Annotated in this window: 61 protein-coding genes and 1 tRNA gene (2 of these 62 running past the window's edge); 29 read left to right on the top strand and 33 right to left on the bottom strand. The window is 64.6% G+C overall.

The annotated features are described in order from the left end of the window. On the bottom strand, window positions 1-1,033 hold the 5' portion of the coding sequence (locus CO675_RS17635) for a C-terminal binding protein (RefSeq protein ID WP_097673171.1). The gene continues 11 nt to the left of window position 1, outside the view; the window shows 1,033 of its 1,044 coding nt (coding positions 1-1,033); it begins with the start codon at window positions 1,031-1,033; the stop codon falls past the left edge of the window. 270 nt (window positions 1,034-1,303) lie between these two features. On the opposite strand from CO675_RS17635, the gene CO675_RS17640 reads away from it, so the two are divergent. Beyond that, a complete protein-coding gene (locus CO675_RS17640) occupies window positions 1,304-2,989 on the top strand; it encodes a methyl-accepting chemotaxis protein (RefSeq protein WP_097673172.1) in 1,686 nt (561 codons plus the stop codon). Between the two features lie 232 nt (window positions 2,990-3,221). On the opposite strand, the gene CO675_RS17645 is transcribed toward CO675_RS17640, so the two are convergent. Further along, the gene (locus CO675_RS17645; RefSeq protein ID WP_097673173.1) at window positions 3,222-3,605 is read right to left on the bottom strand and encodes a nuclear transport factor 2 family protein; all 384 of its coding nucleotides are present in this window, start codon (window positions 3,603-3,605) and stop codon (window positions 3,222-3,224) included. Between the two features lie 135 nt (window positions 3,606-3,740). Here CO675_RS17645 and CO675_RS17650 point away from each other — a divergent pair, with 135 nt between their 5' ends. Next, on the top strand, window positions 3,741-4,697 hold the full coding sequence (locus tag CO675_RS17650; protein ID WP_097673174.1) for a LysR family transcriptional regulator: 957 nt from the start codon (window positions 3,741-3,743) through the stop codon (window positions 4,695-4,697). A 16-nt stretch (window positions 4,698-4,713) separates the two neighbouring features. Here the strand turns inward: CO675_RS17650 and CO675_RS17655 are convergent, their stop codons facing one another. Together CO675_RS17655 and CO675_RS17660 are read right to left on the bottom strand one after the other, a co-directional pair. Beyond that, the gene (locus CO675_RS17655; protein WP_097673175.1) at window positions 4,714-5,655 is read right to left on the bottom strand and encodes a DMT family transporter; all 942 of its coding nucleotides are present in this window, start codon (window positions 5,653-5,655) and stop codon (window positions 4,714-4,716) included. Window positions 5,656-5,936: 281 nt separating this feature from the next. Next, window positions 5,937-6,782, bottom strand: coding sequence for an HD domain-containing protein (locus tag CO675_RS17660; RefSeq protein WP_092117342.1), 846 nt, complete (start codon window positions 6,780-6,782; stop codon window positions 5,937-5,939). Window positions 6,783-6,900: 118 nt separating this feature from the next. Between CO675_RS17660 and CO675_RS17665 the strand changes: the two genes are divergently transcribed. Beyond that, on the top strand, window positions 6,901-7,302 hold the full coding sequence (locus tag CO675_RS17665) for a DUF1330 domain-containing protein (RefSeq protein ID WP_097673176.1): 402 nt from the start codon (window positions 6,901-6,903) through the stop codon (window positions 7,300-7,302). Window positions 7,303-7,530: 228 nt separating this feature from the next. Here the strand turns inward: CO675_RS17665 and CO675_RS17670 are convergent, their stop codons facing one another. Further along, complete coding sequence (locus CO675_RS17670; RefSeq protein WP_097673177.1) at window positions 7,531-8,160, bottom strand: TetR/AcrR family transcriptional regulator; 630 nt, start codon at window positions 8,158-8,160, stop codon at window positions 7,531-7,533. 74 nt (window positions 8,161-8,234) lie between these two features. Here CO675_RS17670 and CO675_RS17675 point away from each other — a divergent pair, with 74 nt between their 5' ends. Next, on the top strand, window positions 8,235-8,639 hold the full coding sequence (locus tag CO675_RS17675; RefSeq protein WP_097673178.1) for a hypothetical protein: 405 nt from the start codon (window positions 8,235-8,237) through the stop codon (window positions 8,637-8,639). 168 nt (window positions 8,640-8,807) lie between these two features. Here the strand turns inward: CO675_RS17675 and CO675_RS17680 are convergent, their stop codons facing one another. The 5 genes from CO675_RS17680 to CO675_RS17700 form a co-directional block, all read right to left on the bottom strand. After that, complete coding sequence (locus CO675_RS17680) at window positions 8,808-9,962, bottom strand: alpha-hydroxy acid oxidase (protein ID WP_097673179.1); 1,155 nt, start codon at window positions 9,960-9,962, stop codon at window positions 8,808-8,810. A gap of 107 nt (window positions 9,963-10,069) precedes the next feature. Beyond that, window positions 10,070-10,879, bottom strand: a complete 810-nt coding sequence (locus tag CO675_RS17685; RefSeq protein ID WP_097673180.1) for an MlaD family protein — start codon at window positions 10,877-10,879, stop codon at window positions 10,070-10,072. Between the two features lie 82 nt (window positions 10,880-10,961). After that, entirely contained in the window at window positions 10,962-11,888 is a 927-nt protein-coding gene (locus CO675_RS17690) for a DMT family transporter (RefSeq protein WP_097673181.1), read from the bottom strand. A 297-nt stretch (window positions 11,889-12,185) separates the two neighbouring features. Beyond that, the gene (locus CO675_RS17695) at window positions 12,186-12,572 is read right to left on the bottom strand and encodes a hypothetical protein (RefSeq protein WP_097673182.1); all 387 of its coding nucleotides are present in this window, start codon (window positions 12,570-12,572) and stop codon (window positions 12,186-12,188) included. 339 nt (window positions 12,573-12,911) lie between these two features. After that, the gene (locus CO675_RS17700) at window positions 12,912-13,685 is read right to left on the bottom strand and encodes a helix-turn-helix transcriptional regulator (RefSeq protein WP_097673183.1); all 774 of its coding nucleotides are present in this window, start codon (window positions 13,683-13,685) and stop codon (window positions 12,912-12,914) included. A 79-nt stretch (window positions 13,686-13,764) separates the two neighbouring features. On the opposite strand from CO675_RS17700, the gene CO675_RS17705 reads away from it, so the two are divergent. The 3 genes from CO675_RS17705 to CO675_RS17715 are packed head-to-tail and all read left to right on the top strand — an operon-like array spanning window position 13,765 to window position 16,002. Beyond that, window positions 13,765-14,421 (top strand): acyl-homoserine-lactone synthase, encoded by a 657-nt coding sequence (locus CO675_RS17705; protein ID WP_097673184.1) that lies wholly within the window; start codon window positions 13,765-13,767, stop codon window positions 14,419-14,421. Beyond that, a complete protein-coding gene (locus CO675_RS17710) occupies window positions 14,381-15,745 on the top strand; it encodes a cytochrome P450 (RefSeq protein WP_245452801.1) in 1,365 nt (454 codons plus the stop codon). Before CO675_RS17705 ends, CO675_RS17710 begins: the two co-directional genes overlap by 41 nt. A 38-nt stretch (window positions 15,746-15,783) precedes the next feature. Next, entirely contained in the window at window positions 15,784-16,002 is a 219-nt protein-coding gene (locus CO675_RS17715; RefSeq protein WP_097673186.1) for a hypothetical protein, read from the top strand. Between the two features lie 30 nt (window positions 16,003-16,032). On the opposite strand, the gene ybaK is transcribed toward CO675_RS17715, so the two are convergent. Continuing rightward, complete coding sequence (gene ybaK, locus CO675_RS17720) at window positions 16,033-16,515, bottom strand: Cys-tRNA(Pro) deacylase (RefSeq protein WP_097673339.1); 483 nt, start codon at window positions 16,513-16,515, stop codon at window positions 16,033-16,035. A 348-nt stretch (window positions 16,516-16,863) separates the two neighbouring features. On the opposite strand from ybaK, the gene CO675_RS17725 reads away from it, so the two are divergent. The 6 genes from CO675_RS17725 (at window position 16,864) to CO675_RS17750 (ending at window position 23,482) form a co-directional block, all read left to right on the top strand. After that, the gene (locus CO675_RS17725) at window positions 16,864-18,156 is read left to right on the top strand and encodes an adenylosuccinate synthase (RefSeq protein WP_097673340.1); all 1,293 of its coding nucleotides are present in this window, start codon (window positions 16,864-16,866) and stop codon (window positions 18,154-18,156) included. Window positions 18,157-18,191: 35 nt separating this feature from the next. After that, the gene (locus tag CO675_RS17730; protein WP_097673187.1) at window positions 18,192-19,754 is read left to right on the top strand and encodes a hypothetical protein; all 1,563 of its coding nucleotides are present in this window, start codon (window positions 18,192-18,194) and stop codon (window positions 19,752-19,754) included. 194 nt (window positions 19,755-19,948) lie between these two features. Further along, window positions 19,949-20,383, top strand: coding sequence for a DUF5413 family protein (locus CO675_RS17735; RefSeq protein WP_097673188.1), 435 nt, complete (start codon window positions 19,949-19,951; stop codon window positions 20,381-20,383). Window positions 20,384-20,667: 284 nt separating this feature from the next. Beyond that, window positions 20,668-22,290, top strand: coding sequence for an inorganic phosphate transporter (locus tag CO675_RS17740; protein ID WP_097673189.1), 1,623 nt, complete (start codon window positions 20,668-20,670; stop codon window positions 22,288-22,290). 21 nt (window positions 22,291-22,311) lie between these two features. Next, entirely contained in the window at window positions 22,312-22,722 is a 411-nt protein-coding gene (locus CO675_RS17745; RefSeq protein ID WP_097673190.1) for a Crp/Fnr family transcriptional regulator, read from the top strand. A gap of 199 nt (window positions 22,723-22,921) precedes the next feature. Next, a complete protein-coding gene (locus tag CO675_RS17750; protein ID WP_097673191.1) occupies window positions 22,922-23,482 on the top strand; it encodes a DUF4112 domain-containing protein in 561 nt (186 codons plus the stop codon). Between the two features lie 163 nt (window positions 23,483-23,645). Here the strand turns inward: CO675_RS17750 and CO675_RS17755 are convergent, their stop codons facing one another. The 6 genes from CO675_RS17755 to CO675_RS17780 form a co-directional block, all read right to left on the bottom strand. After that, window positions 23,646-23,936 (bottom strand): hypothetical protein, encoded by a 291-nt coding sequence (locus tag CO675_RS17755; protein ID WP_097673192.1) that lies wholly within the window; start codon window positions 23,934-23,936, stop codon window positions 23,646-23,648. Between the two features lie 222 nt (window positions 23,937-24,158). Then, window positions 24,159-24,323 carry a DUF3309 family protein gene (locus CO675_RS17760; RefSeq protein WP_021076985.1) on the bottom strand — a complete coding sequence of 55 codons (165 nt, stop codon included), beginning with the start codon at window positions 24,321-24,323 and terminating at the stop codon, window positions 24,159-24,161. 191 nt (window positions 24,324-24,514) lie between these two features. Then, the gene (locus CO675_RS17765) at window positions 24,515-24,892 is read right to left on the bottom strand and encodes a hypothetical protein (protein ID WP_143279035.1); all 378 of its coding nucleotides are present in this window, start codon (window positions 24,890-24,892) and stop codon (window positions 24,515-24,517) included. A gap of 178 nt (window positions 24,893-25,070) precedes the next feature. Next, window positions 25,071-25,484 carry a peptide-methionine (R)-S-oxide reductase MsrB gene (gene msrB / locus CO675_RS17770; protein ID WP_097673194.1) on the bottom strand — a complete coding sequence of 138 codons (414 nt, stop codon included), beginning with the start codon at window positions 25,482-25,484 and terminating at the stop codon, window positions 25,071-25,073. Between the two features lie 21 nt (window positions 25,485-25,505). Continuing rightward, a complete protein-coding gene (msrA, locus tag CO675_RS17775; RefSeq protein ID WP_097673195.1) occupies window positions 25,506-26,222 on the bottom strand; it encodes a peptide-methionine (S)-S-oxide reductase MsrA in 717 nt (238 codons plus the stop codon). A 405-nt stretch (window positions 26,223-26,627) separates the two neighbouring features. Continuing rightward, window positions 26,628-27,737 carry an ATP-dependent DNA helicase gene (locus CO675_RS17780; protein ID WP_097673196.1) on the bottom strand — a complete coding sequence of 370 codons (1,110 nt, stop codon included), beginning with the start codon at window positions 27,735-27,737 and terminating at the stop codon, window positions 26,628-26,630. 199 nt (window positions 27,738-27,936) lie between these two features. On the opposite strand from CO675_RS17780, the gene CO675_RS17785 reads away from it, so the two are divergent. From CO675_RS17785 to CO675_RS17815, 7 genes are all read left to right on the top strand, one after another. Continuing rightward, complete coding sequence (locus tag CO675_RS17785; protein WP_097673197.1) at window positions 27,937-29,142, top strand: LLM class flavin-dependent oxidoreductase; 1,206 nt, start codon at window positions 27,937-27,939, stop codon at window positions 29,140-29,142. A gap of 213 nt (window positions 29,143-29,355) precedes the next feature. Next, complete coding sequence (locus CO675_RS17790; RefSeq protein WP_097673198.1) at window positions 29,356-30,306, top strand: sulfonate ABC transporter substrate-binding protein; 951 nt, start codon at window positions 29,356-29,358, stop codon at window positions 30,304-30,306. Window positions 30,307-30,346: 40 nt separating this feature from the next. Then, window positions 30,347-31,300, top strand: coding sequence for a sulfonate ABC transporter substrate-binding protein (locus CO675_RS17795; protein WP_097673199.1), 954 nt, complete (start codon window positions 30,347-30,349; stop codon window positions 31,298-31,300). Further along, the gene (gene ssuD, locus CO675_RS17800) at window positions 31,282-32,463 is read left to right on the top strand and encodes an FMNH2-dependent alkanesulfonate monooxygenase (protein WP_097673200.1); all 1,182 of its coding nucleotides are present in this window, start codon (window positions 31,282-31,284) and stop codon (window positions 32,461-32,463) included. The genes CO675_RS17795 and ssuD overlap by 19 nt, the downstream gene beginning before the upstream one ends. Then, window positions 32,460-33,266 (top strand): ABC transporter permease subunit, encoded by an 807-nt coding sequence (locus CO675_RS17805; RefSeq protein WP_092117282.1) that lies wholly within the window; start codon window positions 32,460-32,462, stop codon window positions 33,264-33,266. The genes ssuD and CO675_RS17805 overlap by 4 nt, the downstream gene beginning before the upstream one ends. 8 nt (window positions 33,267-33,274) lie before the next feature. Further along, window positions 33,275-34,120: an ATP-binding cassette domain-containing protein gene (locus CO675_RS17810; RefSeq protein WP_097673201.1), complete on the top strand. Its 846-nt coding sequence runs from the start codon at window positions 33,275-33,277 to the stop codon at window positions 34,118-34,120. A gap of 7 nt (window positions 34,121-34,127) precedes the next feature. Continuing rightward, window positions 34,128-34,712 (top strand): flavin reductase family protein, encoded by a 585-nt coding sequence (locus CO675_RS17815; RefSeq protein WP_097673202.1) that lies wholly within the window; start codon window positions 34,128-34,130, stop codon window positions 34,710-34,712. A gap of 24 nt (window positions 34,713-34,736) precedes the next feature. Here CO675_RS17815 and CO675_RS17820 read toward each other — a convergent pair whose 3' ends face one another. Then, window positions 34,737-35,114: a hypothetical protein gene (locus CO675_RS17820; protein ID WP_097673203.1), complete on the bottom strand. Its 378-nt coding sequence runs from the start codon at window positions 35,112-35,114 to the stop codon at window positions 34,737-34,739. Between the two features lie 181 nt (window positions 35,115-35,295). Here CO675_RS17820 and CO675_RS41025 point away from each other — a divergent pair, with 181 nt between their 5' ends. Further along, window positions 35,296-35,451 (top strand): hypothetical protein, encoded by a 156-nt coding sequence (locus CO675_RS41025; RefSeq protein ID WP_171947754.1) that lies wholly within the window; start codon window positions 35,296-35,298, stop codon window positions 35,449-35,451. 42 nt (window positions 35,452-35,493) lie between these two features. Here the strand turns inward: CO675_RS41025 and flbD are convergent, their stop codons facing one another. The 6 genes from flbD to sciP all read right to left on the bottom strand — a co-directional run bounded on the left by flbD (window position 35,494) and on the right by sciP (window position 41,089). Next, complete coding sequence (gene flbD / locus CO675_RS17825; protein ID WP_097673204.1) at window positions 35,494-36,879, bottom strand: sigma-54-dependent transcriptional regulator FlbD; 1,386 nt, start codon at window positions 36,877-36,879, stop codon at window positions 35,494-35,496. A 53-nt stretch (window positions 36,880-36,932) separates the two neighbouring features. Then, on the bottom strand, window positions 36,933-37,283 hold the full coding sequence (gene fliN, locus CO675_RS17830) for a flagellar motor switch protein FliN (protein WP_050631817.1): 351 nt from the start codon (window positions 37,281-37,283) through the stop codon (window positions 36,933-36,935). A gap of 18 nt (window positions 37,284-37,301) precedes the next feature. Further along, entirely contained in the window at window positions 37,302-37,925 is a 624-nt protein-coding gene (locus CO675_RS17835) for a FliH/SctL family protein (protein ID WP_097673205.1), read from the bottom strand. Then, complete coding sequence (fliG, locus tag CO675_RS17840) at window positions 37,925-39,010, bottom strand: flagellar motor switch protein FliG (protein WP_097673206.1); 1,086 nt, start codon at window positions 39,008-39,010, stop codon at window positions 37,925-37,927. Before fliG ends, CO675_RS17835 begins: the two co-directional genes overlap by 1 nt. A gap of 1 nt (window position 39,011) precedes the next feature. After that, window positions 39,012-40,586, bottom strand: coding sequence for a flagellar basal-body MS-ring/collar protein FliF (gene fliF, locus CO675_RS17845; RefSeq protein ID WP_502693393.1), 1,575 nt, complete (start codon window positions 40,584-40,586; stop codon window positions 39,012-39,014). 227 nt (window positions 40,587-40,813) lie between these two features. Continuing rightward, window positions 40,814-41,089, bottom strand: coding sequence for a CtrA inhibitor SciP (gene sciP, locus CO675_RS17850; protein ID WP_002714638.1), 276 nt, complete (start codon window positions 41,087-41,089; stop codon window positions 40,814-40,816). Between the two features lie 429 nt (window positions 41,090-41,518). Between sciP and CO675_RS17855 the strand changes: the two genes are divergently transcribed. After that, entirely contained in the window at window positions 41,519-42,298 is a 780-nt protein-coding gene (locus tag CO675_RS17855) for an alpha/beta fold hydrolase (RefSeq protein WP_097673207.1), read from the top strand. 139 nt (window positions 42,299-42,437) lie between these two features. Here CO675_RS17855 and CO675_RS17860 read toward each other — a convergent pair whose 3' ends face one another. Both CO675_RS17860 and CO675_RS17865 read right to left on the bottom strand, forming a co-directional pair. Next, window positions 42,438-43,688: an OpgC domain-containing protein gene (locus CO675_RS17860; protein WP_097673208.1), complete on the bottom strand. Its 1,251-nt coding sequence runs from the start codon at window positions 43,686-43,688 to the stop codon at window positions 42,438-42,440. 125 nt (window positions 43,689-43,813) lie between these two features. Then, entirely contained in the window at window positions 43,814-43,993 is a 180-nt protein-coding gene (locus CO675_RS17865; RefSeq protein WP_097673209.1) for a hypothetical protein, read from the bottom strand. A 549-nt stretch (window positions 43,994-44,542) separates the two neighbouring features. Here CO675_RS17865 and CO675_RS17870 point away from each other — a divergent pair. Both CO675_RS17870 and CO675_RS17875 read left to right on the top strand, forming a co-directional pair. Further along, on the top strand, window positions 44,543-45,520 hold the full coding sequence (locus tag CO675_RS17870) for an AraC family transcriptional regulator (RefSeq protein WP_097673210.1): 978 nt from the start codon (window positions 44,543-44,545) through the stop codon (window positions 45,518-45,520). Between the two features lie 124 nt (window positions 45,521-45,644). Next, window positions 45,645-45,932 carry a hypothetical protein gene (locus CO675_RS17875; RefSeq protein WP_097673211.1) on the top strand — a complete coding sequence of 96 codons (288 nt, stop codon included), beginning with the start codon at window positions 45,645-45,647 and terminating at the stop codon, window positions 45,930-45,932. 74 nt (window positions 45,933-46,006) lie between these two features. On the opposite strand, the gene CO675_RS17880 is transcribed toward CO675_RS17875, so the two are convergent. From CO675_RS17880 to CO675_RS17890, 4 genes are all read right to left on the bottom strand, one after another. Next, window positions 46,007-46,318: a hypothetical protein gene (locus CO675_RS17880; RefSeq protein ID WP_143279036.1), complete on the bottom strand. Its 312-nt coding sequence runs from the start codon at window positions 46,316-46,318 to the stop codon at window positions 46,007-46,009. 216 nt (window positions 46,319-46,534) lie between these two features. Beyond that, on the bottom strand, window positions 46,535-46,717 hold the full coding sequence (locus CO675_RS39995) for a hypothetical protein (protein WP_143279037.1): 183 nt from the start codon (window positions 46,715-46,717) through the stop codon (window positions 46,535-46,537). Between the two features lie 440 nt (window positions 46,718-47,157). Then, entirely contained in the window at window positions 47,158-47,874 is a 717-nt protein-coding gene (locus CO675_RS17885; protein WP_097673213.1) for a flagellar hook assembly protein FlgD, read from the bottom strand. Window positions 47,875-47,884: 10 nt separating this feature from the next. Continuing rightward, window positions 47,885-49,045, bottom strand: a complete 1,161-nt coding sequence (locus CO675_RS17890) for a flagellar hook-length control protein FliK (protein WP_245452802.1) — start codon at window positions 49,043-49,045, stop codon at window positions 47,885-47,887. Window positions 49,046-49,121: 76 nt separating this feature from the next. On the opposite strand from CO675_RS17890, the gene CO675_RS41465 reads away from it, so the two are divergent. From CO675_RS41465 to CO675_RS17910, 5 genes are all read left to right on the top strand, one after another. After that, a complete protein-coding gene (locus tag CO675_RS41465) occupies window positions 49,122-49,442 on the top strand; it encodes a hypothetical protein (RefSeq protein WP_245452803.1) in 321 nt (106 codons plus the stop codon). A gap of 399 nt (window positions 49,443-49,841) precedes the next feature. After that, window positions 49,842-51,038, top strand: coding sequence for a tRNA 2-thiouridine(34) synthase MnmA (gene mnmA, locus CO675_RS17895; protein ID WP_097673215.1), 1,197 nt, complete (start codon window positions 49,842-49,844; stop codon window positions 51,036-51,038). A 25-nt stretch (window positions 51,039-51,063) separates the two neighbouring features. After that, the gene (locus tag CO675_RS17900; RefSeq protein ID WP_097673216.1) at window positions 51,064-51,702 is read left to right on the top strand and encodes a class I SAM-dependent methyltransferase; all 639 of its coding nucleotides are present in this window, start codon (window positions 51,064-51,066) and stop codon (window positions 51,700-51,702) included. Window positions 51,703-51,755: 53 nt separating this feature from the next. Beyond that, window positions 51,756-52,121, top strand: a complete 366-nt coding sequence (locus CO675_RS17905) for a hypothetical protein (RefSeq protein ID WP_198964642.1) — start codon at window positions 51,756-51,758, stop codon at window positions 52,119-52,121. A gap of 116 nt (window positions 52,122-52,237) precedes the next feature. Beyond that, window positions 52,238-52,314, top strand: a tRNA-Met gene (locus CO675_RS17910). 80 nt (window positions 52,315-52,394) lie between these two features. Here the strand turns inward: CO675_RS17910 and CO675_RS41470 are convergent. From CO675_RS41470 to CO675_RS17925, 3 genes are all read right to left on the bottom strand, one after another. Continuing rightward, window positions 52,395-52,634 (bottom strand): hypothetical protein, encoded by a 240-nt coding sequence (locus tag CO675_RS41470; protein ID WP_245452804.1) that lies wholly within the window; start codon window positions 52,632-52,634, stop codon window positions 52,395-52,397. Window positions 52,635-52,712: 78 nt separating this feature from the next. Further along, the gene (locus CO675_RS17920; protein WP_158231264.1) at window positions 52,713-53,702 is read right to left on the bottom strand and encodes an acyltransferase family protein; all 990 of its coding nucleotides are present in this window, start codon (window positions 53,700-53,702) and stop codon (window positions 52,713-52,715) included. A 291-nt stretch (window positions 53,703-53,993) separates the two neighbouring features. Then, a protein-coding gene (locus CO675_RS17925; protein ID WP_097673218.1) for an Lrp/AsnC family transcriptional regulator crosses the window boundary here: on the bottom strand, window positions 53,994-54,421 show its 3' portion. Its footprint extends 82 nt past the window's final position; 428 of the gene's 510 nt are visible here — the last part of the coding sequence; the start codon falls outside the window, past its right edge; its stop codon occupies window positions 53,994-53,996.

Raw genomic sequence — 54,421 nt, forward strand, 5'->3', positions numbered from 1 at the left:
GACCGCGATCCATGCTGACGGGCTGCCAGCGGCGCAGCGCGGTGTCTTGCAGCACCGACGGGTTGACGCAGCTTACCGGCCACATGCCTTGCAGCACTAGTGACAATTCGTAGCCCACCCGGCGCTTGCGCGCCTCGTCAAAACGTGCCGATGCCGAGGCGACATGGGCGGTCAAGGTAACATTGTCCATCCCGAGCATCGGATTGTTGTGCGACGGCGGCTCCTTTTCGAGCACGTCGAGCGCGGCGTGGGCGATCCAGCCCTCCTGTAGCGCCTTGATCAGCGATTCCTCGTCGACGGTGGCGCCGCGGCCGGTGTTGATGAAGATGGCCGATTTTTTCATCTGGCGAAAATGCTTCTCCGTCAGCATGTGGTGCACTTCGGGCCGCGCCGGGGCGTGCATCGAGACGAAATCAGACTGCGACAGCACCTCCGACAAGGTCGAGGGAATCACGCCGTGGTCGTACATCAGCGTTTCCTGGATGAAGGGATCGTAGGCCACCATCCGGAGGCCGAACGGCGCGGCGCGCTTGGCCACCGCGCGGGCGACGCGGCCGAACGAGATGAAGCCGAGCGTCTGGCCCATCAGCCGCGGAATCTTCAACAGCGCCGGGCGGCCCTCGGCCCAGCGACCGCTCCGCACCATCTTGTCCTGCTCGATCAGGCGGCGGAAACCCGCGAGCAGCAGCATCATGGCGTGGTCGGCAACCTCCTCGATGAAGGTGTCGGGGATGTTGGTGACGGGGATGCCGCGGGCGGTGGCGGCCTTGACGTCGACCGAGTCGACGCCGACGCTGCCGAGCGTGATCACCTTGCAGTTCTCGAGCGCATCGATCACCGCTTTGGTGATCGGCATGCCCTTGGCGTAGATCGCGTCCGCAGTGCGGGCGGCGGCGATGAATTCGGCTTCGTTGGCCGGCGCCTCGATGATCTCGGCGCCGATCGGATCGAGCGCCTCGCGCTCATAATCATAGCCGCCGCCGGCGACCGTGAAGCTCGCGCCCTTCGGCGTCACCACTCTGAATTTCGACATTGTCTGCTCCCGATGTGAGGTCTTCTGTTCTTGCTTCTTGCTGGCTTGCTTCTTGATGTTGTTGCTTGCCGGAGCGCGGCTTGCATCACCGCTGTCCCTACTTCTACGCGAGCGGCGCTGCTCTCTCCACAATTGCCGGTTGGTCTGTGGCCCAATTCTCCGGGCTTCTACGGGGAACCTCCGTAACCATCAGGTAAAGGGTCTCACATTACGGTGAGCGGAATCAATCCGCCAATCGCGTCGCGTTCCCCGCCTCTTCTGGAGATCCCCGTGAAGCTGTCAAATCTGAAGATCACCCCCAAGCTCGGCATTCTGGTGGGGGTGACCCTCCTTGGTCTGTGCACGGCCGGCATTCTCGCCGGTCACTTGATGCAGCGTGAGATGACAAATGCTCGCATCGATCAGGCCAAGGCCATCGTCGAGATGGCGAAGAACATGGCGGCGGGTCTGAAGAAGGAAGTCGACGCCGGCAAGATGACCAAGGAGGCCGCGCTGGCCGAGTTCGGCAAGCGCGCCAACGCCATGACCTACGACAACGGCGCCGGCTATCTGTTCGGCACCGACTACAACGGCATCACGGTGCTGGCGCCCGATCCGAAGCAGGTCGGAACCAATCGCATGGAGGTCGTGACCAATGGCCGCAAGCTGTCGTGGGAGCTGATGAACGGCGTGAAGGCCAATGGCGAGATCCTGCTGTTCTATGATTATGTGAAGCCCGGCCAGGAGACGCCGATCCACAAGCTTGGCTATGCCGTCGCGGTTCCCGGCTTCGACATGTACCTCGGCACCGGCGCCTATCTCGAGGACATCGATGCCAAGATGCGCCCGATCGCATGGCTGCTCGGCCTTGCGATCCTCGGCATCGGCATCATCTCCGGATCGGTCGCCTGGCTGATCGGCCGCAGCATCTCCCGGCCGCTCAACCTGCTGGGCTCCCGCATGCGCGACATCGCCGACGGCAAGCTCGACGGCGACATCCCGGGCGTCGGCCGCGGCGACGAGGTCGGCGGCATGGCGGCGACCGTGCAGATCTTCAAGGACAATGCGATCCGCATCCGCGGCCTCGAGCAGGCCGAGGCCGAGACGCAGGCGCGCGCCACTGCCGAACGGCGCAACGCGATGCAGGGCCTTGCCAGCGACTTCGAGCGCAGCGTGAACGGCATCGTCCGTACGGTGGCCTCCGCCGCCGCCGGCATGCAGACCACCGCGCAGTCGATGACCGCAACCGCCAGCGACGCCAGCGCGCGGGCTGCGACCGTGGGTGCCGCCTCCGACTCTGCCTCCAACAATGTCGGCACCGTCGCCGCTGCGGCCGAGGAGCTCTCGAGCTCGGTTGCGGAAATCTCGCGCCAGGTGGCGCGCTCCAGCGAAGTCGCAAGCCAGGCGGTGGCCGATGCCGAGCGCACCAATGCGACCGTGCAGGCGCTCTCCACCGGCGCCGAGAAGATCGGCGAGGTGGTCAAGCTGATTCACTCGATCGCCGCCCAAACCAATCTGCTCGCGCTCAACGCCACCATCGAGGCGGCGCGCGCCGGCGAATCCGGCCGCGGCTTCGCGGTGGTCGCCTCCGAGGTGAAGGCGCTGGCCAACCAGACCGCGAAGGCGACCGAGGAGATCTCGGCGCAGGTCGCCGCGATGCAGGCATCGACCGGCGAAGCGGTGACCTCGATCGGCGGCATCACCGCGACCATCGCGCAGATGAGCGAGATCACGGCCTCGATCTCGACCGCGATCGACCAGCAGGGCGATGCGACGCGCGAGATCGCGCGCAACATCCAGCAGGTCGCAGCCGGCTCGAGCGAGATCTCCGCTCATATCGGCGGCGTCACCACCGCGGCCGCCGCCACCGGCACCGCGGCGGGCGACGTGTTGTCGAACGCCCGCGAGCTCGACACCCAATCGGGCATGCTGCGCAATGCGGTCGACGAGTTCCTGCAGAAGGTGCGCGCGGCGTAACGGATCGCGCAGGGTGGGCTAGCTAGCGAAGCGCAACCCACCCAGCGCATTCCACGACTGCGCGCCCCGTCATCGCCGCGCAAAAGCTTCGCAGGGACACGCTGCCAAAATGTCGAAAACAACCCCATGCACAGTAGCCGGTGACGGCGGGCGTGCGGCCAGCCGACTTGACACGTCGGGCAAATCAGTGTCACATTTCTAATATTCCGAAACCTCGGTCGTGGGGACGACGCTACGATCCCGCCGGGAAGACCTGCGCGACGTGGAAAGCCTTGGTGGTGACGAGCCACCTGCCGTCGATCCGGTGAAACACGAGATGGTCGATGAAGCCGGTCTGGCCGGCCCGGACGCGCACCTTGGCGAGGGCGAGATCGGATGCGGTCTGCTCGATGCTGATGATGGCTTCCTCGCGCGGCGACTTCATCGATGCCGGCGAGGGACGGCTGCGGATGAAGTCGCGGAATTCAGTGGCCGACCGCACCGTGTGCTTGCCGTCCCGGATGCCGTGCACGATGCAGGCATCAGAGAAGACATCGCGGAACCGGCTGTCGTCGACGTCATACATCAGATTGAAATATCCATCGATCGCGGATGCGATGGCCTGGATGTCGCTCATTGCAGAATCTCCTCAAGCGATGATGTGGCGGTGGGCTCACCGGATCGAACCGGTGATCTGTACGGACAGTGGCTGATATGGTGGCGGAGTGCTACGACTGGGCGGTCATCTCTTGGATGACTGAGAGGCATCGGCATGGACGAAGTTGACGGTCGGCTGGTTGGCGGCCTGGTGGTGCTCGCGGCGCTGGCGGATGCGCGCAGTTTCGGTCGGGCCGCCGAGCGGCTCGGCATGACGCAGTCCGGGGTCAGCAAGGCGATCGCCAAGCTCGAGGCGCGCCTCGATGCCAGGCTGGTTCACCGCACCAGCCGCGCCGTCGAGCTCACCGAGGAAGGGCGCGCGCTGATCGAGCGGGTTGCCGCACATCTGGCCGGGATCGGCGAGGCGGCGGCGGAGACCTCGAAATCGCGCGATGCGGTCCGTGGCAGGCTGCGGGTCAATGTCGACCCGCTGTTCTCCCGCATGGTGCTGTCGCCGAAGCTGAGCGAGTTCCTGCTGCAGAATCCCGGCATGGAGCTGCGTATCGAGACCCGCGACCGGATCGCGGATCTGGTCAGCGACGGTTTTGATCTGGCGGTGCGTTTCGGCGAACCGGCGCCGTCGGCGCTGATTGCGCGCCGCGTGCTCGATGCGCGCGTGCTCACCGTGGCCTCGCCGATCTATCTCGAACGACACGGCCGGCCGCTTGATCCGCGGGAGCTGGCGAGCCGCGATCATCAATGTATCCACGCAATCGACGCGGCGACCGGGCGTCCGTTCGATTGGGAGTTTTGGCGCGGCGGCGAGGTCGTGCCGGTCGCGGTCAACGGGCGGCTCACCGTGACCGATTCAGGAACCAAGCTCGGCGCGTGCCTGGCCGGCTTCGGCATCGCGCAGGTGATCGATCTCGGCCTCGACGAACACCTGAGCAGCGGCGCGTTGATCGAGCTGTTTCCGGACTGGCCCGACGAGCGTTTCCCGCTCTACGTCTATTACGCCTCGCGTAACCACGTGCCGGCCAAGGTGAGGCGGTTTATCGACTTCATCACGGACACGCTGGCGGCAAAGCCACATTCGCCACGCAAATCCGCCGGCTTGCGCAAGGCAGGCTAGCCATATACGGCGTCAGCTAACCCTTCGCCGATCCCTGCCGCGAAGCGATGATGACGCCGGCGAGCACCAGCGCATAGCCGATCAGGTGGAATGGCGCGAGCGTCTCGCCAAGCAGCAGGATCGCCATCGCCGAGCCGAACACCGGCACCAGATGGAAGAACGGCGCCGCGCGGTTCGGGCCGATCAATGCGACGCCGCGGTTGAAGAACAGATAGGCGAGCGTGGACGGGAAGATCAGCGTGTAGCCCAGCGTGGCAAAGGTCAGCACGTCGAGCTTCAGCGTCACGCCGTTGGCGAATTCCCAGATCGCCACCGGCAACAGCATCAGCGCGCCGCAGCAGGTGGTGAACGAGATCAGCGAGAGCTGATGGATTTTCGGCCGCCGCGGGATCAGCGCCGAATACAGCCCGAACGACACCAGCGAGGCGCCGAACATGATGTCACCGCGGTTGAAGCTGATGCTGGCGAGCGCCGAGAAGTCGCCGCGCAGGATGATGGTCAGCACCCCCGCCAGCGAGATCGCGATGCCGGCAAGCTGCGCCGGCGTCAACCGCACGCCGAACAGGATCAGCGACCACAGCGCCACGAACAGCGGTCCCGCCGACTGGATCAACAGCGCGTTCAACGCCTCGGTATATTGCATCGCCCAGTAGGAGATCGCGTTGTTGAACGCGAAACCGACCGCGGACAACAGCAGCATCAGCGGCAGCGCCCTGCGCAGCTTCGGCCAGTCCTCCTTCAGATGCGGCCAGGCGAACGGCAGCAGGATGAAGAACACGCCGAACCAGCGGATCGTGGTCAGCGTGACCGGCGGCACGTGGCTGCCGACATGGCGCGCCAGCACGATATTGGCGGCCCAGAACAGCGACGTCAGGCTGAGCAGCAGATAGGGCTGGTTGTTGAGCCAGTGCAGCGGCGAGCGACGAGGGGTTGTGGCAGGGGCGGGCAAAGCGGTCATTATCTGGCGGATGTTGTGCCCGAATCCGCCGCCGCCACAAGACGAAAGAGCGGATTGGAGCCATGCGTGGCCAAGCTCGGCGTCACGCACAGCGCGACGAAAGCTCAATTCCGTCATCCTGAGGAGGCCGCAACGCGGCCGTCTCGAAGGATCGACGGCCCGGCTGGTGGCCGCCGACCCCTCGAGACGCGCGTTCCGCGCTCCTCCAGCGACAACGGCAAAGCCGTTGCGCGGGGGTGACGGGGATAGTTTCTTGCCTGCGGGCCTGCGCGGCCTCCAACCTACTTCTGCGGCCCGGACAGCGAGATGTCGCGCTCGGCGCGAAACACGTTGCTGTAGAGATTGGCGATCCATTGCCGTCCGCTGGAGGTGATGTTGAGGTGGCGGATCGCCTTCTGCACGTGCGGCGCGACGCTGTCCCAGTAGAAGCGCGGATAGAGGTCGACGAGATCGGCCGGCGAATCGTAGCCGAGCTGGCGATTCAGTCCGGCCTCCTCGAATTCGAGGTACAGCGCGTTGGCCTTGCGGATGTAATGGGGATCGCCGAGCTGGCCGATCAGGTCCGCGGCCCGCAGCAGGATGGCCTCCTCGCCGAACTCCTCATTGCCGTCAGGCGCGCTCTGCGGAAAGCGGGTGCCCTCGATGGCGCGCGCGATACGCTCCTTGTCGAGCAGCGCGACGCCCTTGAGCCGCTCCATCACGAAGATCTTCGAGCGGTCGACGTGATAGGACATTAGCGCCGCATCCGACGAGCCGCGCGGCAGGATCACCTTGCGGCCGTCGGCAGCGACCAGATAGCCGTTGTGGTCGTCGGCATCGAACAGGCCGCGCACATAGCCGATGTCATGGGTGAGGCAGGCGACGATGACATGCGCGTAGTCCTCGGCGCTCATGTGCGAGTGCAACGCGCGGCCGCGCAGGATGGCGTGGCCGGCCAGGGTCACCAGCATGGTGTGCTCGACATTGTGATAGAGCGCGTCGCTGTTGCCGATGCATTCGATCGCGATCCGCGCGATCGAGGGCACCATCTCGACCAGTTGGGTCTGCGAAGAGCCGAAGCGGCGCTGCATGTATTCGCCGAGGAATTTGCCGAGCGCATCGGCCGCAAGTTCGGGAAGGGTCATCACGGCATTGACCTCCGAGATCGGGCGGTGAGCTTACGGCCTGCCGGCATTTCAGGGTAGTCCCACGATGTGACATAATCGTTGCGGCCGGACCGACCCGGCGCGGGACGGGAGCTGGTGGATGGGCGTCGATCTCTTGAACGTCAAAGGCTTGAGCGAGCTGGACCAAAAGGCTCCGGTCGTGATGGTCAACCTGATGCGGTTTCGCCAGCGGTCACTCGATGGTGACGGCTCGGGCTGGGATGCCTATCTGCGCTACAGCGCGCTCACCGTCCCCATGATCAAGGCGCGTGGCGGCACGCTGCTCTGGACCGGCAGCGCCGAGACGGTCGCGCTGGGCGAGCCGGCCGGCCAGCGCTGGGATTACCTCGCGCTGGTCTATTACCCGAGCGTCGCTGCCTTCCTCGACATGATGACCTCGGCCGATTACGAGACCCGCTGCGACCCGCATCGCCGCAACGGCTGCGAGGAGCACGTCATCATCGCGACGCGCGAGGCCTACAGCAAGTTCAAGGTCGGGTGAGGATACTCTCTTGCACCGCCACCCTGAGAGACTGTGAATGTGTGACTCTCGATGACGCAACAAACTTGATGTCGTCCCGGCGAAAGCCGGGACGACGAGGGGAGAGATTGCGCTGTATCCCCGTCACCCTGAGGAGCGCGAAGCGCGTCTCGAAGGGTCGACGGCCCCCGACTGGGGCCGATTCATGCTTCGAGGCGCGCAAGAGCGCGCACCTCCAGCGACAATGGCTTAGCCATTGCGCGGGGATGACGGGTTGATTAGCGGTGCCAGCGCCGCGTGGCAGGCTCCCTGCACAACGCGGCAAACCTCATCCCTTGACCGTCCCGCGCTCAGTGAGGCGAAGGTCGGATAACTTGTCAGCGCGAAGATCAGGTCGACGGCGTCCTTGCGGGCCTGCGGCGAGGCGGTCTTGCCGGCGATGCGGTCGATCAACGCGGTGACGGCGCGGCGGCGGCGTTCGTTGCGCTCGCTCACGGCTTCGGCGAATTCCGGATCGGTCGCCATCGCGTCGTGCAGGCGTCCGACCGCGGAATCGCGGCTCCAGAAACTGCAGAAGATCTCGACCATGCGGTCGAGCGCGGCGCATGGATCGGCCATCGCCATGGCGTCGGCGAGCTGATGCAGCCCGCCATGGCGCGCGATCTCGTCGAACACGGCTTCCAGCAGCCCGCGCCGCGAGCCGAACTGGTTGTAGACGGTCAGCCGCGTCACGCCGGCGGCCTTCGCCACCGTATCGAGCGAGAAGCGCGCAATGCTCTCGCCTTCGCGCAGCGTACGCGATGCCGCCTCGATCACGCGCTCGCGGGTCTCGGCGGCGGCGGCGCTGCGCGCCGGGCTCACATAGCTGCGCGGCGGCATCGGTTGGCCTTGCTTTCGTCAGATTGACTATACATTATGTATATCTAATTTCCAATGCCCTTTGGAGCAACCTCATGCAGACCGTTCTCATCATAGCCCTGTCCCTTCACGTCCTGTCATCGGTGTTTTGGGCCGGCTCCAGCTTCACTTTGGCGCGCACCGGCGGCCTCGGTGGCGAGAAGCTGCTGGTTCCGCAAATCGGCGCGGCGACGGTTGCGATCGTCACCGGCGCCACGCTGTGGCGCCTGGTCCATGAAGGTTCGTTCGCGCTGTCGGAGCAGATCCTGGCGGGCGGCGCGATCGCCGCACTGGCCGCCATCGTTGTGCAGATCATCGTCGGCGGCGGCGCGATCAGGCAGTTGCGCAATGGCGCCGCCGAACCGTCAGCCGCCCGTTCGCGGCTCGCGATCGCCCAGCGCATCGCGGCCGGGCTGCTGGCGATCACCGCGCTCTGCATGGGCGCGGCGCGCTATGCCTGACTCTTTCTTACCTCTCCCGCTTGCGGGGGAGGTCGCAGTGCATCGTAGATGCAATGCGGGTGGGGGCTCTCTCCACACACTGACCTTCTCGCAAGCGGAGACATCCCCACCTCAACCCTCCCCCGCAAGCGGGAGAGGGGGCGTAGTCCCGTTGAGGATGCAACATCTCTAGAACTTCCGCACCAGGTCCGCCGTGATCTCTTTCAGGCTGCGGATGCCCAGCAGCGCAAGATCGCGATCGATCTCGGCGTGCAGCAGCGAAATCGCGCGCGCTACGCCGGCTTCGCCCGCGACCACCGCGCCGTAGAGGAACGGGCGGCCGATCCAGACGAAATCGGCACCGAGCGCCAGTGCCTTGATCACGTCGGTGCCGCGGCGGATGCCGCCGTCCATCATGACGGTCATGCTGCCCTTCTGCGCTGCGATCTCCGGCAGCGTGCGCAGTGCGGAGACGGTGTAGTCGAGCTGGCGGCCGCCATGGTTGGAGACCATCACGCCGTCGCAGCCGTGCTCGCGCGCCAGCCGCGCGTCCTCCGGCGAGATCAGCCCCTTGACCACGAGCTTGCCGGGCCAGCGCTTGCGGATCAGCTCGACATGCTTCCAGGCGAGCTGGTCGCGGCTGCCGATGTTGCGCATCAAATTCTTGGACAGCACCGGCGGGCCCCGCTTGGCGTCCATGTTCTCGAAATGCGGCATGCCGTGATTGAACACGGTGCGCGCCCAGGTGTTCAGCAGCCAGTCCGGGTGGGTGATGGTGTCCCAGAACACCCGCGGCGTGATCTCGAGCGGCACCTGGAAGCCGTTGCGGATGTTGTTCTCGCGGTTGGGCGGCACCGGCACGTCGGCGGTGACGACGAAAGTGTCGTAGCCGGCCGCCGCGACGCGATCGACCAGCGGCTCGATCCGCTCGGGCAGGCCCGCGAGATACGCCTGGTACCAGGCCTGCTGATTGGCGGCGCGGACGTCTTCCAGGGTGATCAGCGAGGAGGCCGAGAGGATCATCGGGACATTGGCCGCGGCCGCGGCGCGCGCCAGCACGATGTCGCCGCGATAGGCGCACAGCGCCGACGAGCCCATCGGCGGGATCCCGAACGGCGAGGCGTAGCTCTTGCCGAACAGCGTCGTGGTCTGGTCGCGGCCGGAGACGTCCTTCAGCACCCGCGGCACGAAGCCGTATTCGTCGAAGGCCCGGCGATTGTCTGACCGCGCCGCGTCGGTCTCGGCGCCGCCGGAGATGTAGCCGTAGAGGAATTTCGGCAGCAGCCGCCGCGCCTGCGGCTCGAAATCGTCGAGCGTGAGATAGCGCCGCAAATGCCGGGGCACGGCGCTGGCTGCGCGGTTGACGGTTGCGGGCGGCGGGGAAGGGGCTGCGGTCCGGTCGTGCACGTTGAGCGTTTCCGTTGTTCTTGGTTCTTGGTTGGGGCTTCAGGTTAGCGCCTGCCGCCGCGCCCGACAATTTTCTCGTTGAACTGGTTGACGGACTGGCTGACATCGCTGAGCGTCTTGCGGGTCTCGGCGATCATGGTGCCGGACTTCTTGTCGAAGCTCTGGATCAGCTCGCGGAGCGAGATCACGGTCGGCAGCAGCTCGCCGCCATATTTGTCGCTGCCGAAGCTCTTCAGGAACTTGTCGGCGGACGTCAACTTGGCGTCGACAGTGCTGATGCCGTCGTCGGCGGCATCGATGAAGCCCGCGATCAATTCGCCATTGCCCGACAGCGAGTTGGTGAAGTTCTCGAGCCCGAGCAGCGAGTCCTTGATGTCGGCCTGGTTTTCGGTGATGACGCGATCGACATTGCGCAGCGCGACCCGCAGTTTCTCCTGGATGCCCATGGTGCCTTCGGCGTCGGCGGTCAGCTCGGGGATGCCGTCGGCGCCGAGCGGCGGCGGCGGCGCTTCGTCGGTGCCGCCGGTGAAGGAGATCGAGGCGATCCCGGTCAGGCCCTGGAATTCGAGACCGGCCTGGGTGTCCTTCTTGATCGGAGCGTTGCCCTCGATCCGCGTCATCGCCACCACGCGGTGGCGGTCGAGCCTGATCGACACCACCTCGCCGATCCGCACGCCGGCGAAGTTGACGCTGGCGCCGCGGCGCAGGCCCGACGCCGAGCCCTCGAACACGACGCGGAACGGCACCATCCGCTTGATGCCGGCATAGCGCTGATAGCCCAGCCAGCCGCCGAGCGAGCCGGCGATCAGGGCCAGCGTCAGGGTGCCGATCACAACATTGCTGGCGCGCGCCATGCAGACATCCGTTCGCGAAGCAGGGCTCGATCAATAGCGGATTTGACGGCGCTCGTCACCGCACCTGCGGACGCGGGGCAGCTCAGGCCGACTGCCTCCGCGATGCCGCGAAGACGCCGGCCAGCACCAGTGCGAAGCCGATGAAGTGGAAGGCCTGCGGATGCTCGCCGATGAACACGATCGACATGACGGTGCCGAACACCGGAACCATGTGGAAGAACGGCGCGGCGCGGTTGGCGCCGATCAGTTGCACACCGCGGTTGAAGCACAGATAGGCCACCGTCGAGGGGAACACCGCGACATAGAACAGCGACAGCAGGTTGCCGGTCGTGAGCTGCATCACCGGACGCGCGCCCAGTTCCCAGATCAGAAACGGGACCAGGAACAGCGCGCCGCAGCCGAAGGTGAAAGCCGCGACCGACAGCCCGTGGATCTTCGGCCGCTTCAGGGTCAGCACCGAGTAAAACGCGAAGATCACCAGCGCGGCGACGAAGATCAGGTCACCCTTGTTGAACTCGATCTTCGACAGCGTCGTGAGATCGCCGTGCAGCAGGATCACCAGCACGCCGGCGAGCGACAACAAGACGCCGCAGAGCTGCGCCAGCGTCAGCCGCGCGCCGAGCAGGATCAGCGACCACAGCGCGACCATCAGCGGCACGGAGGATTGCAGCAGCAGCGTGTTGAGCGCCTGGGTGTGCTCGAGCGCCCAATATTGCAGCGTGTTGAAGGCGCTGATGCCGGTCATCGACAGCAGCAGCATGATGCCGAGATTCTTGCGGATCGCGGGCCAGTCGCTGGCGAGGTGCTTCCAGGCAAACGGCAGGATGATCAGGAACGCCACGAACCAGCGCAGGAAGGACAGCGTCACCGGCGGAATGTGGCCGGCGGCGAGTCGGCCGACGATCGCGTTGCCGGCCCAGCACATCGCGGTGATGCACAGCAGCAGATATGGCTGGTTGGCGATCCAGGAGCCGGACGCGGGCGTTGTGGTGGAATCGGTGGCAGACATGCAAAGGGCCCGGGTTTACGGCGCCGCGGGCCGCCCAGCTGGCGTTGCCGGGCCGGTACGGATCTCCCCGGCGACCGTCACAGACACGGATTCCACCGTTCTATCAATGGTGATCGACGCATCGCGACCATGCGCGAAGGCCCCTTACGGAAGGCGCGATGGCGCTTTGCCTGGCAGGTCCGCAGCGGCAGCGCACGCCGAGCCGCCACGAGCCTCCTGTTCGAGCTTGATCTCCCCACAAGTGCGTTCCGCGGTTGCCGCGAGGGACAACCGCTTCGCACTTTTCCGGATCATGCTCTAGCCGGTCTCCGGCGGCGTGGTCTGGCGCTTGACGATCTGCTCGGCGAGCTCGATCAGGATCCGCTTGGTGTCGGGGTCCTTGACGTCGCGGAACACCCGCAGCATGCGCAACTCGAGCAGCGATTGCAGCGATTCCGACGCCTGGCCGCCGTGTGCCTGGGCTGTGGCGGCGGGCCGGCGATTGAGCATGTCGGCGGCGATCCCGAGCATCTCGGCGACGGTTGCAAGGCGGCCGGTCTCGATTTTCACGGTGCCGTCGACGCCGTTCTTCTGCAGGGAGGCGCCTGCGCACAGGATCTCGGCGAGATCTGCCTGCGACAGCCCGATTTCGCGCCAGCGCGCCTGCACCAGTTGATCGATCTGGTCGTCCTGCGATGTGCTCATGGTGCGCCTGGGCGATCTCCAGCTACGTCCGTCGACAGCATGTCCACGACGATGATTGGTAGCAAATGGAACAGCGGTTCGTCGCGACGGGACTTCTACGGATCATCCGGACCGACAATCGGTCCGGGCGCACCGGGCGAGGTGCGGGACGATCCGTGCTTTCACGACGGCTCGGCGGTCGGGCCGGGCGGGCACTGCAATACGCACCCATGGTCTGAAATTCCTGTCATCAGGCCGCAGCCTTATTATCAAGATCGTGTCCGAATGCAATCTGGGGGTGCTGGTCGAGGCGAATCCAACCCGAGTGTGTGACCTCGCCACAGTTCGCGGCGTTGCCGCTCACAGGTCGATGATCCCGAGCGCGATGCTCTTGGCCACCCCGTGCGTCTTGTTGGAGGCCTCGAGCTTGCGCAGCGCCTGCTTGATGAAGCCTTCGACGGTCTCCGGCGAAATGCCGAGGATCTGCGCGGTGTCGGCCACGGTCTTGCCGCGCGCTGCCCAGGCGATCACTTCCTTCTCCCGCCCCGTGAGCTTGATGGTCTCGGCGGCGTCGGCGGGCTTCAGGATGGTCGGCGCGTTGCGCTGGTCGCGGTTGACGATGTCCATCGCCCGCTGCACCCAGTAGATCATCAACAGATGCAGTTCATGGCGATGGCAGATGAACAGCTTGTCGAAGTCGCGCGGCTGGTCTTCCCAGAAGAACACCGTCGAGCTCGAATGCACGGCGCCGAGCCGGTCGCGATAATGGAAAGGCACCACGAAGCCGTCCTTGAAGCCGAACTCGCGGGCGGCATCCATCGTCTTGACCTCGGGCGCCCGCTTGTGGCCGCTGCGCTCCGGCAGCTTCAGGCCGCTCCAGCTGAACGGCGTGTTGGTGCGTCGCGACCGCGCCAGCGCCGGATCGGCATGGACGAACTCGTTCTGCACATACGCCCGCTTCCAGGCATCGGGATAGGTGCCGACATGATAGGGCAGATCAAGGTCGGGCCGACCGGCATCGACAAAGGCAAAGCCCGAGAAGCCGTAGTTCTGGATGACACGGTGCAATGACGAGCTGAGCTCGTCGATGGTGTCCGACGCCTCGATGGTTGAAATCGCGTCTACCAGGCCCATTGACTAAAACCCCCGGTTTCCGGGGGTACCACAGTTAACCCCTTTCGTTCCAGATGTTCCGCATTTGGAGGAAAGGATAATGCCGCATTCATTGGACGGCTATCATGCACTCATCACCAGGGAAGAGCTTGATCCGGAGCATGTCGGGGCGATGTTGCGGCTACGCAAGCGGCTGTTCGTCGACCATTGCGGCTGGCTTCTGAGCACGACCGGCGACGTCGAACGCGATCAGTTCGACTGCTGGTACACCGAGCACTGCCTGTTGTTCTCGGGTGTCGATCTGGTCGGCGGCTTTCGGGCGATCCGCACCGATTATCCCTACCTGACCAAGTCGGTGTTCCCGCAGCTTGCGGTGCGCCGCTTTCCGAGCCGCCGCGACGCCTGGGAGATCAGCCGTTTCGGCGTGCTGCCTGGTGTCGCGAGGTCGCGGACGGCACGCGTCAACTACGCGCTGATGTTCCGCTTCGCCGAGCTGCGCGGGGCGGCCGCGCTCGTGGCGCTCGCCGACCTTTCCTACGAGCGTTTCCTCACCCGCATGGAAATCCGCACCCGCCGCTACGGCCCGCCGCAGGTGATCGGCAATGATCGCATGGGCCGCCCGCTGACGGCGCTCGCCGGAGAAATCCCGCTTGGTCTTTCCGACAATCCCGGCCTGACCAAATTCCTCGACCTCGGACGACAATTGGAGATTCACGATGCCTCACATGTTCTCGGACGTTCGAGCATTCCAGCGTGACCCGCTGCGTCTGCTGCTGACGCGCGGCAACGAGGCCGAATCGGGGCTGGTGCCCCTGCGGCTCGGTCCCGCGCCCGTGTTTCTGGTGAACGATCCCGATCTGCTGCGCCCGATCCTCAAGGCGCCGGAGACCGACATCGGAAAGGGCAAGCTGATCAAGAAGCTGACGCCGGTGCTCGGCCGCAGCTCGCTGATGCTGAGCGGCGAGGAGCACAAGCGGCGGCGGACGGTGCTGCAGAAGCACATGGCCAAGGGCAGCGTCGAGAAATTCCTGCCGCATATGTGCGCCGAGATCCGCGCGGTCGGCGCCAGCCTGGCGCGGCTCGGCTCGTTCGATCCGCACCATGTCACCGCGATGCTGGCGTTGCGGACGATCTGCGTCGCGATCTTCGGCTCCCAGGTGATGTCGTCGGGTGACGAGGAAGCGCTGGTTCAGGCCGTCGGCGTGATCGAGGACGATCTCGCCGAGGAGATGTTCCGCGCCTTGCCGTTCGGTCCGGTGGCTTGGTACCGGCGCCGGCAGAACCGGGTCTGCGCCAAGCTTGCGATGTCGACGGTGGTGCAGCGTCTGCGCAGCAAGGCGGGCTCAAGCAGCGCGCTGCGGGATCTCGAGGCGCTCGGCCTCAGCGATCGCGATCTCGAGGACGAGATCCTGACACTGCTGCTGGCCGGCCATCACACCACGGGTTCGACGGCGGCGTGGATGTTCTACCAGATGGCCGCGGATCCCGCCCTGATGGACGACATTGCCGACGAGGCGGCGGAGTGCATCGGCGACGATGGCGAACTGCGGCTTGACGCGGTGAAGCGCGCCAATCTGAGCGCGACGTTCGTCAAGGAGGTCTGCCGGCTCTATCCCAGCGCCTGGTGGTTCTCGCGCGAGGTGATGCGGCCGGTGACGATCGGCGGGCGCGAGCTCAAGGTCGGCACCTCGCTGTTGATCTGTCCCTGGCAATTGCAGCGCGATCCCAGGCATTTCCCCGACCCGGACCGCTTTCTGATGACGCGGCGCTACAACACCGACGCCTACATCCCGTTCGGCGCCGGCCCGCGCGCCTGCGCCGGGATGGGGGTTGCGATGCTCGAATTGCAATTGCTCGCGCTCGAGATCGCCGCGGCCTATCGCTTCACCGCTGTCAGCCCGAATCCGGCGCCGTGGCCGAAAGCCTCGGTGACGCTGATTCCGCCGCCGATGACGATCGACATCGAAGTCCGCGAGATGCCATCGCGCATCCTGCATCTCGGCGAGGGAGCCGAGCGGCTGCCATACATTCCATCCGCCAGCGCGGCGTCCATCAGCTCATTACATTCGGTATCCCAATGACAACACACATCACGACGGCCGGTATCGGGCAGAGGGCAATGGATCAAGTGCAAATGCGCAGCTTGCGCGACGTCATCGCGGTCTTGATCGAGCAGCGCAGCATCGTGACGGCGGCCGGCGCGACCTTCGCCGCACATCTGCTCGACCTCGCGATCATGCAGCTCAGGCTCAACGTCAACGATATTTCGGCGGAGGAATTGTCCGGCCTGTCCGACTACGTCGGCGCGGAGTTCACCAGGGACAAGTCCTCGCATTGATCGCGTAGAGCGTTTTCGAGCGAGGGGGATCTAGTCCTGCGTCGCCACCAGCGCCTTCATCGCGGCGCCGGCGGCGAGCGCGGCGTCGTTCGGATCGATCTCGATCTGCAGGCCGCGCTGGCCGCCATTGACGAACACGGTGACATGGGTGAGCGCGGTCTCGTCGATCGCGGTCGGCACCTTCTTCTTCTGGCCGAACGGGCTGATGCCGCCGACATGGTAGCCGGTCAGCCGCTCGGCATCGGCCGGGCGCATCATCCTGGCCGACTTGCCGCCGAGGGCTGCGGCAAGCTTCTTCATGCTGACCTCGCAGTCCGACGGCACCACGGCGCAGACCGGCTTGCCGTCGACCTCCGCCATCAGCGTCTTCAGCATGCGGTTCGGGTCGACGCCGAGCGCCTCCGCCGCCTGCAGCCCGATGCTCTCGGCGCTCGAATCGTAGACATAGGTGTGGAGCTTGAAGGCAATGCCTAGCTTGCGCAGCGCAATCGTCGCTTGTGTCGAATTGGGCATGGTCCGGGCCGGTTGATACGGCGGAATGATCGCCGCAATGGGCCCGGCGATCAATCGCCCGTACGACCAGCGTCAGGCCACCCAACATTAAATTTCCGCCAGTCCGGCGCGACCGGGTGCGGCATGGAATTTTCAGGGGATATCAAAGGCTTGTCATCCCTCGAAAAGGCCTAAACGACCCCGTTCTTGCTTGCGCAGCCGACCCGCTTCCTTTATCCGGTAGGCGCCTTGCGTGCGCGCGGCCGGCCGCCGCGATTTGGGCTGGGCATATCATGCATGGTCGCTGTGGGCGGACGCGTTTTCGCCGCGATCATGGTCTCTGAAACACCTGAAGGGAACATCTTCGCAATGGCCAATGTTGTCGTCGTCGGCGCCCAATGGGGTGACGAGGGGAAGGGCAAGATCGTCGACTGGCTGTCGGAACAGGCCGACATCGTCGTGCGCTTCCAGGGCGGCCACAATGCCGGCCATACGCTCGTGATCAATGGCGAGACCTACAAGCTGGCTCTGCTGCCCTCCGGCGTGCTGCGCCCGAACAAGCTCGCGGTGATCGGCAACGGCGTGGTGTTCGACCCGCAGGCCTTCCTCGACGAGGTCGCCAAGCTGAAGGGGCAGGGCGTTGCGGTCGGGCCGGACAATCTGCGGATCGCCGAGAACGTCACGCTGATCCTGCCGCTGCATCGCGAACTCGACTCGCTGCGCGAATCCTCCAACGCCATTACCTCGATCGGCACCACCCGCCGCGGCATCGGCCCGGCCTATGAGGACAAGGTCGGCCGTAGAGCCATCCGCCTGATGGATCTCGCCGATCTCGATACCCTGCCGCACAAGATCGAACGCCTGCTGGCGCACCACAACGCGCTGCGCCGCGGCAACAATCTCGAGGAGATCGACGGCAAGAGCATCCTGTCCGAGCTGTCGGCGCTGGCGCCGAAGCTGTTGCCCTATGCCGAGACGGTGTGGCGGCTGCTCGACCTCAAGCGCCGCGAGGGCAAGCGCATCCTGTTCGAGGGCGCACAGGGCGCGCTGCTCGACGTCGACCACGGCACCTATCCCTATGTGACGTCGTCCAACACCGTGGCGGCGCAGGCCGCGACCGGCACCGGCATGGGCCCGGGTGCGGTCGGCTATGTGCTCGGCATCTGCAAGGCCTACACCACCCGGGTCGGCCAGGGTCCGTTTCCGACCGAGCTGAACGACGAGATCGGCGAGGAAATCGGCCGCCGCGGCAAGGAATTCGGCGTCAACACCGGGCGCAAGCGCCGGGTCGGCTGGTTCGACGCCATGCTGGTGCGCCAGACCGTCCGGACCTGCGGGATCGCCGGGCTGGCGCTGACCAAGCTCGATATTCTCGACGGCTTCGACAGCATCAAGGTCTGCATCGGCTACAAGCTCGACGGCAAGGAAATCGACCATCTGCCGGCGGGCGAGGGCGCGCAGGCTCGCATCGAGCCGGTCTATGAGATCATCGAAGGCTGGAAGCAGCCGACCGCCAATGCGCGGTCCTGGGCGGACCTGCCGGCCCAGGCCATCAAGTATGTCCGCCGGGTCGAGGAGCTGGTGGGGTGTCCGGTCACCCTGCTTTCCACCAGCCCGGAACGTGAAGATACTATTCTGGTACAGAATCCGTTCGAGGCTTAACGGGATATTACCTATATCCCACCAATTGTGTGGAAATGGCTGACTACTACCCGCTGATCGCCCGTGCCATCGCCGGACTGGACCCAACCGCCCCCGGCGAAGCCCGCCGCGCGCTGTATGCGCGGGCGCGGACGGCGTTGATCCAGCAACTCCGCGGCGTGCAGCCGCCGCTGTCCGAGTCCGAGATCACCCGCGAGCGTCTGTCGCTGGAAGAAGCGGTGCGCAAGGTCGAGTCCGAGGCCGCGCAGCGCGCCCGCGAGGCGTCGCGCCCGGGCGGCGGGGCTGCCCGCAGCAGCGACCCGCTGCGCCGTGCCAATCCAAGGCCGCCGGAGGCCAATTCCGCCGACAATGCCGCGCGCCCACGGCCGCCGGCCGATCCCCGACCGCCGCGCAATTTGCGCCCCGATGCGCCGCCGCCGGCTCCGCCGCGGCCGCAGAACCCGCAGGCTGCTGCCGGCACCGATACCCAGGCGCCGCAGGGCCGGCCGATGCCGCCGCGCCGTGGCGGCGAAGGCGCGCCGCCCCCGACGCCGCCGGCTGCCCCGGGTGTGCGTGGCTTCCGCGACATCACCGCCGATGCCGACGATCTCGGGCGGGCCGCGGCGCAGGCCAGCCGCAACGCGCGCAAGACCTACGCCAACGTGCCGTCGCCCTCGCCGGAATTCGACCGGCTCGAGCCGAGCCTCGAAAACCGCGGCGGCGATCCCGAGGCGCCGTATTCCTACGACGAGTCGATCGAGGAGGCGGAGCGCTACACGCCGCAGCCGCCCCAGGCGCCGCCGCCAACACGGACGCGGGTCAGCAATGCCGAGCGCGAGCCGAAACGGCCGCGTGTCGGATCGATGTTCCCGTTCAAGACCGCGATCGCGATCGGCATCCTGCTGATCCTGGTCGGCACCGGCTTTCTGTTCCACCAGCAGGCCACCACCTTCGTCAGCAGCCTGTTCAAATCCTCCGCTCCCGTCGAGGCGCCGAAGGATGCCGCGGCGACGCCTTCGAGCAAGAAGATCACCGACCGCGTCGGCCAGCCGTCGTCGACGGGCGAGCCGGTCGCTCCGGTGGCGCAGCGCGTCGTGCTCTATGACGAGGACCCGTCGGATCCGAAGGGCAAGCAATATGTCGGCTCGGTGGTCTGGCGCACCGAGCAGGTCAAGGGATCGGGCAACCAGAAGCCCGACATCGCGGTGCGCGCCGAGATCGACATCCCCGATCGCAAGTTCAAGATGACGATGTCGTTCCGCCGCAACACCGATTCATCGCTGCCGGCGAGCCACACCGCGGAATTGACCTTCATCCTGCCGCAGGACTTCGCCAATGGCGGCGTCGGCAACGTGCCGGGCATCCTGATGAAGTCCAACGAGCAGGCCCGCGGCACGCCGTTGGCCGGACTCGCGGTCAAGGTCACCGACGGCTTCTTCCTGGTCGGCCTCTCCAATGTCGACGCCGACCGCTCGCGCAATCTGCAGCTCCTGAAGGAGCGCTCCTGGTTCGACGTGCCGCTGGTCTACACCAACCAGCGCCGCGCGATCATCGCGATCGAAAAGGGCGCCCCCGGCGAGCGCGCCTTCAACGACGCCTTCGCGGCGTGGGGTGAGTAACGGCCTCAGCACTCACCTCGGTCCTCACGATCTCATCGCCCGGCGCTGTCCGGGCGATTCCGTATCGCAGCGAAGTCTGGCTGTTGCAGCGCATCGAGGCGATGATCCCGGAACATTGCCGGGCGCTTTGGATTTTCCCTAGAACCGTCGCGTGACTGCGTTACACTCGGCCCGATGTCGGGCAGGGGCACGCCATGAAACGCTATCTGATCTTCGCAGCCATCGGGCCGTTCATCGGCGGCTTCCTGCTGCTGCTCATGACCACCTATCAGTCCGGCTACTGGACCGAGACCAATGGCGGCGAAGTGGCGAAGCTGCTCGTCGTGTTCGTGAAGTCGCTGCAATACAATTATCTGTTCGGCATCGTGCCGTCGCTGATGTTCGGCGCGATCGACGACATCCTGATGCACATGCGGCGGATCACGCCGACGGTGCGGATGCTGATTGTCGGCGCGGTGGCGTTCGTCGGCGCGGCGCTGACCTACGCCTCCCACGGCTCCGAAAGCGGCGCCGTGCAGTTCATCCTCTATGGGCTGGTCGGCTTCATCCCGGGCGTGATCACGTCCTGGCTGGCGCACAAATATGCCGAAGAGCAGCACGTGCCGGCGACGCCGGCATCCCAGCATTAGGGCATGTAACCGCTTCCTTTTGAAAAGCAGAAATACTCGACTTTGATGTGATCGACGATCTCTGACCGGTCGGCGCATTGAGCGTATCGCGGCCGGACAGGAGACGGTGATTGACGCACGGTGAGCCGGGGGGCGCGCTATTAGCACAACCTTGTCAATCTATTAGGCGCCGGCTGTAAGCCGCACGCATCGTCGTTCATGCAACTGTCACATGGGCGTCATGTAAACGTAGTCCCAATGTCACACGGTCGCTTTTGTCCTCCCGCGGCCGTGAGGGCGATCATATGAGCGATGTAGCGTTACCTGGTTCGATCGAGCCCGCGCGGCGCCGCGGTCCCGATCTCGAGAAAGGTTTTCATCCTCTCACCGGCATTATCTATCTCGGCGTGGTCGGCGCCGCGCTGCTGTTCGTCGCCTACAGCATTTACGCGGACGTTGGCGCGACGGGTCCCGGCAAGACCTCTTACGCAGCGTTCCTGCTGCTGTTCGTGGCGCTGCTGATCTCGCTCGGCTTCGAATTCGTCAACGGCTTTCACGACACGGCGAACGCCGTCGCGACCGTGATCTACACGCGTTCGATGCCGGCCCACATTGCCGTGGTTTGGTCGGGGATGTTCAACCTGATCGGCGTGCTGCTCTCCAGCGGAGCCGTTGCTTTCGGCATCGTCTCGCTGTTGCCGGTCGAACTGATCCTTCAGGTCGGCAGCAGTGCCGGTTTCGCCATGGTGTTTGCGTTGCTGATCGCCGCCATCATCTGGAACGTGGGCACCTGGTATTTTGGATTGCCCGCCTCGAGTTCGCACACGCTGATCGGATCGATCATGGGCGTCGGTATCGCGAACGCGCTGATGCACGGACGAGAAGGGACCTCCGGCGTGGATTGGTCGCAGGCCGTCAACACCGGCAAGGCGCTGCTGCTGTCGCCACTGTTCGGATTTGCGCTCGCGGCCATCCTGCTCTACGGGCTGAAAACCGCGCTGCTCCGCGCAACGCCGGCGCTGTTCGGCGAGCCGAAAGGCGACCAGCCGCCGTCCTGGTGGATCCGCGGCATCCTGATCCTGACCTGCACCCTGGTCAGCTTCTTTCACGGATCGAACGACGGTCAAAAAGGCATGGGTCTCATCATGCTCATCCTGATCGGCGTCGTCCCGACCGCCTATGCACTCAACCGCGCGATGCCTGCGAGCCAGATCGCGGCCTTCACCGCGAATTCGGCGGCGGCGAGCAAGGTGATCGAGGATAGGGGAGCCGATCGCAAGGTGACGGGCAATCCGCGTCCGGCGGTGACGAACTACATCGCCCTTCGGCAGCTCACCGACGAGACCTATCCGTCACTCGCCGTTCTCGTCGGCGAAATCCGCGACCAGGTCGTGCAGTACGGTTCGCTGGCGAAATTCCCGGCCGAGACCGTCGGCAACACGCGCAACGACATGTACCTGGTGTCGGAGGCGCTGCGCTCGCTCATGAAGGGCAGCGACAGCGGGCTGAACGATGCCGATGTTGCGACGCTCAATCGCTACAAGGGCTCGCTGGATGCCGCCACCAAATTCATTCCGTCCTGGGTGAAGATTGCGGTCGCCATCGCGCTCGGCCTCGGCACGATGGTCGGCTGGAAGCGAATTGTCGTGACGGTGGGTGAGAAGATCGGCAAGGCCCATCTGGCCTATGCGCAGGGTGCCTGCGCCGAGATCACGGCGGCGGCGACCATCGCAGCGGCGGACGGATACGGCTTGCCGGTGTCGACGACGCATGTGCTGTCGTCCGGCATCGCCGGCACCATGACCGCAAACGGATCCGGCCTGCAATGGTCGACCATCCGCAACATCGCCATGGCCTGGGTTCTGACCTTGCCGGTGGCGATGCTGATCTCGGGCGTTCTCTACTTCGTATTCGCGCATTTGTTTTAGCCGGAGCAGCAAGACAACCGGATGCATCAGATCTGCATCCAGGTTCGGGGAAAGGAATTTCGAGTGGCAGATGCAAGCTTCAGCCTTCTGACGGGCAACGATATCGAAACGCGCCTGGTGCGGGCCGGTGGGATTATTTTTCGCGAGGGCGAGCAGGCCAACGAGCTGTTCGTGATCAAGAGCGGCTATGTGCGCATTCAGGTCGGTAACAAGACCATGGCGGACCTGCCGGCGGACACGATCTTTGGCGAAATGGCGTTGATCGACAACGAGCCAAGAAGTGCGACCGCCGCGGCGCTCACGGATGTCGAGCTCGTCCCGGTCTCGGAAAAGCAGTTTCTCTTCCTCGTCAGCCAGACGCCGCACTTTGCCCTCAAGGTGATGAGGACGCTGGCCCAGCGGCTCAGAACCATGAACAAAGGCGTCTTCTAAAGCGCGATGAGATTGGGTTGAATCTAGGCGAGGCCAGCATCCAGTCTCGCGCCATCGATTTCAATCGTTGCTTCCGCCGCCGCTTCGGCTTGACGCCGTCGGCGGCACGCGGCACTTGACGCGTGAACGCAATCCGGCCTTGAACGTGACACAGTGGTAATGTGACGCAACTTGAACCACCTGCCTGCGTTACCATGTGATGGCCATGCCCGAGGACGACATTTTCTCCCCCCACGCCACGCGATCGCGGCCGCCTTTCGGCGGGGCGCAGGCGCGCGGCAAGGTTATCGATCAGGACGGGCGCGAGCTCGGCGATGGCCCGCTGCATTCGCAGTTCCAGGGTTTTCAGGGAGCCTTTACGGAAGGCTTCAGCTTCGACTTCCGCAACTCCACCGCCAACCCGTTCGGCAATCTGACGCGCGAGGAGCGGCTGGCGCGGCTGGAGATGATCGCAAAGCTGCTCGACGTCGCCTTCGTCGTGCCGGGCACCAATGTCCGCTACGGCATCGACGGGCTGATCGGCCTGATCCCGGTGATCGGCGATCTCATCACCACCGCGATCTCGCTGTGGCTGGTGCGCGAGGCCCGTCTGTTGGGCGCGCCCTGGCACATCACCGCGCGCATGCTCGCCAATGTCGCGGTCGACGGCGTGGTCGGCATGGTGCCGGTGGCGGGCGATGCCTTCGACGTCATGTTCCGCGCCAATATCCGCAATGTGCGGATGCTGCGGCGCTGGCTCGACAAGCAGCCCAGGCTCTAGAGCCTATTCCGTTCCGATTGAATCGGAACGGGCCTCTCGATTCTTGTTTTGACGCGTTTTCTTCACGCGAACCGGTATCCACTTCGCTCGAAAACGCTCTAACCCCAAAACAAAAGCCCCCGGATCGGTCCGAGGGCTTTTCGTTGAGCGACGCGTAGAAAGTCTACGCGGCGTCGGCGTCGGTCTGGGCCGGCTCGGCGCGCGGACGGCGCGGCAGCGGGAAGCCTTCGCTCTCATACAGCGAACGGATGCCGTTCTGGTCGAAACGGGCTTCCTCGACCTGGAGATAGGCGCCGTTCAGCGAATCCGCCGGCAGCTGCTCCATCGCGAACTGCACGGCCTCGGCAGCAGTGCCGAAACGGCGGTAAGCAAAGCCGGCCCGCTTCTTCTTGCGGATCGCGGCAGGGAACAGTTCGGCGGACGTGTTATAGTTGAACGGACGCAGGGGACGCATGGTCGACGACCTCTTGTGTTCTTGGCATAGAGCGGCGAAAGGGATTTTGGGGGACGGCGGCCTACAATCGGCGGCGCGCCGTACATGTCATTTCGATCCCTAATATAGGCCTCTTTGACAAAAATGCGACCCCAGAAGCGCCCCCGGCAGGGCACATGCTGAATCCGCGCATAGCACGCGGCCAATCAAAATAACTCCATTTATTTCAATGGCTTATAGCCATTAAATCTTGTCGAGCCAGGCCAGGATCACGACCACGATCAAAATCACCCCGAAAAGGCCCATTCCGGAGTGGCCGAGACCATAGCCGTAGCCGCGGATGCGGCCGCTATAGCCGCCCAGCAGGATAACCAGCAGGAGGATGATGAGGATCAGTCCGAGCGACATGGCGCCCTCCTCAGAAGAGGCGGCGGCCGCTCGGCGAGACGCCGACGGCCCCGCGAATTCGGAGCAAAGCACATTCCGGGGCGCGAGTCGTTAAATTCGTCGTCATTCCGGGGCGATGCGCAGCATCGAACCCGGAATCTCGAGATCCCGGGTTCAGTCCTGCGGACTGCCCCGGGATGACGGCTTCGCCGTCATTTCTTGCTTTCGTCGATCGGGAGCACCTTCAGCGGGGTCGGGTAGGGCTCGACCCGCAGCGAGTCGCTGGCGATCAGGCCGATCTTGTGCAGCGGCGCCTGTTCGAGATCGCCGGAGGCGGATTTGTGCACGGCATACTGCCAGACGCTCATCGAGCCCTTGGCGACCAGCATCTTGGCGATGCCGCCGGCATTCTGGCCTTCGACCTGGGCGAGGTCGGCGTCCGTCAGGCCGATGACGATTTCGTCCTTGGAGGTGATGACCTTGAACAGCGAGATCTTGTCGGCGGCGAACGCCGGCACGCTCACGGCGCTCCCGATGACGAGACTGGCAAGACCGAGACCAAACAAAAGCTTTGCTGGAATTGGCGACATCGAAATTTCCTTGTGTTTATGCACGCGAACGGGCGACCGGGCAAAACAAAACCCCGCGCGACCGGTTCTTGGTCGCGCGGGGCGGAGAAATTGTTCGACGTTAGGCCAGGATATTTGCCAGATCCACCGTCGTCATTGCCGGGCTCGACCCGGCAATCCATCCAGGAGTTGGCGGCCGTTATTTCTTCTCGTCCAGCTTCAGCGCCGCCGAGTTGATGCAGTAGCGCAGGCCGGTCGGGCCGGGGCCGTCGTTGAAGACATGGCCGAGATGGCCGTCGCATTTCGAGCACAGCACCTCGGTGCGGATCATGCCGTGGCTGATATCGCGCTCCTCGTCGACATGGCTCTCGACCGCGGGCTTGGAGAAGCTCGGCCAGCCGCAGCCGGAATCGAACTTCTGGTCGGATTCGAACAGCGGCTGCCCGCAGCCGGCGCAGACATAGGTGCCCTTGCGGGGATCATGTTCATATTCGCCGGTGAAGGGCCGCTCGGTCGCCTTTTCCCGCAGCACGGCGTACTGCATCGGCGTCAATTCCTTGCGCCACTCGGCCTCGCTCTTGCGGACCTTGCCGTCGGTTTTGGTATCGGACATTCAACCTCCTTTGCGAGATGCTCAGTTGGTGACCTTGGCGCTGCTCACCAGCGTCGGCTTCTCGATGTAATTCTCCGCGAAGATCTTCTTCAGGTTCTCGACCTTCGGGATGTCGTTATACGCAATATAGGGCTGGTTCGGGTGCAGCGTCAGATAGTCCTGGTGGTAACCCTCCGCCGGATAGAACGCCTCCAGCGCGCCGACCTTGGTGACGATCGGCTTCTTGTAGACCTTGGCCGCGTTGAGCTGGGCGATATAGGCGTCCGCCACCTTCTTCTGCTCGTCGCTGGTCGTGAAGATCGCCGAACGATATTGCGTGCCGGAGTCGGGGCCCTGGCGGTTCAACTGGGTCGGGTCATGCACGACCGAGAAGAAGATCTGCAGGATCTTGCCGTAGGAGATCTTCTGCGGGTCGTACTTGATCTCGACGGACTCGGCGTGCCCGGTGGCGCCGGTCGAGACCTTCTCATAGTCGGCGTTCGCCTTGCTGCCGCCGGAGTAGCCGGACACCGCGCTGACGACGCCGGCGGTGTGCTGGAACACGCCCTGCACACCCCAGAAGCAGCCGCCGGCGAGCACCGCGGTCTTGATGCCGGTTTCCGGCGCGCTCGCCGCCGGCGCCGGGATGACCACGGCATCCTCGGCGGCAAGCGAGGGCGCAACGGCAAAAGCGGCAACGGCCAGCGCGCCGATCGCGGCGGCGCCAAGCGAGAGGCGGCTGAGGGAGCTTTTGGGCATGGGTTCCTCGTGGGATCGCATTTGGGGGCCAGTCTAGAGCGGGAGCCGGCATTGGCAAACCGGGCCGGCTGCTCTGACGTTTCAAAATACGGGCGCGGGGCCGTTTTGTTACGGCGCCGGCCACACAGTTTCGTGAGGGAAATCAGCGAGGTTCAGGGATGACGGTGGATGGATTTTTGCACGCGGCCTCTCCACGCCCGTCGTCCTGGCGAAAGCCAGGTGAACTCAGGGGACCCATAGCCACCAAATGTACCAGTAGGCGGGATCGTGGCCCCCAGCGTCGCGCAACAACAAGCAGCCGGGGTAATGGGTCCTGGCTTTCGCCAGGACGACGCTGAATGTTGGCGCCCTCTGCGAGTCATACACTCAGCTGCTGTCAGGATGACGTCGGCGCCTGCGGGACGATCACACCACCACGCTCAGCCGCTTCGCGGCGCGCGTGATGCCCGTATACAGCCACCTCGCGCGCGAGTCCTGGAACGCAAAGCTCTCGTCGAACAGCACCACGTCGTCCCATTGCGAACCCTGCGACTTGTGCACGGTTAGTATGTATCCGTAGTCGAACTCGTCATAGGGCTTGCGCTGCTCCCACGGAATGCCCTCGATGCCGCCGTCGAAGCATTCGCCGCGCACCGACACCTTGGTGACTTTGTGGCCGAAATCCTCGTCCGGCATCACGCGCATGGTGATGATCTTGGACTTCGACTGCGCGCGCGCCTTGACCCGCCACAGGCCGCCGTTGAACAGCGCCTTCTTGCGGTTGTTGCGCAGGCAGACCAGCTTGTCGCCGGCGACCGGGAGAGGATCTTCGATGTTCAGCCGCTGCCGCATCCGCATGTTGTAGGCGCGGCGGGTGTTGTTGCGGCCGACCAGCACCTGGTCGGCGCGCATCACGCGGTCCGGATCGAGCTCCTTCCGCGACACCACTTCGCTCTCGCCATGGCGGCCGATCTCGAGCTCGCGGCCCTCGCGGATATCCATCGACATCCGCACGATCGGATCGTCCTGCGCCTGGCGGTGCACCTCGGTCAGCATCGCGTCCGGCTCGGCGTCGGTGAAGAAGCCGCCGCCCTGGATCGGCGGCAATTGCGCGGGATCGCCGAGCACCAGCAGCGGGCAGTCGAACGACATCAGATCGCGGCCGAGCTCGGCGTCGACCATCGAGCATTCGTCGATCACGATCAGCTTGGCCTTCGAGGCCGGCGCGTCGTCCCACAGCTCGAAACTCGGCTGCTCGACGCCCGACTCGCGGGCGCGGTAGATCAGCGAGTGAATCGTGGAGGCGCTGTCGCAGCCCTTGTTGCGCATCACCAGCGCCGCCTTGCCGGTGAAGGCCGCGAATTTCACCTCGCCGTCGACGCCCTCGGCGATGTGCTGGGCCAGCGTGGTCTTGCCGGTTCCGGCATAGCCGAACAGGCGGAACACCGGCGGTGTCCCGTTCTGGCCGGGCTTGGCTTTCAGCCAGTCGGCAACGGCTTTCAGCGCGGAATCCTGATGCGGCGTAAAGGTGGTCATGGGGCTTTCGGAAGAATGAGCGCGCGAGCGATAGCGCCGCGACTCACACCCGCACAAGCTAAACATTCATGCGTCCCAAGCAAGCCGTCTCCCGCTACACGGAATTGGGGTTTCGCGCCCGAGGCTAGACTTGGTCTGCCCCGCCACTAGACTGACCGAAAACAACAAGCGGTCGGGGACGGACCTTGGGAGTGACGCCATGAAATTCGGCATCTTTTACGAGCTGCAACTGCCGCGCCCCTGGAACGACGGCGACGAGCTCCGGCTCTACCAGAACGCGCTGACCCAATTGGAGACTGCCGACCGGCTCGGCTACGACTACGCCTGGGTCGTCGAGCATCATTTCCTCGAGGAATATTCGCACTCGCCGGCGCCGGAATCCTTCCTTGCTGCCGCGAGCCAGCGCACCAAAAACATCCGGCTCGGCCACGGCATCTTCCAGCTCACCACCAATCATCCCGCGCGCGTCGCCGAGCGCGTCGCGGTGCTCGATCTGCTCTCTAACGGTCGCTGCGAGTTCGGCATGGGCGAGAGCGCCTCGATCACCGAGCTGACGCCGTTCGGCCGCGACATGGAGACCAAGCGCGAAGTGTTCGAAGAAGCCGTGCAGGCGATCTTCCCGATGTTCACCAAGGTCGGCACCGAGCATCACGGCAAGTATTTCGACATCCCGCTGCGCAATGTCGTGCCGAAGCCGGTGCAGAAGCCGCATCCGCCGCTCTGGATGGCGTGCTCGCAACTGCCGACGATCGAACGCGCCGGGCAGAACGGGTTCGGCGCGCTCGGCTTTCAGTTCGTCAGCGCCGAGGCGGCGCATGCCTGGGTGCACGCCTATTACAACGCGATCACCAAGCGGCTGAAGAAGCTCGCCGACTACGAGACCAATCCCAACATGGCGCTGGTCTCGTTCTTCATGTGCGCCGAGACCGATGAAGAGGCGCGCAAGCGCGCCGACGGCGCGACCTTCTTCCAGTTCGCGCTGCGCTATTACGGCCAGGCGCAGAACCGGCAGCGGCCTGCGCCGGGCACCGTCAACATGTGGGACGAGTACAACAAGTGGAAGCGCGAGAATCCGGAGGCGCAGGAGGCTGCGCTGCGCGGCGGCCTGATCGGCTCGCCGGAAACGATCGCTAAAAAGCTGCGGCGCTTCCGCGCCTCGCATATCGACCAGGTGATCCTGCTCAACCAGGCCGGCAAGAACACTCACGAGCACATCTGCGAGTCGCTCGAATTGTTCGGGAAAGAGGTGATGCCCGAGTTCCAGCACGATCCCGAGCACGATGCCTGGAAGAAGGGCGTGCTCGACGGCTCGATCCAGCTCGAGGAGATCGACACCCAGGCGTTCTCGGACCGCTATGGCACACTCGCGGTCAATGTCGGCCCGAAGACCGCAGCCGCCGGCTGAATTGATGCGCAGCCACCTCGCGATCGCGTGAAGAAAATAATTCGCTACGCGCGACCTGCGCCTTGAACGAAACGGCACGCGCGATGCCTGCACCGAAGTGCAGGCATCGCTATTTTTGTGCGGTGCTCGACAGCTTCATTCGCGCGCCCCATCATCCTGACAACGCATGATCGCGCGTCGAGAAACGCGCTCGATCGTCAGGAGAGTTTTGGAATGAAGCGTCGTGAGTTCCTTCAGCTGTCGTTCGTCGCAGCCGCCACTGCCGCGCTGTCACGAAACGCGCAGGCCCAGGCGAACGCGAAGGAAATTCGTATCGGTTACCAGAAGAACGGCGTGCTCGTCATCACGCGCCAGCGCGAGGCCTTGGAAAATCATTTCAAGCCGCAGGGCGTCGGCGTGAAATGGGTCGAGTTCTCCTCGGGCCCGCCGATGATGGAGGCGATGAATGTCGGCAGCGTCGACTACGGCGCGGTCGGCGATTCCCCGCCGATCTTCGCCCAGGCCGCCGGCGCGGCCATCGTCTATGCCGCCGCGCAGCCGATCATCAACGGGTCGGGCATCCTGGTGCCGCAGAATTCGGCAATCACAGCCATCGCCGATCTCAAGGGCAAACGCGTCGGCTTCACCAAGGGATCCAGCGCGCACAACGTCGTGATCCAGACGCTGGAGAAAGCCGGGCTGACCTATGACGACATCACGCCGGTCTATCTGACACCGCCGGACGCAGGTCCTGCCTTCGCCAATGGCGGCATCGACGCCTGGGCGATCTGGGATCCGTATTTCGCCATCGCCGAGACCAGGCAGAACGGCCGCATTCTGGTCAAGACCCGCGACATCACCAAGACCAACGCGTTCTACATCGCCAACCGCGACTTCGCGAACAGGCACGGTGCCCTGCTGCAGCAGATCGTCGATGTCACGACATCGACGGCAAAATGGGCCGAGGCGAATCCCGACGAGGTCGCGAAATCGCTCGCGGCCGTCACCGGCGTCCCGCTCGATATCCAGACCATCGCGGCGAGGCGGGCCGGCTTCTCGGTCGGCCCGGTGACCGACGACATCATTGCGACCCAGCAGGGCGTTGCCGACCGCTTCTTCAAGCTCGGCCTGATCCCGAAGCAGATCGCGATCCGCGACATCGTCTGGCGCAACACCCAGACCTGATCGGCGCGCGCTTGGTCAATTCAGTGCAGAGGATATTCCCATGACGCGTTTATTTCGACGCTGGGTTGCCCACGCGGTGCTCTCGGTCAGCATCGTCGCGGCGACCGTCAGTGCCTCCTATGGCGAGGAGAAAGTCGTCCGCATCGGCTATCAGAAATACGGCAAGCTGGTGCTCTTGAAGAGCAAAGGCTCGCTTGAAGAGAAGCTGAAATCGGTCGGTACCAAGGTGGTGTGGACCGAGTTTCCGTCGGGGCCGCCGCTGCTCGAAGCGCTCAATGTCGGCGCAATCGATTTCGGCAACACCGGCGAGGCGCCGCCGATCTTCGCGCAGGCTGCCGGCGCGCCGATCCAATATGTTGCCTACGAGCCGCCAGCGCCGAAAGGCGAGGCGATCCTGGTGCCGAAGGACAGCCCGATCAAATCGGTGACCGATCTCAGGGGCAAGAAGGTCGCACTGAACAAGGGCTCCAACGTCCACTATCTGCTGGTGAAGGCGCTGGAGAAAGCCGGCGTCAAATATTCCGAGATCGAGCCGGTGTTCCTGGCGCCGGCCGATGCCCGCGCGGCGTTCGAGCGCGGCGCTGTCGATGCCTGGGTGATCTGGGATCCGTTCCAGGCCGCGGCCGAGGCTGCGACCGGCGCGCGCACAATTGCCGACGGCACCGGCGTCGTTGCCAACTATCAGTTCTACTTCGCCGCGAAGAAGTTCCTGCAGAACGATCCGAAGATCGTCGAGCTCGTGCTGGCGCAGCTCAGCGAAGTCGATGACTGGGCCAAGGGCGACATCCACGCCGTCGCCGAACAGCTGGCGCCGAGCATCGGCCTGTCGGTGCCGGTGGTCGAGGTCGCGCTGAAGCGGCAGGCCTACGGCATCAAGCCGGTCACCGACGCCGTGATCGCGGATCAGCAACTGGTCGCCGACACGTTCTTCGCGCTCGGCCTGATCCCCAAACAAATCAAGATTTCCGACGTCGCATGGAGACCGGGCACGTGAGCACCCCAACCAACGCCAACATCCTCTGGTTCCTGCCGACCCACGGCGACAGCCGCTATCTCGGCACGTCGATCGGCGGCCGCGAGGTGAACTTCAACTATTTGCGCCAGATCGCGCAGGCCGCGGATCAGCTCGGCTATTACGGCGTGCTGCTGCCGACGGGACGAAGCTGCGAGGATTCCTGGGTGGTGGCCTCGGCCGTTGCGCCCTGGACCGAGCGGCTGCGCTATCTCGTTGCGGTCAGGCCCGGCCTGCAGTCGCCGAGCGTTGCCGCCCGCATGACCGCGACCTTGGACCGGCTGTCGAACGGCCGTCTCCTGATCAACGTCGTCACCGGGGGCGATCCGACCGAGAACAAGGGCGACGGCATCTTCCTCGACCATGATGAGCGCTACGCGGTGACCCGCGAGTTCCTCAACGTCTATAGCGATCTGCTCGCCGGCAAGACGGTCAATGTCGAAGGCCAGCACATCAGGATCGAGGACGGCCGCCTGCTGTTCAATCCGGTGCAGTCGCCGCGCCCGCCGCTGTATTTCGGCGGCTCGTCGGACGCCGGCATCGACGTCGCGGTCGACACCGTCGACAAATATCTGACCTGGGGCGAGCCGCCGGCGCAGGTCGCCGAGAAGATCGCCAAGGTCAAGGCCGTTGCCGCGCAACGCGGCCGCAAGCTGTCGTTTGGCATCCGCCTGCATGTGATCGTGCGCGAGACCAACGCGGAGGCCTGGAAGGCCGCCGACGAATTGATCCAGTACGTCACCGACGACACCATCGCTGCCGCGCAGAAGATCTTCGCGCGGATGGATTCGGTCGGCCAGCAGCGCATGGCGCAGCTGCATGGCGGACGGCGCGACAAGCTCGAGATCAGCCCGAACCTCTGGGCCGGCGTTGGCCTGGTGCGCGGCGGGGCCGGCACCGCGCTGGTCGGCGATCCCCAGACCGTCGCTGCACGCATCAAGGAGTATCAGGACGTCGGCGTCGATACCTTCATCATGTCGGGCTACCCGCATCTCGAGGAAGCCTACCGGTTCGCCGAGCTGGTGTTCCCGCTGCTGTCGCTGGCGCAGCCGGGCAACGTGACGCCGATCCGCGTCAACACCGGGCCGTTCGGCGAGACCATCGGCAACGACTACCGTCCGCAGAAGCAGGCATCGCAATCATGAGCTTGATCGATTCACTCCCGCGCGTCGGCGCGCCGAAACTCCCCAAGGTCGACGGGCTGATCCCGTGGATCGTGCCGCTTGCGATCGTGCTGGTCTGGCAGCTTGCCTGCGTCACCGGCTTTGTTCCCTCGCGCGTGCTGCCGGCGCCGACCGATGTCGCGCTGGCCGGCTGGAAGCTGTTGCTGTCCGGTGAGCTGGTTCGCAATATCTGGGTCAGCTTCTGGCGCGCTTCGATCGGCTTTGTGATCGGTGGCGGCATCGGCTTCGCATTCGGGCTCGCCAACGGGCTCTCGCAGCTGTCGGCGAAGCTCACCGACACCACGCTGCAGATGGTGCGCAACATTCCGCATCTGGCGTTGATCCCGCTCGTCATCCTGTGGTTCGGCATTGACGAGTCGGCAAAGCTGTTCCTGGTCGCGCTCGGCGTGTTCTTCCCGATCTATCTCAACACGCTGCACGGCATCCGCACCGTCGATCCGCAATTGATCGAGATGGGCCGCATCTACGGCATGACCGACGGCGAGTTGTTCCGCCGGGTGATCTTCCCAGGCGCGCTGCCCTCGATCTTCGTTGGGCTGCGCTTTGCGCTCGGCATCATGTGGCTGACCTTGATCGTCGCCGAGACCATCGCGGCCTCGTCGGGCCTCGGCTACATGGCGATGCAGGCGCGCGAGTTCATGCTGATCGACGTCGTCGTGCTCTCGATCCTGATCTACGCCTTGCTCGGCAAGCTCGCCGACAGCGCCTCGCGGGCGCTGGAGCGGCTGACCCTGTCGTGGCACCCCGCCTTCCAGAAGAAGTGAGAATGAGAATGCATGAAGCGCTTCGTTTCCAGCCGGTCGACGCCGAACCGGTCGACCGTGCCGACGTCGTCGCGAAGTCGCGGCATTTGCGGCGCGTGACGGAAGGCGCGGCCCGCGGCCTGTCGCTGACCATCCGCGGCCTGCGCAAGGCGTTCGGCGACAATGAGGTGCTGCGCGGCATCGACCTGCACATTCCGGCCGGTCAGTTCGTCGCGATCGTCGGCCGCAGCGGCTGCGGCAAGAGCACGCTGCTGCGCCTGATCGCCGGCCTCGACGCGCCGACGGCGGGAGGCATCGCCTTTGGCGAGCAGCCGCGCGCGCAGGACGTCCGCGTCATGTTCCAGGAGCCGCGCCTGCTGCCGTGGGCGCGGGTGCTGTCCAATGTCGAGGTCGGGTTGGGGCGCGAGCGCTCATCCGCGGACGCGCAGGCGCGCGCCGAGCGCGCGCTGGTCGAGGTCGGCCTCGGCGACAAGCGCGGGGAGTGGCCCTCGGTGCTGTCGGGCGGCCAGAAGCAGCGCGTGGCCCTGGCGCGGGCGCTGGTCTCCCAGCCGCGCGTGCTGGCGTTCGACGAGCCGCTCGGTGCGCTCGATGCGCTGACGCGCATTTCGATGCAGCAATTGCTGGAGCGGGTCTGGCGTGACCAGGGCTTCACCGCGATCCTGGTGACGCACGATGTCGCCGAGGCGGTTGCGCTTGCCGACCGCGTGCTGGTCATCGAGGACGGCCGGATCGCCGAGGATGTCACGATCGACCTGCCGCGGCCGCGCCGGCGCGGTTCGGCCGAGCTCGCCGCGCTGGAAGGCGAGATCCTGAAGCACCTGCTCGAGGGCAGCGAAGACACGTCCGGTCTGTGAGGTCGCCATGAATTCCATCGTCCGCAATGTTTCGATCGAGCCCGCGGTGGCGGCCGATGAATTTCGTGGCGCGATGCGCCATCTCACCGGTGGCGTCAGCGTCATCACGGCCGGCCGGGGCAAGGAAATCTCGGGAATGACAGTGACCTCGGTGTCGTCGCTCTCAGTCGAGCCGCCGTCGCTGATCGTCAGCGTCAACCGCGCGGCCTCGTCATGGCCGTTGATCGCGCGCCATGGCGTGTTCGGCGTCAACATCCTGACTGCGGATCAGCTGGACATCGCCGAGCGCTTCACCGGCAAGGGCGGCCTGAAGGGGGCAGACCGGTTCACCGGGGCCGAATGGACGACGCGCGCCTCGGGCGTGCCGTTGCTGGTCGGAGCGCTGGCAGCGATCGACTGTGAGGTCGAGGAGGTCATCGAGCGGCATTCGCACGCAATCGTCGTCGGTCGCGTGCTCGATGTGATCGCATCGGAGCGCACCGCCGCGCTGGCGTATTGGCACGGCGAATATGTCGCGATCGACCGCGACGAAGACGCCGCCAGGCTGGCCGAGGTCAGCCTGCCGTCACGTCAAGTCCATGGTGTGCGCTAGCGCACTGCTTGTCCGGATCAGGCGTCAGAACACTGCGCTCAGCGACGCCGGGCTGTCGATGATCACGGTGCTGCCGCGGACGCCAGCCCATACGGCCTGGATGGTCTGAGCTGTGTTGCCCAGCGGAATGCCGACGACGAGCGTGGTCGGGACGCGGCCGAAGCTCGACGGGGTGTCGTTATAGGTGAAGCTCGCGACCACCGGCGAGACCTTGCCATTGACGGTGACGCCGAACATGCCGCCCGGAATATCGTTGCCCGTGGCGTAGGGATTCGGAACGTTGAGGGTGATGATCGCGGTGGTGCCGACGCCCTCCGGGATCGTCAGGCTGAGGCCTTGCATCGGCGTGAAAGTCCCGGAGTTATTGGACAACGTGCCGGCGGTCTGCGCGTAAAGGGCCATATCGCTCTCCAGTTGTCTAAATATAAAAGCGCAATAAGAGATTGAATAAGGCAACTGGCCGCAAGACTCAAGGGATGAATGGCAAGGGCAGCGGCAAGCGGGCTGGCGCGGCATGTTGGCCGTGGCGCTTTGCCGGCAAGCGCACTAAAAGCCGCAGATGTTTCGCAGACGTGACGGTTCGATGAAGCGCGTGGGAGCCTGGTTGTTCTATCTCGTCGGCGCAATCGCCGTCGCTTATCTCGCGCTCTATGCGTATGTGACCTTCACCGGTCGCGACATCACACCCGGCGATCCGATCCGGATCTTTCGCAAGCCCGATGCGCCCAACTATTCGTGAGGCGCGGCAGTCGCGGCGGAATCGCCCGCCGCTTTCGCCCTCTTAGCCGGCGCTTGCCATGCGCTGATAATCGGGCGCGCCATTGCCGGCCGGGGTGATCGGGATGCCGCCGTCGGCATATTCGTTCAGCTTGTTGCGCAGCGTGCGGATCGAGATGCCGAGGATGTTGGCGGCATGGGTGCGGTTGCCGAGGCAGTGCTTCAGCGTTTCCAGGATCAAATCGCGTTCGACGTCGGCGACGGTGCGGCCGACCAGCGCGCGGGTGACCTGCTCGGCGGCGAGCGTGGCGTGCGCGACCGCGGGCGCGGTCTTGGCGAGGTCGAGACGGTCGCCGTCCGGGGTCAGGATCGCGTCGGCACCGATCTCGTCGCCCTGCGCCATCAGGACCGAGCGATGCATGGTGTTCTCGAGCTCGCGGACGTTGCCCTGCCAGCGATTGGTCGACAGCACCCGGCGAGCTTCCGCCGAGATCGGTCGCACCGGCAGGCCGTTGGCCTCCGCATATTTCTTGGCGAAGTGCTGCGACAATTCGAGGATGTCGGCCGGACGATCGCGCAGCGGCGGGATCTTCAGGTTGACGACATTGAGGCGGAACAGCAGATCCTCGCGGAAGCTGCCTTCGCGCACCGCCTCCGACAGATTGCGGTTCGAGGTCGCGATGATGCGGATGTCGACCGGAACCGGCTTGGTGCCGCCGACGCGGTCGATCACCCGCTCCTGGATCGCGCGCAATAGTTTCGATTGAAGGCGGACATCCATCTCGGAGATTTCGTCGAGCAGCAGCGTGCCGCCGGTCGCTTCCTCGAACTTGCCGATGCGCCGCGCCACCGCGCCGGTGAAGGCGCCTTTCTCATGGCCGAACAGTTCGGATTCAAGCAGGTGCTCGGGGATCGCCGCACAGTTGATCGAGATGAACGGCCGCTTGGCGCGGGCCGAGCGGGAATGGACATAGCGCGCCAGCACTTCCTTGCCGGTGCCGGACTCGCCGGTGATCATCACGGAGGCGTCGGAGCCCGCGATCTGCTGCGCCAGCTTGATCACCCGGCCCATCGCCTCGTCGCGCCAGATCAGATCGCGCGCGTCGTTGGCGACCGCGGCGAGCACGGCGGCGATCAGCTCGGGGTCGGGCGGCAGCGGGATGTATTCCTTGGCGCCGGCATGGATCGCGGCGACGGCGGCGCGAGCGTCGTTGGAGATGCCGCAGGCGACGATCGGCACGTGGATGTGTTCGGCCTCGAGCCGCATCACGAGGTCGCGGATGTCGAGGCCGACATCGACCAGCAGGAGGTCGGCGCCCTTGCCGCCGCGCAGCACGTTCATCGCCTGCTCGGCAGCCTCGGCGTGGGTCACCGAGGCGCCGTTGTCCATCGCGATCTTGGTCGCGGTCGTGAGCTGGCCCTTCAGGGTGCCAACGATGAGAAGCCGCATGATGATCTCCTGTTCGTCTGGTCGCGCAGGTTCCGCGCGCTACCGTCTAGTTGTTAAGAGCGTTCTGCCTTGATGATTTCGGTCATGGTCACGCCGAGCTTGTCTTCCACCAGCACCACTTCGCCACGCGCCACCAGGCGGTTGTTGACGTAGATGTCGATCGCCTCGCCGACGCGGCGGTCGAGTTCGAGCACGGTGCCCGGTCCGAGCTTCAGCAGGTCGCCGACGTCCATCTTGGAGCGGCCGAGCACCGCCGAGACCTGCACCGGCACGTCGAACACCGCCTCGAGGTCGGCGGCGATGCGCGCGGCATTTTCGTCCTCGTTGTAGCCGATGTCGTCGATCCCCGGCGCGTCGGCGGCGTTGAGATCGGGAAGCGGGACTTGGGTGTCGGTGTCGCTCATGGTTCAGCCCTCAATCCTTCAGCCGGTCTGGCCGCGGGACGCCAGATAGCGCCCGACGAGTTCGTTGATCTTGCCTTCGATCGCGGCGCGCTCCAGCACCACGCCGCCGTCGGCCCATTCGATCCGGCAGTCGCCGGTCGCGATCGTGGGCTCGGCCAGGATCACCAGCCGGCCCTGGAACCCGGAATGCGCGGCCATCCGCTCGATATTGTCATGCGCCGCCTCGTAGAGCGCGTCATTGATGCGGACCACCAGGTGCGGCGTCGCCACCAGATGCGAGAAGCAGTCGGAGACCAGCGCGGTGATCTCGCCGAGCGGCTCGCGTGCGACCAGCTCGGAGCAGAGCTTGCGGGCGACCGCGACCGCGACGTCGACGGCCTCGGTCTCCATCCGGGTCTCGATGCCGGCAAACCGGGCGGCGATGCCCTTGATCGCAGTGCCGATCTCTTCCAGCGCCTGCGCCGCGCGGCGGTCGCTCTCGACCTTGGCCTCGCGCAGCGCCGCCTCGTAGCCGGCGCGATAGGCCCGCGCCTCGGCGTCGGCGACCTTCTGCGCGACCTCGGCCGGGGTGGGCGCGCGCTCGCGCGAACGGTCCGGCGCCGAAAAGTCCGTGTCGAACAGGAATTTTGCGGGTGCGGCCATCAGTACACCAGCTCGTCGTCGGCGCGGTTCTTGGTCAGGGTGATCTCGCCGCGGGCGGCGAGGTCCTTGGCGAGGTTGACCAGCAGCGCTTGGGCCTCGTCGACGTCGCGCAGGCGCACTGGGCCCATCGCGGCCATGTCGTCCATCAGCATCTTGCCGGCGCGCGACGACATGTTGCCGAGGAAGAAGCTGCGCACCTCCTCGTTGGCGCTCTTCAGCGCGACGCCGAGCTTGTCCTTGTCGATGTTGCGCATCAGCGTCTGCGCCGAGGCGGAATCGAGCTTGATCAAATCGTCGAAGGTGAACATCAGCGCCTTGATGCGCTCGGCGGATTCGCGGTTTTCCTCTTCCAGCGAGGTGATGAAGCGGGTCTCGGTCTGGCGGTCGAAATTGTTGAAGATTTCGGCCATCACCTCATGGGCATCGCGGCGACGGGTCTGCGACAGGTTCGACATGAACTCGGTGCGTAGCGTCTGCTCGACGCGCTCGATCACTTCCTTCTGCACCGCCTCCATCCGCAGCATGCGGCCGACCACGTCGAGCGCGATGTCCTCGGGCAGGATCGCGAGCACGCGCGCGGCGTGCTCCGGCTTCAGTTTCGACAGCACCACGGCGATGGTCTGCGGGTACTCGTTCTTGAGGTAGTTGGCGAGCACCTCTTCCTGCACGTTGGAGAGCTTCTCCCACATGTTGCGCCCGGCGGGGCCGCGGATCTCGTCCATGATGCCGGTGACGCGTTCGGCCGGCAGGTATTGCTGCAGCAGCCGTTCGGTGGCGTCGAAATTGCCCATCAGCGCGCCGGAGGCCGACATCCGCGAGACGAATTCCAGCATCAGGTCCTCAACCACGTCGGCCTCGACGGTGCCGAGCGTCGACATGTGGACCGACAGCTCGCGGACCTCCTCGTCGTCGAGCATCGACCAGATCTTGCCGCCATACTGCTCGCCGAGCGCGAGCATCAGGATCGCGGCGCGCTTCGGGCCAGGTAGCGGCTTGCCCTTGGGCCGAGCGCCCTGCCGGTTCGCCAGCGTCGAGAGGACGGTGGCGATGTCGTTGGCGTTGGTGGTCTGGGGTACGGCGGCCATGTCAGTTCTCTACCGGCTCGCTCAGCCATTGACGGACGATGGAGACGGTCTCGTTCGGATTGCGCTCGGCGAGTTCGCCGACCCGGTGCACGGCCTGGGCGTGGACCTGGCCCTGGATCTGGGCGACGTCGATCAATTGCGCGGCGCCGCTGCCGCTCGGGATCAGCGCCTGGCCGGATGCACCGGCGCTCTCGGCATGGGCTTCGGCCAGCGCCGGCACGCCGGCGCCGGCCAGCGACGGAATCACGTCGGCCGCGACGATACGCTTGACCAGCGGGCGGACCACCATGAACAGCACGACGAGGCCGAGCATCATCATGACGCCGAGCTCGATGACGTACATGACGTCATCCTTGGTGAATTGCAGCATGCCGAGCAGGCCGGTCGGCTCCGCGATCGGCTGGGCGGTCGGCGGCTCGGCGAAGCGGAGATTGACGACCTCGACCTGATCGCCGCGCTTCTGGTCGAACCCGATCGCGGAGCGGACCAGGGCGGCGATGCGGTCGAGCTGCTCCTTGGTGCGGTCCTGATAGACCATCTCGCCTTTTTCGTTCTTGGTGTAGGCGCCGTCGACCAGCACCGCGACCGAGATGCGGTTGACGCGGCCGGCCTCGGTCACCTCGGTCTTGGTGGTGCGGGAAATCTCGTAATTGTTGGTTTCCTCGCTCTTCTTGCTCTGGTCGCGGGCGCGGGCGGCGTTGTCCTGGTTCTGGTTGCCCGGCAATTCGTTGTTGACGGTGACCTGGCCGGAATTGTCGGCGGTGAGGCTGGATTCCTCGCGGGTCTGGGTCGAGCGCAGCACTCGGCCTTCGGGGTCGAACTTGTCCGAGGTCTGGGTGATCTTGTTGTAGTCGAAGTCGGCGGAGAGCTGGACGCGGGCGCGTCCGGCGCCGACCACCGAGGAGACGATGTCCTCGACCTGCTTGCGCATTCGCTTCTCGAAGGCGGCGCGGCGCTCGTCGCCGACCGCGGCATCGGCATCGGATTGGGCGCCGTCGGCGAGCAGCTGGCCTGCCTCGTCGACGATCGAGACCCGCTGCGGCTTCAGCCCGTTGACGGCGGAGGCGACGACGTGGCGGATCGCCTTGATCTGCTGCGGCTCCAGCGCGCCGCGCACCCTGAGCACGATCGAGGCGGACGGTTCCGGCGTTTCGCGCGAGAACAGCGGCTTTTCCGGCAGCACGAGGTGGACGCGCGCGGCCTGGACGCGGTCGATGGCGCGGATGGTGCGGGCGAGCTCGCCCTCCAGCGCGCGCAGATGATTGATGTTCTGGACGAAGCTCGTGGTGCCGAGCGCGTCCGACTTGTCGAAGATCTCGTAGCCGACGCCGCCGCCCTTGGGCATGCCGCCCTCGGCTAGCTTCATCCGCAGCCGCGTCACCTTGTCCTTCGGCACCATGATCGCGGCGCCATCATTGCGCAGCTCGAACGGGATCGCCTGGCGCTCCAGGTCCTTGATAATGGCCGAGGAATCCTCGGTCGACAGGTCGGTGAACAGGGTGGTCATCTGGGGCGTGGTGACGCGCATGATGACGAATGCGAAGAAACCGATCAGGGCCGCGGTGACCGCAACCATGGCCGCGAGGCGGGCCGCACCTAGACCTCTGAAGAAAGCAACCAGACTTTGCACCAACGGCCCCCAGGGATTCGGCCCACGCGGGTCCGACTGGGCAAATATTGCCTAGGGTATGGTTTCCATATGGTTAACGAAGGTTAAGAACCGCGGCAAAAACGCGGACATGAAAAAAACCGGCTTCGCAAAGCGAGGCCGGTTTTCGTCAAATACCACTCTTTAGGAGAAACTTACTGCCGGTACTGCTGGATACGTGTCGTGCGCAGCCCGGCCAGACCATGCTGGTCGATCGAGAACTGCCAGGAAAGGAATTCATCGACGGTCAACGTGTAGCGGCTGCAGGCCTCCTCAAGGGAGAGCAGGCCGCCGCGGACCGCTGCGACGACTTCGGCCTTGCGGCGGATGACCCACCGTTTGGTACCGGGGGCCGGCAGGTCCGCAATCGTTAACGGGCTGCCGTCAGGCCCGATGACGTATTTCACCCTCGGGCGATGGGGTTCTGTCATGGCGTACTCACAAACTCTCAACCACTGAACTCGCGATAGGTAACCTACGCCCACCGGTTTAAAATTTGCCTAAGCCCAAGGCTTCAATACGATTCTCGTTGGAACGGCCGGGAACAGGGCGGCGGATTGGGCGCTCGGGAGCCGTGTGGTGCCGGTTTTCACCCCTTCCATCTGGCCGCCTGGCAAGCTGGATCAGCGGCTGATCCAGCCCCGCTAGTAGCAGAGAAACCGACCTGCCTTCCGGCGTCTTCCCGCTGTGTCGTCGACCTGATGCGAGGTGAACATTGGTCAACCTCCCCGCCTGTTCAACTATCCTTGATCTCCACGGCGACGTCGCGCGTAACCAGGCGCCTTTGCGCCCGTAGAAGAGATTGTCCGCTCACCGCCGGTGGGCGCGGTTCTCCAATCCTTCCATCCCGAGCCCTTGTCATGATGATGAACAGACGCACTTTCTCGACCGCCTTGCTTGCGGGCGCTGCAGCTTCGCTGGTGTCCTCGCGCGGCATCGCCGCAGCCACGCCGCCGGTGAAGGCGCGCAACGTCGTGCTGGTGCACGGCCTGTTCGCGGACGGCTCGTGCTGGTCCGAGGTCATTCCGCGCCTGCAGGCCGCGGGGCTTAATGTGACGTCGGTGCAAAATCCGCTGACCACGCTGCCGGAGGCGGTCGCCGCGGCGCAGCGCGTGCTCGATCGTCAGGATGGCCCGACCGTTCTGGTCGGCCATTCCTTTTCCGGAATGATCGTCACCGAGGCCGGCGTGCATCCGAATGTTTCGGCGTTGGTCTATGTCGCCGCGCGCGCACCCGATGCGGATGAGGACTACACCGCGCTGGCCAAAACCTATCCGACGCCGCCCGCGAGCGCCGGCATCGTGTTCGACGGCGACGAGGGCCGGCTGAGCGAAGCCGCGTTCCTGCGCGATTTCGCCGGAGACATCCCGGAAGCGAAAGCAAAGGTGCTCCATGCCGTGCAGCAGCCGTTCCACAAGCAATTGCTGGCGGGCAAGACCAGCCACGCCGCCTGGCGCAGCAAGCCGAGCTACTACGCCGTCTCGACCGAGGACCGCACCATCAATCCGGATCTCGAGCGCTTCATGGCCAAGCGCATGGGCGCCACCACGATCGAGGTGAAGGCCAGCCATCTCGCGCTGATCTCGCAGCCCGAGCCGATTGCGCGGCTGATCCTCGAGGCCGCGGGCCGGTCGGAGTGAGGGGCGGCTTTCCGGTCCCGCCGGGCGGTCGTTCATGAGCTTGTTTCCGTGTTGCGTCTGAGTTGAGCAGAAACCGAAGCTCGAACGGAATGGTTTCCTCGCCGACGCACGTGTGATGGCCGGTATCCGGCACGATCCATCAGGGACGATACGTCGACGGAGCAGTGACGGTTCTCAGCTGTGGATCGAGAACGGTCCTGCATGCGCGATCCTCAACTTTGGGATTCGCAACGGCAGCGGAAATTGCCCGATCGACTGCGTCCGCCGCGGGCTTGCGTTTGGCGCCGAGCGCGTTCAGGAGCGCCGCGGCGGCGATCATCATCAGGACGCCGCCGAGACTGAGCGCGATTTGCGTCGAAAGCCGGTTCGCAATGTCGAGCAGATCAGACTGACTCACGAGCGCCAGCAGAACGCCGAGACAATAGATCGGCAGCGAATTCTCGCCGCACCACCGCGCGCTGCGCAGGATCGGCGTCGATAGTCCTCGCCATCCCGCGGGCACGAGCCGTGACGCCACGATCGCGAGAGCCAGGAAATGCAGGAGCCGTAACGGGCTCAGATTCGATTTGTCCAACGGGAATAACAGATCCGTCACGGCCTGCGGCAGCGCCTTGATGTCCTGGCCGAGCGCAAGGACGAGGCTCATCGCGAGAAAGAGAGCGGAAAGGATCAGCGCAGGACGTGACGTCATCCATTCGCGGATTGTCTTCCCCTCGATGACGTACCATGCGCCCAGCACGACCAGAAACTGCCATGCCAGCGGATTGAAGAACCAGAAGCCGTCAGGCCAGGCCGGAACGCGCCAGCCGAGGACGTGCGCCAGCGCATAAAGCAGCAGCGAAAGGCCAAGCGTCATGTTTGGTGCGCGCAGCAGCAGCCACAACAACGGTGCGAATAACACGTGGCAGATCACAAAGACTGGCAAGACATCGGTATTGACAGGGCGGAATTGCAGGATTGCGGCGTGAGCGAGCGTCGCGCCCGGGCGCTCGAACAGAACCGTTATATTGCTCTCGTCGGCAAGATCGCCGCCCGCGACATAGACGAGCACGGCGCAAGCGAGCACAAGCAGGAGGAACGCGACGTAGATGTCCCATCCCCGCCGCAGCGAACGGCCGATCATGCCTCTCCAGCCTTCACGTTGACGGGCTCTGCCGTAGGCCAGCGCGCAAGTCACGCCCGAGATGAACATGAAAATCTCGGCGGCATCGCAGAAGCCGTAGTTGCGCAGCGTCAGCCAGCTTCCGACGTTGTTTGGAATGTGGTCGAGAAAGATCCACCATAACGCGATCCCGCGACAGACGTCGGTGCGCGGGTCGCGATCCGTCGATCTGAATTCCGGCGGAGTTTCGCCGATCAATCGCTTCGAGGTGTGGGTTCGATCATGCATTTGTCGATCTGTCTGGCGCGCGCACGGCTCCTCGTCGGGCACAGGTCCACCGGACGCTTTTGATGCTCCAGGGCGTGCGCGTGCCGGATCAGCCTCCGGCCAAGCCATGGGATTGGACGCTGCGGCTACCCGAGGGTTGGCGGCGCTTTCGCCTGCCAGCCGCAGTCACGGGGCCCGGAACGATCGCCGTCTTCCGGCGGCGCCTGCAGGACTTCGCCGACGAGCGGTATCAAAAGCTGCTTTCGCATTTCGGCGAGGCGGGCACGACAGTACTCGTGATAAAGCATGTCGAATATGGTGGACATGATCGAACGCCTTCCTGATCACTGAGGTTGACTTCCCACGTGACAGATTTCGACCATTTCAACCGGCGGCCAAAAGCCAACAGTGCCGCAGGCATTTTATGTCTGACAAATTCTGCTTGGCGATTTGGCCAAAGCAGCGAAATAGAATCGGTATCAGCAATCTTTCAAAAATGACCTGCCCGCGGCTCCGTAAACCGGATCAATTGCGAACAGGGCCATCAACTGCTCTACGCTTGCGCGCTGCCAGGGATGTCCAATGAATCCGTTGGCGGCAATTACAGATAGAGCCATCACGACCGTCTCCTCCTAAGGGAGAAATACAGGCCGCGACTTTCGCGATCAGTATAAACGTAATATTCTGACCGGTACGTGAACCAGTTCACATCTGCATCGATCACAGGCAATCAGACTAGCAGATCGATAGCATGGCTTCTTGGACTTGCGCGCACAGACCTTGAGAAGGCCGGTGCGTGAATTGCAAAATGCAGACATTGAAAATGGTGTGCCGCAGCATTTCATCCTGATGCTCTGTGAAGGCTGGAGGTCCCCATGCCTACGGACGCAGCCAATTTTGCATCGTATCGATTTTCGACGCGCGACCTTCCGGAGCGTACTCGTATTTCTCTATGGCGCGAGCATTTTGGGCGATGCGTCGTGCATGCCGATATCGAGCCGCTGTCGAACATTCCACTTCAGGCCGATGCGTCGCTGCTGACCGTTCAGGGCCTGCGTACGCTCGCGCTGAAGGGCACGTCGATGCGCTTTGAGCGTTCGCAAGCGAGCCTCGCCGATGGCGATGATTCGGTCGGCGTGATCTTCTGCTCCCCCGGCATGAGTCAGCTATCGCAGTGCGGCCGGGACGTCGAACTGCGCGGCGGCGATGCGATCGCAATTCTGCACTCGGAGGCCGCCAGCGTTACCTATGTCGATGGATTGCAGTTCGGTCTCGCGGTGCCGCGTGCGGAGCTTGAACAACGCGTATCGGATGTCGAGAACCTGATCATGCGGCCAATCGGGCGCCGAAAGGAAGCCTTCAGGCTATTCGCGGCATATCTGAAGTCAGTGCTCAAGGCGCGAGCACTGACTTCCCCAAACCTTTGTCATACGGTCGTAACCCACATCCATGATCTCGTCGCACTCGCGATCGACGAATGTCCTGCCTTGGGCGAGAGCAGCGCGAGCGCCGTCGTGGCCGCGCGGCACGATGCAGCCCTCGACTACATCACCATACACTTCAAGGAGCCTGGGCTCAGCGTTCAAACAGTCGCACGTCGCCAGGGCATCTCGCCGCGCTACCTCCAGCGCCTGATGGCGTCATCGGGGACGTCGTTCACCGAGCGCCTCAATGAACTGCGTCTGCAGCGGGCGCTCGAATTGCTGACCGGGTCTCACGCCGGCCGTCAGCGGATTTCCGATATCGCGCTGGAGGTTGGCTACTCGGATGTTTCGCATTTCAATCGCTTGTTCCGAATTCGTTTCGGCGATTCTCCGCGTGGCGTTCGGCTGGCCCGAAAGGGCTCTCATTGAGATGCACCGCGGCTGCGTTGGTTGTAAGTCTGAGTGACGTATCTCACGGCGCGTATGGACGTGCCACGTCATTGTCGGGGCGTCGCATCGGAGCGACGAATGGAAAACGAAGGACCCTGACATCATGGCCAATATCGACCACAAGCAAGGCACCTATACGATCGCCGCCAATTCGAGCCAGCCGTTCACGTTCTGGTGGGGCAAGGATTCGAAGGCGCCGAACGAGTTTTTCGACGTATCGATCGCGCCGCATTTCGAGAAGAACCAGACCTCGATGCAGCCGCTGCGCGAGACCGACCGGGCCGTGTACTGGGATCACCGCGGCGGTGTCGGCGTCGTGCTGATCCTGACCTTGCAGAACAGCAACAATTTTCCGGTGACGTTCGAGGCCAATCACGTCCGTATCTATTGATGCGGCGAGGACATCGAGCGGGCCGCGCCGGTTGCGCGGCCGGCACGCTGCCTCACCGCGGCCGTCTCATCGAGCTAGATCACGCTCGACGACGACCACATGTGCAGGATGATGATGGAGGGCCATGGCAGGACGAGCAAGAACAGGTGGACCGCCCGAAGCTCTCCGGCCTTTCTGACGAACAACATGACGAGGAAGAACCAGATGGCATAAAGGCCCAGCAGGAACGGGAGGCTTCGCCTTGCGGAGGGATCGGGCGCCATCCAGGGCAAGAGGTTGTGAAAACCCATATAGACAAAGGCGTACGCCATCATGAGCGGAAACGATGCGCCAACGCCGATCGCGGCACCGCCAATCAGGGCGCCCAGCATCTTCAATTCTTTCAAGTGAGGCTCCCTCGGATGCAAATTGTCTTGGGTAGCGATCAGGGCAAGCGCTCTACCTAAACTGGATGCGTGTGCAAATCGATGACGGATTACGGCAAATTGTCGAGGTCCGTCTTGGTTACAGGTGGACACCAGCCCAAGGCCGCCCCATTGCCGTTCGGGGCTCGTCAGTGCGGCGAGACGGCCTCGCCTCGTCAGTCCACTCCGGCCGCGTTGTTACTCGCCGGCAGTCGGCGGCAGCCGTTCCCGAAGCACTGCGATCTCGAGCATGACCGTGATGGCGATGGTCCTGAGACGCGCATTCTCGGTCATTGTGTCGGCAAGCTGCGGGTGGGGTGCGACCGCATGCCGTGGCGTGGTCTGGGCGGGGTCTGGCGGGGTGGGGCGTGTCGGGGTCACGGGCTAGCTCTTGCCGGCGGTCAAGGCGCGCAGCCTGGGCAGCTGCGGAGTTTCAGGGCGGAATTGGCGTTCAAGCGCAGAACATCAGGATAACGTCCGCTTGCTTACAGGAAGCTGACGCGTGGCAATTTATTGCTGTTTGTGTCTGCCGATGTCGCTTGGGAGGCATGAGGCCTTGGTATTGAGCTGCCCGACGACGCAGGCCCGCTTGCGAGAATGCGGATGCATGACTCACAGGCCGTGCTGCAAATTCGGTGTCGTCCCTGCCTGGTGCGCAGTTGCGCACGGGGGCAGGGACCCATAACCACCGAAGGTCATTGTTGCGCGTTGCTGGCATGGCGAGCCCCGCCGACAACGCCCGCCACGGAGTATGGGTCCCTGCTTTCGCCGGGACGACAGGCGTGTATGCGGCAACTCGCGATGCGGAAAAGAGCCCTGGCTCAGCTGCTGCTCGTCGCGCCGCGCACCACCCGCTTGATCTTGTCGGTGGTGTAGGTCTGGCCGCCGATCGAGAGCAGCGGCGGCGAGGCGGTCAGGTCGACGGAGTCGACGACGCCCTGAATCTCGGTCGAGATGGCGAGGTCGTTGCCCTTGGAGTCCTTGCCGGTCGCGGTCAGCGTGTAAGTGCCGGCCGGCCATTGCGTGCCGTCATTGCCTTTGCCGTCCCAGACGAAGCTGGCGTTGCCCTGCTTCAGGTTGAAATTGCCGGAATAGGCGGTCTGGCCGGACGCGCTCGTGATCGTGATGGTGGCGCTGGTGGCTTGCGGGGACACCAGATTCCAGGTCGCGGATTTGTTGAACTGGGTCTTGCTGCCGTCGACCGCGACCGTGTTGCCGACATAGACCAGCGCCTGGGTCGACTGCGCGCTCTTCTCGATCGCGATCAGCTGCTTGAGCTGATCGTTGGATTTCAGCTGCTGCTCGACGCCCGCGAACTGCACGAGCTGCTGGGTGAACTGGTTGGTGTCGAGCGGGTCGAGTGGGTTCTGGTGCTGCAACTGTGTGGTCAACAGTGTCAGGAAGGTCTGGAAATTGTCGGCGATGCCCTGCGACGAGGTCGTGAGGCCGCTGCCGGTGCTGCTGCTTCCGGAGCTCGTTCCGTTGCTGGTGCCCGGTGCTGAAACGACCGGCGTCGGCATGGTTGCATCGACTGCCATGATGAACTCCCTACACTCTGATATCGACGCCGCCGAGGGCGCTGCTTGCACGGCCGTAAGAACGGCCTGCGACCGCGGCGGGAGCACTGTCCTCTTCGGCAACGATCAAACGATGAGCGTTCGGATTGGACTGGCCGTTGTTGTTCTGGCCCGACTGCGACTGGTCGCGCAGGCTGAACTGCAATCCGCCATTGCCGGTCGACAAGCCGGCATTGTCGAGCGCGCGCTGCAGCTGGTTGGCGTCCTGGCGCAGCATCGACAGCGTTTCCGGCCGTTCGACGGTGAGATGCGAGGTCACCTGGCCGTTGCGATCGACATCGATGCGGACATCGATGCGGCCGAGCTCGGCGGGGTCGAGCCGGATCTCGAAGCGGCTCTTGCCGCTCTTGGCGGAGGCGGCGATCTGCATCGCAAGTCCGCTGAGCGGCACGGCGGCGGTTTGCGCGGCGTTGGTCACGGTCAATTGCGCGGTCGCAGACGGTGTCGTCTGGCTGGTCGGCAGTTGGGCCTGGAGTGCATTGGCCGCCTGCGCGCTGGGATCGGGTGTCGTGAGCTGGGCCTGCGCCGCCGCGTGGCTGCCGGCCGTCGGGGTCGGCGCGGCGTTGCCGTCGCCGCTGGCATCGGCCTTGATGGCATCGGCTGCGCCGTCGGCCGTGGCCTTTGCCTTGCCGGAAACAGCGGTTGGCTGCGTGGCTGCGGGAACGATGGTGGCCGGAGCGGCCTGAGCGGTGTTGGCGTTGCCCTGGGCCGCGCCGTCCTGGCCGGTCGGCGTTGTCGCGGTCGCGTCCGTTGCGGCCACCTGTGTCTTGGCTTGCGTCGTCGTCTTCGTGGCCGGCGTTCCGGCGGCGACGGTGGCGGCGAGTGTCGCATCGCCGGTCGCCGTCGCGGCGCCCGAGACCGTTGCCGCATCCGTCGTGATGACCTGTCCCTCGGTCTTGACGCCGGCCGCCTTGGCGACCTTGTCGGCATTCGCCGCGGTGGTCGCCGCCGTTGCGGTGTCGGCGCCGGCAGGCGCACCGCTGCCGGCCGCCGCACCAGTGCCGGCGATGGCGGAGCTTGCCGCGATGGCCGCAGCCGCGATCGCAAGCGGTGCCGCGGGTTGGCCGGATGGCGCGGTCGCCGTCGCTGCCGGGTCGGTCGCCGCTGCAGCGGCAACGGGGACGGCAACCACGGCGCTCGCCAAAGCCGCGTTGGCTGGATCCGGCTGCGCCACGGCTTGCGCCGTGGCCTTGTCGCCGGTGGATTGCGTGTCGGTGCTCGATTTCGAGTCGTCGGATTTCGATTTCGACTTGGTCTTCGGCGGCGCGTCGCTGCCGCTATCGACCTTGTTGTCATCGCGCGAGCTGCCGGAATCCCGCGACGTCCGATCGGGGGCCGCGCTGGTGTCGCGGGAGCGTGCATCGGTCGTCGAGGACGAATCGTCGGACCGGCGCGCGGGCGCCGGCTGGGCGTCGTACCTGTTGTTGTCGCTCGTGGACGCAGTGTTGCTGTCGACCAGCGCGGCAAAGCCGTCGTTCCCCGCCTGCGAGGCGGGGTCGGGCCGCGCCGACCGTGTCGTCGAGCCCTGAAAAGACCGGCTTGCCAATGCTTCCGACGTCACGCTGACCACTGCCAACCCTCGCAAATGAGACTTCCGGCGTTTTGTCAGCAAGGAGCGGGCCAACCATCGGTCGTAATAAATATATAACAATTTCAATTGCTTAATGGTCGTGCGCTCGGCCTGGAACAGGTTCCCGGCAGGCCCCGTTTTTGCCCGGCGGCAAGATTTGCCGTCCGCGCACGGCTGCTACGGATTCCGCCGGATTGCCTCGCCGGAATACGGCCTATATTAAAGGTGGCCTCCGACGCGTCCCGAACCGACCGAACCGGCCTTGGACGCGTTCTAAGGCTTTCTGGACAAAGGCTTTTTCCAATTTCGTCGCGGAGCGCATAAGCTCGCCGCGACAGTGACCAATGACCGCTTAGAGATGCTCAACAGTCTGGATCTTGAAGGCCGCCCTGAAGACACACGGATCGTCGTTGCCATGTCCGGCGGCGTCGACTCGTCGGTAACGGCTGCGCTGTTGAAGTCGCAGGGCTATGACGTGGTCGGGATCACGCTGCAGCTCTACGACCATGGTGCTGCGACCCATCGCAAGGGCGCCTGCTGCGCCGGCCGCGACATCCACGATGCGCGCAATGTCGCGGAGCGGATCGGCATTCCGCATTACGTGCTCGACTACGAAAGCCGCTTCAAGCAATCGGTGATCGACAATTTCGCCGACAGCTACGCGCTCGGCGAGACGCCGGTGCCATGCATCGAGTGCAACCGCTCGGTCAAGTTTCGCGACCTGCTCTCGACCGCCCGCGAGCTCGGCGCCCAGGCGCTGGCCACCGGACACTATGTCGCCTCGCGCCGGCTTGCCGATGGATCGCGCTCGCTCATCTGCGCGGCGGATGCCGATCGCGACCAGAGCTATTTCCTGTTCGCGACGACGCGCGAGCAGCTCGACTTCCTGCGCTTCCCGCTCGGCGACATGACCAAGCCGCAGACCCGCGAGCTGGCGCGGCGCTTCGACCTCGAGGTCGCCGACAAGCAGGACAGCCAGGACATCTGCTTCGTGCCGACCGGCCGCTACACCGACATCATCGGACGGCTGAAGCCGAATGCGATCGCGCCGGGCGACGTCGTCGATCTCGCCGGCAATGTCATCGGCCAGCACCAGGGCATCGTTCATTTCACCGTCGGCCAGCGCAAGGGCCTCGGCATCGCATCAAGCCATCCGCTCTATGTTGTCAAGCTCGATGCGGCGACGCGCCGGGTCGTGGTCGGGCCGCGCGAGGCGCTGCGGATGGATCGCATCGCGCTGCGCGACGTCAACTGGATCGGCGGTGGTGCGCTGGACCGCGTGATCGGCGAGGGCATCGAGATTTATGTCCGCGTGCGTTCGACGCGTGCGCCGCAGCCGGCATGGCTGCGCGCCGTCGATGGCGGCTATGAGGTCGAGCTCGTCGCCGGCGAGGAGGGCGTGTCGCCCGGCCAGGCCTGCGTGTTCTACGACGCGCCTTCCGGGCAGGCGCGTGTACTCGGCGGCGGCTTCATCAGGAGTGCGAGCGCGAGCCGCGTCGCGCGGGCCGCGACGCAGGATGCGATGGCGCCGCTCGCGGAAGCGGTTCGCGGCTAGATAGAAGAAGCATCGGGGCAGGGGAATGGCTGGGGACATCGACCGCGAGGGGGTCGAAAAGGCGTATGGCCGCTGGGCACCGATCTACGATCTGGTGTTCGGCAAGGTGTTCGATCAGGGCCGTCAGTCGACGATCGCGGAAGCCGACCGGATCGGCGGACGCGTGCTCGATGTCGGCGTCGGCACCGGGCTGTCGCTGTCGGAATATGCGCGCACCACAAGACTGTGCGGCGTCGATATTTCCGAGCCGATGCTGCGGCGGGCGCTCAAGCGCGTGCGCGCGCTGGGCCTCAGCAATGTCGAGACGCTGGCGGTGATGGACGCCAAGAACCTCGCATTCCCGGATTCGTTCTTCGACGCGGTGGTCGCGCAATACGTCATCACCGCGGTGCCGGATCCCGAGGCGACGCTCGATGATTTCATTCGTGTGCTGAAGCCGGGTGGCGAGCTGATCCTGGTCAACCACATCGGCGCCGAGAGCGGCCCGCGCCGCATCTTCGAGCTCGCCTTCGCGCCGCTGGCGCGGCGGCTCGGCTGGCGTCCGGAATTTCCGTGGGAGCGGTTGACCAACTGGGCCGCCAAGCATGGCGGCGTCAGCCTTGCGGAACGCCGGCCGATGCCACCGATGGGGCATTTCTCGCTGATCCGCTTCCGCAAATCGTGAGGCTTGCTGCGATTTTGACGGGAACATCGGCGCGTCGTCGCGGTTTTCCCGCCATGAGGATCAATCGAACACTCGCTTTGTCCGGGATCCTGATGCTGGCGCCCGTTGTGGCCGCTGCGCAGGCTCCGCCGACGCCTGCCACGCCGCCGGCACAGACCGCGCCGCCGGCGCCGCAGCGCGCCGCCGCGAATTGCGCGCCGCAGCAGCCTTCGCATCCGGGGGCTGCGGTGCCGGAGGGAACCACAACCGGGCAGGCCGGCCAGCCGCTAGGCGACAAACTCGCCAAATCCGACGGCGTGCTGTGTCCGCCGGCCGGCGTCGACCCCGAAATGCGTGCGCCGACCCCGCAAGGCGGCAACACGCCGGTGATTCCGCCGCCCGGCAGCCCCGGCGGCGACCCTTCGGTCCGGCCAAAATAGCCCCTGTCTGCAATAGTTTGCGGTCTCGTCCGGGTTTGCTTGACAGGCGTGCGTGCCACTCTTTATATGCCGCGCGTTCGCACCCGCGGCTTGCATGCCGCCGATCGCGAGCCCATGGCGGGGTAGCTCAGCTGGTTAGAGCACGGGAATCATAATCCTGGGGTCGGGGGTTCGAGTCCCTCTCCCGCTACCATCTCTCCCCACACTCCTTGACGCGGTTGGGATAAGCCTGCTCCCCCAGCAGGGCGTTTAGCCGAGCTGCGATCTCCGCGATTACATCGGCTGCCTGCGCTGATCTCGGAAGACGGTGACGGTCTCGACGAACTCTCTGATGGCTTCGGCGGCCTCTCCATCGCCCGCGCCGACACCTTTCGCTAGCGCTTCCTCAAGCCGGCCGAATTGCTCCTCATATCGCTTGAGGATCGCCGGATGCAGTGCAGCTTGCTTTGTGGCCGGCGACGCCGCGGGCAGGTGGTGAGCCGCGTCTAGAACCGCATTGGCGGTCGCGGACACTCATGTAGGGTCTTGGTTGAATTTGTGCGCCTCCCTCGGCGTTGGGACGGCGATGCGCAACTACTTCACGCGGACTATCTAAGCTGGCGCAGCTTCAGCTTCGGCTGACCATCGCCGAGCCAGTCTACTTCCGAGGTGGATTGATGGTCGCTCGATCATCTTCCAGGTGATCCGGGATACGAAAACGACAAGGAAGATGCAAGCAAACCGGATTGGCTCCAAGCTCCATAGTGGAACGTGTGTTACCATCTTGCTCGTGACCGCCGAGCAGCCCCAAAAGATGATCGGGTGTATCAGGTAGATTGAGTACGATTGATCGCCTGTTCGTACCAGCCATTGCGTGAGAGGGCCCGTTTTCAGGTTAGCGAAGCCAACGATAGTCAAGAACAGCGCCGGGGCGACCCACAGGCGCGACAAATAGTAAAACAGGGCGCAGAGCGTGATCAGGCCAACGGCTATCGGCAGGAGCGATCCCATCCACCTCAGTTTGGGCCAGAGGATATAAGCAAGAATGCCCGCAGCAAATTCGAGGTGGAAAGCTGCAAGCTTGGAGACGTACCACGGGCCATACTCCCGCAGGGCGAATGACGCTATCAGCGCTACGATGACCCCAGGAAGTCGAACCAACGGAAACAGTATCGTTACCAGGGCGTAGAACGCCATTTCATGTTGGAGTGTCCATCCGATGCCATAGAAGGGCAGCTCCTTGGTCGGCAACAGAGTCGCTGAATAGAGGAAATAGGTCGGCGTCTCGTAGTTCTGCCAACCGCGCCAAATCGCAGCCAAAATTGCAAAGGTCGCGAGACAGAACAGCCAAAGAGGGTAGATGCGTAAGACCCTCTTGGTTAGAAACTCGATGGGAGAAAAGGTCTTCTTAGTTGCGATCATGCAGATGACAAAGCCGCTGATCGCAAAGAAGAGATCAACGCCGAGTTCTCCGAATTTCGCAAGGGGGGCAATTGGGTAGGCGGCGTTTTCCGGGAAACGGACCAGCGCTAGCCAAGAGTGGAAGTAGAGAACGCTGAGCGCCGCGACCGCTCTTCCAATCTGAATTCCATCGAGCCTCATGGATGGCTTAGTACAGCCACAACCAAGCCGCGTAAATAGTTGTGCGTTGCGACTAAGGATCACGTGACGAAAAATTCCACTAACTGTGCCGCGGGAGCCCTTTCCGAGGGCGCCATCCGCGATGGCCATCACCGGAAACGAGCAGCGATGGCCCAGTTACTCGGCGCCACGTCGCCCGAGCCGACGGCGTTGACGCGAATGCCGTGTTCGGTGACTTCGAGCGCCAGCGTCCGCGTCACCTTCCTACCGCGTGAAGTGCCGATATGATCGCCAATCGTCGGCCACGCTCGGCTACGCTGGCGCGAGTGCCGGGACAGGCAGGGCGGTCACCGACTTGATCTTTTCCATCGCGAAGCGCGAGGTCACATTCCTCAATGCAATCGCGCCGATCAGCTTCTTGTAGAACAAATCATAGCTCTGCATATCGGCGACGACCACACGCAGGACGTAGTCGATGTCGCCGGCCATGCGGTAAAACTCGATCACCTCGGGCATCGCGCTGACGACCGACGCAAATCTCCTCAGCCACGTGTCGGAGTGGTCGTCGCTCTCGACGGACACGAAGACCGACAGACCCAGGCCGATCTTGTTCTGGTCGACGAGAGCGACCTTGCCGGTGATGACGCCCTCGTTCTCCAGACGCTGCACGCGCTTCCAGCAAGGGGTCGAGGAAAGTCCAACGCGCTCGCCGATCTCGGCGACCGATAGCGATGCGTCTT

This window comes from Bradyrhizobium sp. C9 (assembly GCF_002532045.1).
GTDB lineage: Bacteria > Pseudomonadota > Alphaproteobacteria > Rhizobiales > Xanthobacteraceae > Bradyrhizobium.

What these genes read in the sequence shown, in the direction of transcription:
- CO675_RS17730 (WP_097673187.1), top strand. Translation starts at nt 18,192, where the DNA reads ATGGCTGACTACTACCCGCTGATCGCCCGTGCCATCGCCGGACTGGAC.
- CO675_RS17780 (WP_097673196.1), bottom strand. Translation starts at nt 27,737, where the DNA reads ATGACCACCTTTACGCCGCATCAGGATTCCGCGCTGAAAGCCGTTGCC.
- CO675_RS17765 (WP_143279035.1), bottom strand. Translation starts at nt 24,892, where the DNA reads ATGTCGCCAATTCCAGCAAAGCTTTTGTTTGGTCTCGGTCTTGCCAGT.
- CO675_RS17705 (WP_097673184.1), top strand. Translation starts at nt 13,765, where the DNA reads ATGCCGCATTCATTGGACGGCTATCATGCACTCATCACCAGGGAAGAG.
- CO675_RS41025 (WP_171947754.1), top strand. Translation starts at nt 35,296, where the DNA reads ATGAAGCGCGTGGGAGCCTGGTTGTTCTATCTCGTCGGCGCAATCGCC.
- CO675_RS17725 (WP_097673340.1), top strand. Translation starts at nt 16,864, where the DNA reads ATGGCCAATGTTGTCGTCGTCGGCGCCCAATGGGGTGACGAGGGGAAG.
- sciP (WP_002714638.1), bottom strand. Translation starts at nt 41,089, where the DNA reads ATGACAGAACCCCATCGCCCGAGGGTGAAATACGTCATCGGGCCTGAC.
- ssuD (WP_097673200.1), top strand. Translation starts at nt 31,282, where the DNA reads ATGGAGACCGGGCACGTGAGCACCCCAACCAACGCCAACATCCTCTGG.
- CO675_RS17695 (WP_097673182.1), bottom strand. Translation starts at nt 12,572, where the DNA reads ATGAGCACATCGCAGGACGACCAGATCGATCAACTGGTGCAGGCGCGC.
- CO675_RS17805 (WP_092117282.1), top strand. Translation starts at nt 32,460, where the DNA reads ATGAGCTTGATCGATTCACTCCCGCGCGTCGGCGCGCCGAAACTCCCC.
- ybaK (WP_097673339.1), bottom strand. Translation starts at nt 16,515, where the DNA reads ATGCCCAATTCGACACAAGCGACGATTGCGCTGCGCAAGCTAGGCATT.
- CO675_RS17715 (WP_097673186.1), top strand. Translation starts at nt 15,784, where the DNA reads ATGGATCAAGTGCAAATGCGCAGCTTGCGCGACGTCATCGCGGTCTTG.
- CO675_RS17815 (WP_097673202.1), top strand. Translation starts at nt 34,128, where the DNA reads ATGAATTCCATCGTCCGCAATGTTTCGATCGAGCCCGCGGTGGCGGCC.
- CO675_RS17885 (WP_097673213.1), bottom strand. Translation starts at nt 47,874, where the DNA reads ATGGCAGTCGATGCAACCATGCCGACGCCGGTCGTTTCAGCACCGGGC.
- CO675_RS17865 (WP_097673209.1), bottom strand. Translation starts at nt 43,993, where the DNA reads ATGTCCACCATATTCGACATGCTTTATCACGAGTACTGTCGTGCCCGC.
- CO675_RS17655 (WP_097673175.1), bottom strand. Translation starts at nt 5,655, where the DNA reads ATGACCGCTTTGCCCGCCCCTGCCACAACCCCTCGTCGCTCGCCGCTG.
- CO675_RS17645 (WP_097673173.1), bottom strand. Translation starts at nt 3,605, where the DNA reads ATGAGCGACATCCAGGCCATCGCATCCGCGATCGATGGATATTTCAAT.
- CO675_RS17810 (WP_097673201.1), top strand. Translation starts at nt 33,275, where the DNA reads ATGCATGAAGCGCTTCGTTTCCAGCCGGTCGACGCCGAACCGGTCGAC.
- mnmA (WP_097673215.1), top strand. Translation starts at nt 49,842, where the DNA reads ATGCTCAACAGTCTGGATCTTGAAGGCCGCCCTGAAGACACACGGATC.
- fliG (WP_097673206.1), bottom strand. Translation starts at nt 39,010, where the DNA reads ATGGCCGCCGTACCCCAGACCACCAACGCCAACGACATCGCCACCGTC.
- fliF (WP_502693393.1), bottom strand. Translation starts at nt 40,586, where the DNA reads ATGGTTGCGGTCACCGCGGCCCTGATCGGTTTCTTCGCATTCGTCATC.
- CO675_RS17790 (WP_097673198.1), top strand. Translation starts at nt 29,356, where the DNA reads ATGAAGCGTCGTGAGTTCCTTCAGCTGTCGTTCGTCGCAGCCGCCACT.
- CO675_RS17755 (WP_097673192.1), bottom strand. Translation starts at nt 23,936, where the DNA reads ATGCGTCCCCTGCGTCCGTTCAACTATAACACGTCCGCCGAACTGTTC.
- CO675_RS17905 (WP_198964642.1), top strand. Translation starts at nt 51,756, where the DNA reads ATGAGGATCAATCGAACACTCGCTTTGTCCGGGATCCTGATGCTGGCG.
- CO675_RS17735 (WP_097673188.1), top strand. Translation starts at nt 19,949, where the DNA reads ATGAAACGCTATCTGATCTTCGCAGCCATCGGGCCGTTCATCGGCGGC.
- CO675_RS17685 (WP_097673180.1), bottom strand. Translation starts at nt 10,879, where the DNA reads ATGGCGCGCGCCAGCAATGTTGTGATCGGCACCCTGACGCTGGCCCTG.
- CO675_RS17875 (WP_097673211.1), top strand. Translation starts at nt 45,645, where the DNA reads ATGGCCAATATCGACCACAAGCAAGGCACCTATACGATCGCCGCCAAT.
- CO675_RS17855 (WP_097673207.1), top strand. Translation starts at nt 41,519, where the DNA reads ATGATGATGAACAGACGCACTTTCTCGACCGCCTTGCTTGCGGGCGCT.
- CO675_RS17745 (WP_097673190.1), top strand. Translation starts at nt 22,312, where the DNA reads ATGCATCAGATCTGCATCCAGGTTCGGGGAAAGGAATTTCGAGTGGCA.
- CO675_RS17700 (WP_097673183.1), bottom strand. Translation starts at nt 13,685, where the DNA reads ATGGGCCTGGTAGACGCGATTTCAACCATCGAGGCGTCGGACACCATC.
- CO675_RS17860 (WP_097673208.1), bottom strand. Translation starts at nt 43,688, where the DNA reads ATGCATGATCGAACCCACACCTCGAAGCGATTGATCGGCGAAACTCCG.
- CO675_RS17785 (WP_097673197.1), top strand. Translation starts at nt 27,937, where the DNA reads ATGAAATTCGGCATCTTTTACGAGCTGCAACTGCCGCGCCCCTGGAAC.
- flbD (WP_097673204.1), bottom strand. Translation starts at nt 36,879, where the DNA reads ATGCGGCTTCTCATCGTTGGCACCCTGAAGGGCCAGCTCACGACCGCG.
- CO675_RS17820 (WP_097673203.1), bottom strand. Translation starts at nt 35,114, where the DNA reads ATGGCCCTTTACGCGCAGACCGCCGGCACGTTGTCCAATAACTCCGGG.
- CO675_RS17795 (WP_097673199.1), top strand. Translation starts at nt 30,347, where the DNA reads ATGACGCGTTTATTTCGACGCTGGGTTGCCCACGCGGTGCTCTCGGTC.
- CO675_RS17835 (WP_097673205.1), bottom strand. Translation starts at nt 37,925, where the DNA reads ATGGCCGCACCCGCAAAATTCCTGTTCGACACGGACTTTTCGGCGCCG.
- CO675_RS17670 (WP_097673177.1), bottom strand. Translation starts at nt 8,160, where the DNA reads ATGCCGCCGCGCAGCTATGTGAGCCCGGCGCGCAGCGCCGCCGCCGCC.
- CO675_RS17870 (WP_097673210.1), top strand. Translation starts at nt 44,543, where the DNA reads ATGCCTACGGACGCAGCCAATTTTGCATCGTATCGATTTTCGACGCGC.
- CO675_RS17740 (WP_097673189.1), top strand. Translation starts at nt 20,668, where the DNA reads ATGAGCGATGTAGCGTTACCTGGTTCGATCGAGCCCGCGCGGCGCCGC.
- CO675_RS17920 (WP_158231264.1), bottom strand. Translation starts at nt 53,702, where the DNA reads ATGAGGCTCGATGGAATTCAGATTGGAAGAGCGGTCGCGGCGCTCAGC.
- CO675_RS17675 (WP_097673178.1), top strand. Translation starts at nt 8,235, where the DNA reads ATGCAGACCGTTCTCATCATAGCCCTGTCCCTTCACGTCCTGTCATCG.
- CO675_RS17900 (WP_097673216.1), top strand. Translation starts at nt 51,064, where the DNA reads ATGGCTGGGGACATCGACCGCGAGGGGGTCGAAAAGGCGTATGGCCGC.
- CO675_RS17665 (WP_097673176.1), top strand. Translation starts at nt 6,901, where the DNA reads ATGGGCGTCGATCTCTTGAACGTCAAAGGCTTGAGCGAGCTGGACCAA.
- CO675_RS17760 (WP_021076985.1), bottom strand. Translation starts at nt 24,323, where the DNA reads ATGTCGCTCGGACTGATCCTCATCATCCTCCTGCTGGTTATCCTGCTG.
- CO675_RS17750 (WP_097673191.1), top strand. Translation starts at nt 22,922, where the DNA reads ATGGCCATGCCCGAGGACGACATTTTCTCCCCCCACGCCACGCGATCG.
- msrB (WP_097673194.1), bottom strand. Translation starts at nt 25,484, where the DNA reads ATGTCCGATACCAAAACCGACGGCAAGGTCCGCAAGAGCGAGGCCGAG.
- fliN (WP_050631817.1), bottom strand. Translation starts at nt 37,283, where the DNA reads ATGAGCGACACCGACACCCAAGTCCCGCTTCCCGATCTCAACGCCGCC.
- CO675_RS17690 (WP_097673181.1), bottom strand. Translation starts at nt 11,888, where the DNA reads ATGTCTGCCACCGATTCCACCACAACGCCCGCGTCCGGCTCCTGGATC.
- CO675_RS17650 (WP_097673174.1), top strand. Translation starts at nt 3,741, where the DNA reads ATGGACGAAGTTGACGGTCGGCTGGTTGGCGGCCTGGTGGTGCTCGCG.
- CO675_RS17710 (WP_245452801.1), top strand. Translation starts at nt 14,381, where the DNA reads ATGCCTCACATGTTCTCGGACGTTCGAGCATTCCAGCGTGACCCGCTG.
- msrA (WP_097673195.1), bottom strand. Translation starts at nt 26,222, where the DNA reads ATGCCCAAAAGCTCCCTCAGCCGCCTCTCGCTTGGCGCCGCCGCGATC.